49 protein-coding genes (2 of these 49 cut by a window edge) are annotated in these 57,671 nt (G+C 50.5%); 7 read left to right on the top strand and 42 right to left on the bottom strand.

Translation table 11 applies throughout. The features are described 5' to 3' along the window. The 15 genes from H8S80_RS23945 to H8S80_RS23875 form a co-directional block, all read right to left on the bottom strand. On the bottom strand, nt 1-615 hold the 5' end (the start) of the coding sequence (locus H8S80_RS23945; RefSeq protein ID WP_117622144.1) for a polysaccharide lyase family 8 super-sandwich domain-containing protein. Its footprint begins 5,499 nt before the window's first position; only the first 615 of its 6,114 coding nucleotides appear in the window; it begins with the start codon at nt 613-615; its stop codon lies off the left edge, out of view. Between the two features lie 13 nt (nt 616-628). After that, nucleotides 629-5,344 (bottom strand): Ig-like domain-containing protein, encoded by a 4,716-nt coding sequence (locus tag H8S80_RS23940; protein WP_117622143.1) that lies wholly within the window; start codon nt 5,342-5,344, stop codon nt 629-631. A gap of 676 nt (nt 5,345-6,020) precedes the next feature. Further along, nucleotides 6,021-7,196 (bottom strand): GntR family transcriptional regulator, encoded by a 1,176-nt coding sequence (locus H8S80_RS23935; protein ID WP_117622141.1) that lies wholly within the window; start codon nt 7,194-7,196, stop codon nt 6,021-6,023. Then, complete coding sequence (locus H8S80_RS23930) at nt 7,183-7,872, bottom strand: L-ribulose-5-phosphate 4-epimerase (RefSeq protein ID WP_029467380.1); 690 nt, start codon at nt 7,870-7,872, stop codon at nt 7,183-7,185. Before H8S80_RS23930 ends, H8S80_RS23935 begins: the two co-directional genes overlap by 14 nt. A 79-nt stretch (nt 7,873-7,951) precedes the next feature. After that, nucleotides 7,952-9,514 carry a xylulokinase gene (locus tag H8S80_RS23925; protein WP_117622160.1) on the bottom strand — a complete coding sequence of 521 codons (1,563 nt, stop codon included), beginning with the start codon at nt 9,512-9,514 and terminating at the stop codon, nt 7,952-7,954. Between the two features lie 99 nt (nt 9,515-9,613). Next, on the bottom strand, nt 9,614-11,107 hold the full coding sequence (gene araA, locus H8S80_RS23920; RefSeq protein WP_117622140.1) for an L-arabinose isomerase: 1,494 nt from the start codon (nt 11,105-11,107) through the stop codon (nt 9,614-9,616). A gap of 128 nt (nt 11,108-11,235) precedes the next feature. Further along, entirely contained in the window at nt 11,236-12,261 is a 1,026-nt protein-coding gene (locus H8S80_RS23915; protein WP_117622139.1) for a PDDEXK nuclease domain-containing protein, read from the bottom strand. Between the two features lie 536 nt (nt 12,262-12,797). After that, complete coding sequence (locus H8S80_RS23910) at nt 12,798-13,904, bottom strand: hypothetical protein (RefSeq protein ID WP_117622137.1); 1,107 nt, start codon at nt 13,902-13,904, stop codon at nt 12,798-12,800. Further along, complete coding sequence (locus H8S80_RS23905) at nt 13,894-14,757, bottom strand: L-ribulose-5-phosphate 3-epimerase (RefSeq protein ID WP_117622136.1); 864 nt, start codon at nt 14,755-14,757, stop codon at nt 13,894-13,896. The genes H8S80_RS23910 and H8S80_RS23905 overlap by 11 nt, the downstream gene beginning before the upstream one ends. A gap of 21 nt (nt 14,758-14,778) precedes the next feature. Next, nucleotides 14,779-15,837 (bottom strand): L-ascorbate 6-phosphate lactonase, encoded by a 1,059-nt coding sequence (gene ulaG / locus H8S80_RS23900; protein WP_117622135.1) that lies wholly within the window; start codon nt 15,835-15,837, stop codon nt 14,779-14,781. Nucleotides 15,838-15,905: 68 nt separating this feature from the next. Beyond that, the gene (locus H8S80_RS23895; RefSeq protein ID WP_117622134.1) at nt 15,906-17,051 is read right to left on the bottom strand and encodes a glycoside hydrolase family 88 protein; all 1,146 of its coding nucleotides are present in this window, start codon (nt 17,049-17,051) and stop codon (nt 15,906-15,908) included. 31 nt (nt 17,052-17,082) lie between these two features. After that, nucleotides 17,083-18,795, bottom strand: coding sequence for a glycoside hydrolase family 3 protein (locus H8S80_RS23890; RefSeq protein ID WP_117622133.1), 1,713 nt, complete (start codon nt 18,793-18,795; stop codon nt 17,083-17,085). 16 nt (nt 18,796-18,811) lie between these two features. Beyond that, nucleotides 18,812-19,657, bottom strand: a complete 846-nt coding sequence (locus H8S80_RS23885) for a carbohydrate ABC transporter permease (protein ID WP_117622132.1) — start codon at nt 19,655-19,657, stop codon at nt 18,812-18,814. A gap of 12 nt (nt 19,658-19,669) precedes the next feature. Continuing rightward, nucleotides 19,670-20,566, bottom strand: a complete 897-nt coding sequence (locus tag H8S80_RS23880) for a carbohydrate ABC transporter permease (protein WP_002601336.1) — start codon at nt 20,564-20,566, stop codon at nt 19,670-19,672. Between the two features lie 180 nt (nt 20,567-20,746). After that, on the bottom strand, nt 20,747-22,066 hold the full coding sequence (locus tag H8S80_RS23875) for an ABC transporter substrate-binding protein (protein WP_117622131.1): 1,320 nt from the start codon (nt 22,064-22,066) through the stop codon (nt 20,747-20,749). A 320-nt stretch (nt 22,067-22,386) separates the two neighbouring features. Here H8S80_RS23875 and H8S80_RS23870 point away from each other — a divergent pair, with 320 nt between their 5' ends. Further along, nucleotides 22,387-23,859 (top strand): FGGY-family carbohydrate kinase, encoded by a 1,473-nt coding sequence (locus H8S80_RS23870; protein ID WP_181987980.1) that lies wholly within the window; start codon nt 22,387-22,389, stop codon nt 23,857-23,859. A 25-nt stretch (nt 23,860-23,884) separates the two neighbouring features. Here H8S80_RS23870 and H8S80_RS23865 read toward each other — a convergent pair whose 3' ends face one another. The 6 genes from H8S80_RS23865 to H8S80_RS23840 form a co-directional block, all read right to left on the bottom strand. Continuing rightward, complete coding sequence (locus H8S80_RS23865; protein WP_117622129.1) at nt 23,885-24,685, bottom strand: DeoR/GlpR family DNA-binding transcription regulator; 801 nt, start codon at nt 24,683-24,685, stop codon at nt 23,885-23,887. A gap of 307 nt (nt 24,686-24,992) precedes the next feature. Next, nucleotides 24,993-26,069: an ethanolamine utilization protein EutH gene (locus tag H8S80_RS23860; protein WP_117622128.1), complete on the bottom strand. Its 1,077-nt coding sequence runs from the start codon at nt 26,067-26,069 to the stop codon at nt 24,993-24,995. A gap of 118 nt (nt 26,070-26,187) precedes the next feature. After that, on the bottom strand, nt 26,188-27,375 hold the full coding sequence (locus H8S80_RS23855) for a MalY/PatB family protein (RefSeq protein ID WP_117622127.1): 1,188 nt from the start codon (nt 27,373-27,375) through the stop codon (nt 26,188-26,190). 10 nt (nt 27,376-27,385) lie between these two features. After that, nucleotides 27,386-28,216 (bottom strand): carbohydrate ABC transporter permease, encoded by an 831-nt coding sequence (locus H8S80_RS23850; protein ID WP_002601342.1) that lies wholly within the window; start codon nt 28,214-28,216, stop codon nt 27,386-27,388. Nucleotides 28,217-28,226: 10 nt separating this feature from the next. Then, entirely contained in the window at nt 28,227-29,105 is an 879-nt protein-coding gene (locus tag H8S80_RS23845; protein WP_002601343.1) for a carbohydrate ABC transporter permease, read from the bottom strand. 95 nt (nt 29,106-29,200) lie between these two features. Continuing rightward, a complete protein-coding gene (locus tag H8S80_RS23840) occupies nt 29,201-30,550 on the bottom strand; it encodes an extracellular solute-binding protein (protein WP_117622126.1) in 1,350 nt (449 codons plus the stop codon). Between the two features lie 282 nt (nt 30,551-30,832). On the opposite strand from H8S80_RS23840, the gene H8S80_RS23835 reads away from it, so the two are divergent. The 4 genes from H8S80_RS23835 (at nt 30,833) to H8S80_RS23820 (ending at nt 36,137) form a co-directional block, all read left to right on the top strand. Continuing rightward, the gene (locus H8S80_RS23835; RefSeq protein ID WP_029467387.1) at nt 30,833-32,584 is read left to right on the top strand and encodes a cache domain-containing sensor histidine kinase; all 1,752 of its coding nucleotides are present in this window, start codon (nt 30,833-30,835) and stop codon (nt 32,582-32,584) included. Between the two features lie 13 nt (nt 32,585-32,597). Then, on the top strand, nt 32,598-34,214 hold the full coding sequence (locus H8S80_RS23830; protein WP_002601346.1) for a response regulator: 1,617 nt from the start codon (nt 32,598-32,600) through the stop codon (nt 34,212-34,214). A 1-nt stretch (nt 34,215) separates the two neighbouring features. Next, nucleotides 34,216-35,409 (top strand): M20 metallopeptidase family protein, encoded by a 1,194-nt coding sequence (locus H8S80_RS23825; protein ID WP_117622125.1) that lies wholly within the window; start codon nt 34,216-34,218, stop codon nt 35,407-35,409. Between the two features lie 155 nt (nt 35,410-35,564). Continuing rightward, the gene (locus H8S80_RS23820) at nt 35,565-36,137 is read left to right on the top strand and encodes a DNA-3-methyladenine glycosylase I (RefSeq protein WP_029467389.1); all 573 of its coding nucleotides are present in this window, start codon (nt 35,565-35,567) and stop codon (nt 36,135-36,137) included. A gap of 51 nt (nt 36,138-36,188) precedes the next feature. Here H8S80_RS23820 and H8S80_RS23815 read toward each other — a convergent pair whose 3' ends face one another. Genes H8S80_RS23815 through H8S80_RS23785 form a run of 7 tightly spaced genes read right to left on the bottom strand, consistent with a single transcriptional unit; the run spans nt 36,189 to nt 43,292 of the window. After that, nucleotides 36,189-36,677 carry a PTS sugar transporter subunit IIB gene (locus tag H8S80_RS23815; RefSeq protein ID WP_034533246.1) on the bottom strand — a complete coding sequence of 163 codons (489 nt, stop codon included), beginning with the start codon at nt 36,675-36,677 and terminating at the stop codon, nt 36,189-36,191. Nucleotides 36,678-36,681: 4 nt separating this feature from the next. Next, complete coding sequence (locus H8S80_RS23810; protein WP_181987979.1) at nt 36,682-38,244, bottom strand: CehA/McbA family metallohydrolase domain-containing protein; 1,563 nt, start codon at nt 38,242-38,244, stop codon at nt 36,682-36,684. Between the two features lie 13 nt (nt 38,245-38,257). After that, nucleotides 38,258-39,658 carry a sulfatase-like hydrolase/transferase gene (locus H8S80_RS23805; RefSeq protein ID WP_181987978.1) on the bottom strand — a complete coding sequence of 467 codons (1,401 nt, stop codon included), beginning with the start codon at nt 39,656-39,658 and terminating at the stop codon, nt 38,258-38,260. Nucleotides 39,659-39,705: 47 nt separating this feature from the next. Continuing rightward, a complete protein-coding gene (locus tag H8S80_RS23800; RefSeq protein WP_029467392.1) occupies nt 39,706-40,545 on the bottom strand; it encodes a PTS system mannose/fructose/sorbose family transporter subunit IID in 840 nt (279 codons plus the stop codon). After that, nucleotides 40,535-41,344: a PTS mannose/fructose/sorbose/N-acetylgalactosamine transporter subunit IIC gene (locus H8S80_RS23795; protein ID WP_055658897.1), complete on the bottom strand. Its 810-nt coding sequence runs from the start codon at nt 41,342-41,344 to the stop codon at nt 40,535-40,537. The genes H8S80_RS23800 and H8S80_RS23795 overlap by 11 nt, the downstream gene beginning before the upstream one ends. Before the next feature lie 18 nt (nt 41,345-41,362). Further along, nucleotides 41,363-41,860 carry a PTS sugar transporter subunit IIA gene (locus H8S80_RS23790; RefSeq protein ID WP_117622123.1) on the bottom strand — a complete coding sequence of 166 codons (498 nt, stop codon included), beginning with the start codon at nt 41,858-41,860 and terminating at the stop codon, nt 41,363-41,365. 52 nt (nt 41,861-41,912) lie between these two features. After that, a complete protein-coding gene (locus H8S80_RS23785; RefSeq protein WP_117622122.1) occupies nt 41,913-43,292 on the bottom strand; it encodes a sulfatase family protein in 1,380 nt (459 codons plus the stop codon). Nucleotides 43,293-43,525: 233 nt separating this feature from the next. Between H8S80_RS23785 and H8S80_RS23780 the strand changes: the two genes are divergently transcribed. Continuing rightward, nucleotides 43,526-44,239: a GntR family transcriptional regulator gene (locus tag H8S80_RS23780; RefSeq protein WP_029467397.1), complete on the top strand. Its 714-nt coding sequence runs from the start codon at nt 43,526-43,528 to the stop codon at nt 44,237-44,239. A gap of 8 nt (nt 44,240-44,247) precedes the next feature. Further along, nucleotides 44,248-44,916 carry a lactate utilization protein gene (locus tag H8S80_RS23775; protein ID WP_117622121.1) on the top strand — a complete coding sequence of 223 codons (669 nt, stop codon included), beginning with the start codon at nt 44,248-44,250 and terminating at the stop codon, nt 44,914-44,916. Nucleotides 44,917-45,034: 118 nt separating this feature from the next. Here H8S80_RS23775 and H8S80_RS23770 read toward each other — a convergent pair whose 3' ends face one another. The 14 genes from H8S80_RS23770 to H8S80_RS23705 form a co-directional block, all read right to left on the bottom strand. Next, nucleotides 45,035-45,484, bottom strand: a complete 450-nt coding sequence (locus tag H8S80_RS23770; RefSeq protein WP_029467398.1) for a cytidine deaminase — start codon at nt 45,482-45,484, stop codon at nt 45,035-45,037. A gap of 64 nt (nt 45,485-45,548) precedes the next feature. Next, nucleotides 45,549-46,217, bottom strand: a complete 669-nt coding sequence (gene deoC / locus H8S80_RS23765; RefSeq protein ID WP_117632508.1) for a deoxyribose-phosphate aldolase — start codon at nt 46,215-46,217, stop codon at nt 45,549-45,551. A gap of 19 nt (nt 46,218-46,236) precedes the next feature. Continuing rightward, a complete protein-coding gene (deoD, locus tag H8S80_RS23760) occupies nt 46,237-46,944 on the bottom strand; it encodes a purine-nucleoside phosphorylase (RefSeq protein ID WP_002601353.1) in 708 nt (235 codons plus the stop codon). A gap of 15 nt (nt 46,945-46,959) precedes the next feature. Then, a complete protein-coding gene (udp, locus tag H8S80_RS23755; RefSeq protein ID WP_002601354.1) occupies nt 46,960-47,742 on the bottom strand; it encodes a uridine phosphorylase in 783 nt (260 codons plus the stop codon). A gap of 61 nt (nt 47,743-47,803) precedes the next feature. Next, nucleotides 47,804-48,523, bottom strand: coding sequence for a Crp/Fnr family transcriptional regulator (locus H8S80_RS23750; RefSeq protein ID WP_117622119.1), 720 nt, complete (start codon nt 48,521-48,523; stop codon nt 47,804-47,806). Nucleotides 48,524-49,046: 523 nt separating this feature from the next. Further along, nucleotides 49,047-49,967 carry an ABC transporter permease gene (locus H8S80_RS23745; protein ID WP_025529222.1) on the bottom strand — a complete coding sequence of 307 codons (921 nt, stop codon included), beginning with the start codon at nt 49,965-49,967 and terminating at the stop codon, nt 49,047-49,049. 1 nt (nt 49,968) lies between these two features. Beyond that, nucleotides 49,969-51,120 (bottom strand): ABC transporter permease, encoded by a 1,152-nt coding sequence (locus H8S80_RS23740; RefSeq protein WP_002601357.1) that lies wholly within the window; start codon nt 51,118-51,120, stop codon nt 49,969-49,971. Further along, entirely contained in the window at nt 51,113-52,648 is a 1,536-nt protein-coding gene (locus H8S80_RS23735) for an ABC transporter ATP-binding protein (RefSeq protein ID WP_117622118.1), read from the bottom strand. The genes H8S80_RS23740 and H8S80_RS23735 overlap by 8 nt, the downstream gene beginning before the upstream one ends. A gap of 150 nt (nt 52,649-52,798) precedes the next feature. After that, complete coding sequence (locus H8S80_RS23730) at nt 52,799-53,905, bottom strand: BMP family ABC transporter substrate-binding protein (RefSeq protein ID WP_002601359.1); 1,107 nt, start codon at nt 53,903-53,905, stop codon at nt 52,799-52,801. Between the two features lie 286 nt (nt 53,906-54,191). Then, complete coding sequence (locus H8S80_RS23725) at nt 54,192-55,109, bottom strand: YjjW family glycine radical enzyme activase (protein WP_029467402.1); 918 nt, start codon at nt 55,107-55,109, stop codon at nt 54,192-54,194. Then, nucleotides 55,106-56,599, bottom strand: coding sequence for a YjjI family glycine radical enzyme (locus tag H8S80_RS23720; RefSeq protein ID WP_117622117.1), 1,494 nt, complete (start codon nt 56,597-56,599; stop codon nt 55,106-55,108). Before H8S80_RS23720 ends, H8S80_RS23725 begins: the two co-directional genes overlap by 4 nt. Before the next feature lie 373 nt (nt 56,600-56,972). Continuing rightward, a complete protein-coding gene (locus H8S80_RS23715; protein ID WP_117622116.1) occupies nt 56,973-57,299 on the bottom strand; it encodes a type II toxin-antitoxin system YafQ family toxin in 327 nt (108 codons plus the stop codon). Continuing rightward, nucleotides 57,292-57,561, bottom strand: a complete 270-nt coding sequence (locus H8S80_RS23710; RefSeq protein ID WP_117622115.1) for a type II toxin-antitoxin system RelB/DinJ family antitoxin — start codon at nt 57,559-57,561, stop codon at nt 57,292-57,294. Before H8S80_RS23710 ends, H8S80_RS23715 begins: the two co-directional genes overlap by 8 nt. Before the next feature lie 84 nt (nt 57,562-57,645). Beyond that, nucleotides 57,646-57,671, bottom strand: partial view of a ferritin-like domain-containing protein gene (locus tag H8S80_RS23705; RefSeq protein WP_025529219.1) — the end only. Its footprint extends 544 nt past the window's final position; the window shows 26 of its 570 coding nt (coding positions 545-570); its start codon lies beyond the right edge, outside the window; the stop codon is at nt 57,646-57,648.

Genomic DNA, 57,671 nt, shown 5'->3' with positions numbered 1-57,671 from the left:
CGCGGATATCTTCTTGATCTCGATCCGCTTTCCGGATATTCCGGAAAAATTCATGCGCACATCCGTATCGCTGCTGTTATTGTAATTTCCAAATGCCCAGCCCACGTTGCTGCCGCTTAAGTAATTTTTATTGGAAAGTATGGTTCCGTTGTTCTGTCCATGGTTCTCTGTCTTCATCCAGAAGGACAGGGAATAATCAGAGGTACCGAACATCAAGTCCTTCGCACGGCCGTAATTTACGTACTGTTCGGCCTTCGTATTCCCCTTTCCCGCAGATTCTCCATTGTTCAATGAGATAGCATTTCCGCGAATTCCCTTCTCATATGCGGGTGCTCCGATCACGGTTCCATTGTTTCCGTTTCCTGTAACATCCGTGATCTGTCCTGCTGTAACGCTGCCCTCATCGAAGGTGGAGTGCATGACAAGGCCGTCTTTCAGCAGCTCCTCCGTCCCGCTCTCATCCGTATTATCCTGGTAAAGCCCTTCGATCTTTGCAGCGCTTAAGGCTCGTGCAGAGGCTCGTGCATTCTCCAATGGGGCCCCATATGTCAAATTCCCCATAGCCATGGTCACTGCCAGCGCCGCTGCGCACAGTTTTTTCCATTTTAATTTCATATAGATTTCCCCCCTACTGAATCCAGGCTCCGTTTTCGTCTACCTGGCAGCCATCAGGTGTTGTAGTTCCGGTATAGAGAGCGCCCATGGAACGGCTGCCGCTTTCCGCACTGCCGCGATTCCACTTCCCGTCTTCTGTATTCTGCCATCCGGTATTGCCCTGCGTAACCGGATTTAAGTAATACCACGTACCGTTTACCATGGTCCAGCCAGTCATCATCGCTCCGGATTCATTTAAATAGTACCACTGGCCATCGGCTTCCTCTTTTACCCATCCCGTGTGCATGGAACCATCACTGCCTAATTTATACCACTTGTCTCCATCCAGAATCCAGCCCGTCTGCATATAGCCGCTGCCGTCAAAATGGTACCATTTGTCGTTTATTCTGGCCCACTCGTTCTTCGCGCAGCTTCCATCACTCTTCTGGAATCTCCAGTTATTATTTTCTGCTGCCTGCCACTCACCGCTCACATTGACAGCCGTCCGGTTCACTCTCACAGAGCTGGAACCACCTCCTGAGCTGCTTCCCGAGCTGCCTCCTGAGGACGATCTCTTCACCACAGTGATCTGGAAAGTATCTGTGAATACTTTAATGGCATCGTTGACTGCGATTCGATAGGTAACCACGACATCCTTCGTTCCGGCTGTTCCGGTATTCACATCTCCGATCTCATATCCGCTTACCGTCTTCGTGCTTCCGTCACTGTACACGGCCGCTACGATCAGGCCAGATGAGCTGAAACGTTCTCCCACTTTATATTCTGTTTTCGATGGAAGCGCCGTAATCTTAATTCCAGTCATCACCTTTGTAACCGGATCTGTTTTTCCGCTTAATACAAGAGCGTCAACGGCCTCCTTCAGGTTCTCATATGCCATGTCTACGATTGGCTGGTCTGCCTTTGTCAGCGTCTTATCCCTTAAGACTGCTTTTGCCTCAGATAATGCCTCTCTCATTGCATCGTACGTTTCCTCGGTATAATCTTTCTTCTTTTTCGACTCCGCAATGAGGACGAGATCACGAAGTGCATCTGTATCCGCCTTCTGGTTCTCTTCCGAGTCCATATTCCAGATTGCTTCCATCAGCTCTGTATATGCCGTATGTACTTCCAATTCCGTGGCCTTTGTATTTACCAGAACTTCAGCTGCTTTATTAAATGCCTTCATAAAGCGGTTCTTTGCTGCTTCTGTCAGCTGTCCCACCTCACCGCTGTTAATCAGTCCAGCCGCTTCCGTATAGAGGACGAGAAGTGCATTCTTATCTTCCGGCTCAATGATGCTGACTGAAACGGCTGCAAACTTCTGTTCCGGATTCTCGATGGAATCGTGATTCGCCAGATCCAGATAACCGATACAGGTATAAGAAAATTCCTTTTCCGGATCGTAGGCATTGTCCGGGAACCAGTACTGGATACCGACCTCCGCCTCCTGTCCGTTATCCAGCAGCACGGTTGCCATTTCCGGAAGTCCCAGTTCCTCCCACGGTGTTCCCACCAGCTGAATAATTCCTGGAATATCTTTTACAGCCACCACCTTGTGCAGCGCTTCCATAACATTGACGGTACACGTAATGGGCAGATTGATGCCTTCTGCTTTTCCGTATACGACAAAGGTTCCTTCCGTCTGATAATTTGCAGGGTTGATCGAATTCCATTCTACGGTCACGCTCTTTGTTTCCTCATTGGAATACGTAACAGTAACCGTCTCCGGAAGGACCGGCTTCTTTCCTGCAGATGTCGATACGGATACAGCATCTACCTTCATCTCATATACATTGCTCAAAACAATCGTCGGCTCCATCATTCCGGACGCTTCCCTGGAAGCAAAGTCAATCCCTCCGTTGTCGCCATTTGCATACTCTCCGAAATAATCGGTCAGCATGAGGAAGGAGAATTTTGTCTGGCCATTTTCAGCGTAGGCTTTCTTCACCCAATCCGTCACATCCAGCTCTACTATGTTTTCGTGATTGTCCCTGATGTCTTTATAAACGATTTTTTTGTCTTTTATCACCAGATTATCAGCGGAAAATGCTGGAGTCGTATTCCATGTCACAGTATCTTCCTGCCACTCGTCCCCGATTTCATAGACCTTCAAATAAAAATGGTTGTTGATATTTTTATAGTCGCTGTCGCTGACCGGTCTGGTCATCTGAAGCTTTATGGTGATGTTTGTTGCTGACTTCAGCATCTCGCTTTCATTTGTCAAGTCAAATCCGAGCAGACCTCTTCGCGTATACGCCGGGTCACTGCTGGCCGTCTTGACCTTTATCACATTCGGAGTAAGCTTTCCGTAAGCGGCGTCGCCATCCTTTTCCTGCGTAAATGCGTCCTTGACTGCCCCGGTTTCTTTTACAGTCTTTCCGTCACCAAGATCACCAATTACCCTGACTGTCGCCGCACACTTTTCCTTTAATCCGGACACACGGCCTTCTACGGTAAATTCCCCTTCGCGCGAATACTGCTCCAGAGTTAATTTATCCCATACAACCTCCAGCTCCATGGTAAGTCCGCCGGCGAATACAGCATTCACCTTGTCCGGGAGTTCCGGATAAATGCCTGCAAATGTCGTAACGTCCACGCTTTCATAGCTTTCCGGTGCATCTGCCACGACAATAGTCGCAGTCACCTGGTTCGACAGTCCGGGAAGTACGCCTGGAAGTTCGATGACGCCCGCCTCCATACAGTCTTCTTTTGTCAGCTCCTCCCATTCCACCGGATACTGATACGCGGTTCCGTCCAGAACAACTTTTAACGTCCCGGGCAGTTCCGGCACAACGCCCAGTGTTGTGACCAGATTGACTTCCTCTACCTCTTCCGCCTCTTCATCCTGGCTTGAGTATTCCAGCGCTCCGATGTCTACGCGGCCGGCAATGGTATTGCCCATGATATCCTCTGTAGGCATACCTTCTATTCTCTGGCCTGCTAAAATACAGGGAGAGCCCTCTGTCAGCTGGTACGGCTCTGCCAGCTCCTGAATTCTCTCTTTCGTAAAATCAGAATCGATCAGGTCTTCCAGATCCTCTAAAGGATACTGATACGCGGAATACGTTTCTCCCGCCTTATAGTCTTTCAGCATCGGATCCGCGAAAATATTGCCTTTTGCGGTCAGGCTGTCTTTGTCCAGGACGCTGCCCGCGTTTGTGTTGGCAATAGTATCCGGGTAGAAGCAGTTGTTTTCAATCACACTGTCTTCATGGATTGCAGATCCCTGTTCCAAGACCGCAAAGTCTATAACAGCGCCGTCTTTTGCCAGCACGATGTTGTTCTTAAAGTCCACAAAGCAGGTTCTCTTGCTCTTACCGCCAAACAGAGAGGTCTGTTTTCCTTCTCCGAATACGACAATCGTGTTATTGTAGATTTTCCCCACATTCGGTCCGGCCGAGCTGGTGTTGTCGTAATGGAAGGTCTGCTGCTGCATCCTGCTTCCGTTCGGATATGTACCCGTTCCGTCATTGATACTGACATTGTAACGGAAAATGGTGTTTTTCTGGCTGGACATAAACAGCATGGCACCGCCGCCGCAGTCGTGGCTTAAGTTATACTGGAATATATTGTCCACGTTCATCATGTCGGAGTCAAAGGCTTCTCCGTCATCATAGCCATACTTATTGCCGTATGCCTCGTTGTACTGCACGATTACGTCGTCCGCGAACATGGTCCAGCACTGAGCATAGTTTACAGTTCCCCGATCCAGGCCGCAGGAGGAATTAACCATGTTTCCTTCCACCAGGCCGCCTTTCGTCTCTGTCAGTACAATACCGTCGCCGACCACATCTTCCAGATAGTTGTTTCGTATGGTCACGTTGGAATAGTTTTTGAGGAATTCATTCTTTCCCCATCCGCTGCTTCCGATATCCGTGTTGCACTTGTTCCGGATACCTTCAATCGCCACGTTTTTCACGTAGTTGCCTTCAATCAGGACATCCTCGAAGGCCGCGCGTCCCATAGCCTTAGGGGTCAGATTGCCGTTATCGTCAATGGTAACCCGGTTACCGTCCTTATCGAGATAGTGTCCCATGACGATAATACCGCCGGAGGTTTTTCCTCCCTTAAAATTAGAGTTTACATCGTGGACATAACAGTTCTTAACCACAATGTGCTTATAAATCTCTTTCTGATTGGATGAATAGATCAGGATACCGGCACGTTCGCTGGTACCGCTGTCCATGGCCTCCCCCATCTCATCGGTACTCTCCAGGTTCGTTACTTCCAGATTGTAGATTTCCCAGTACTCTTCGTTGTAAATGGTGACGGCTCCGGTAATCGACGGACCAGAGGTGCCGTTTCCATTAATTACAGGGCGGCTTCCTTCGCCGTACCTGTCAATGGTGATGGGAGCGCCTTCCTGGCCGCTTCCTTTTGGATTCAGCGGCTGGTTCCAGATACAATCTGACTTCAGGAGAATTTTGTCTCCAGGTAGAAAGGTTTTGGAATTTACCCGGTCAAAGGATTTCCAGGCGGTATCCTCTGTCTTTCCGTCTGCCGTGTCGTTACCGTCTCTGGCATCCACGTAATAGGTCGTCCCCTCCGTCTGCATCTTTAACGCATTGGATGCGGTAGAAAGGCTGGCATTGGAATCTGTCGCGGTACGGTCATTTGTGTCATAGCTGTCCCGGCTGTTCACTGAGGTATCAGCAAATCCAACCATATTAACAGGCAGCGCGCTCATCATCATAACTGCCGCCATCATGCCCGCGGCTTTTCGTTTGAAACGTTTACTTGTTTTTTGCATAACAATATTTCCCCCTTGCTTTTTTTTCGCCTCTTTTTCAAATCAATCAAACGCCGTTTATCTTCTTTTTTTCATTTTTTAACCTCCTTACGCTTGAATTATCTTATACTGGTCATACCAGTTTTTGATTTTGAAAGTATAATACTAATTATGGTGGACTTAATTTTTCAGTATTGGGGAATAGCGGCTTCCGCACGCATAGAAGAAAAAATTTCTTTTGATAAAAGAGGCTGAATAGTCAGAACGCGAATAGACAGATGCAATATTTAAACACAAAAATACCGATAATACTTGACATAATTAGTATTATCGGCAGTAACGAAACCTGCTTCTGCATTCCAGAAGGCAGTAAATGATAGGATATATGGAAAGTATAGCATTGGGAAAAACTGGCAAAAATAAATAATTTGCTGAATTATATTAAAATTTTAATATTCTGCCTTTTTTAAAATGTAATATTACCATATTCTTGTACTTTTTTTATTTTTTTGCCCCTTTTTCGCATAGAAATCACCGTCACCCGGATATGAACAGTCAAAATAACCGGGAGCGCCGATCACATGTATTCTGTGTTCGACACTCCCGGTCATCTTTGTGGTGAGCTGAAAGCCCGACGGGCGCGGGATACCAGGCCTCTCTGCGCCGTCTTGCACCTAAGGTTAATAAAGAACCGGAACTACTCTCCTTTTCCTCTCTCCATGCAGGACTCTCTCACGATCAGCTCCGGCTTCAGGATCCGTTCCACCCGGCTTTCCTCATCCGGCACGCCCTTTATCTTTTCCAGCAGCAGTTCTGCCGCCATAGCGCCCAGCTTTTCCTGCGGATGGGCGATGGTTGTAAGCTTCACCGCCCCGTTTTCTGCAATAAATGAATTGTCGTATCCCGTTACGGAGATGTCCTCTGGAACACGGATTTTCTTCTTTTGAAGCGCCTTTAAAACCTCCAGCGCAATCTGATCGTTATAGCAGACGATGCCGTCCATGGCGGCTCCGCTCTCCAGCATCATTTCCAGCACCTTCGCCGGCTTCACCGCCCGGTCCTCCGTATGGAACCAGATCACCATATCGGGATCGTAGGGATAACCGGCCTCAAACAGCGCCTTCACATACCCCTTGTGGCGCTCCCTTCCCTGGCTGTCGTCCGCCTTGAAGATCCCCAGAATCCGCCGGTGTCCCAATTCGATCAGATAGTTTGTCACCAGATAACCGCCCATACAGTCATCCATCAGGATGTGCGGCTTATTTTTCATCTGCGCATAGTATCCCTGTATGAAGACATAGGGAATCTGGTAAAAATCAAGTTTTTCATACAATGCCATATTGGCGCAGAGAATCTCGCTCTTGCTGGGTTCCACGATCAGACCGTCGATATCTTTCTCCAGGATTTCCTCGAGACAGCGGCTTTCCTTCACGCGGCTGTTGCCGGTATTTTTCAGGATAATGCTGTATCCCTCCGCCGTCAGTACGCTGTCAATGCCCTGGATCAGCCTGGGGAAAATATAGTCCGACAGGTACGTGGTGATAACCGCAATATTCCCCGACCCCCTGTAATCCATTCCGCCGAACGAAAGTGAGGGGGACTTCGCTCTTCTAATTTTTCTGGAGACAAAGGTCCCTCTGCCGTGCTCCGCTTCTATAAATCCCTCCTGCGCCAGGATGGACAGCGCCTTTCGCACCGTATGGCGGCTCACATGGCGGGAGGCGGAAAGTTCATTTTCCGAAGGAAGCTTATCCCCCGGCCTCAGCCGACCGGCAATGATATCACTCTTCAGTTCCTCCATCAGCACGTAGTATTTCGTCTTCCCGCTCTCACCCTCTTCCCGGCCTGACGGGCTGCCGTTACTTCTGTCCATAATACGCGTTTGGTCCATGCTTGCGCATAAAATGCTTATCCTGCATGGACTGCGGCGCGGGTTCCACACCGCGGTTTAACATCTCAGTCACAAAATTCATCTTTGCAATCTCTTCCAGCACCACGGCATTATGGACCGCGTTCGCGGCATCTTTTCCCCAGGTAAAGGGGCCGTGGTTCTTGCACAGAACCGCAGGCACGTGAACCGGATTCCTGTCGCGGAAGGTCTCGATAATCACCATACCGGTGTTCTTCTCATATCCCTCTTCGATCTCCTCCGGCGTTAAATTCCTGGCACAGGGAATCTCCCCGTAGAAATAGTCCGCATGAGTCGTCCCGTAACACGGCAGCGCGCGGCCCGCCTGGGACCAGGCCGTAGCCATGGGAGAATGGGTATGGACGATCCCGCCGATTTTCTCAAACGCCTTATACAGCTCTAAGTGAGTAGCTGTATCGGAGGAGGGATTTAAGTCCCCCTCCACCTTATTTCCATTTAAATCCATGACCACCATGTCTTCCGGCTTTAACTTATCGTAATCCACACCGCTGGGTTTGATAACAAACAGTCCCTTTTCCCTGTCAATTCCGCTGACATTTCCCCATGTATAGGTGATAAGCCCTCTTCTTGGCAGTTCCATGTTGGCCTCATAGACCTCTTTTTTTAATTCTTCCAGCATCGTGTCATTTCCTCTTTTCTATTTTTTGTTTCAGTGCATGCAGATGGCAGGAATGAGCCGTCTGAACTGTTACGATTTTTCAGACACGCCCCGGCAGACACTCGACTGCGGCGCGCTCGATCGGCAAGCCGCTTATGTACCGCTCCATAAATACCTCGAAGCCGCGCTCATCCGCTTCCTGCGGCTCCATAACCACGCCTTCTTCGTCGGCAAATACGCTGTCTGCCAGGTACTTGTCGAGAGAGGCGCTGCCTCCGTCTTTTCTGTAACGCATATAGGAAGCCAGGATTGCCGCGCCCCATGCGCCGCCTTCTCCGGCAGTTTCCATGACGGTCACCGGTACGCCGGCCGCCGCCGCCATAATCCGCTGTCCCACGCCCTTTGTCTTGAATAATCCGCCGTGGCCCAGCAGACTGTCCAGCTTCACGCCTTCTTCCTTAAACAGGATATCCATGCCCACGCGGAGCGCTCCTAATGCCGTATATAAGTGAACGCGCATGAAGTTCGCCAGATTGAAACGGCTGTCCGGCAGACGCACGAACACCGGACGTCCCTCTTCAAAATGAGTGATGTGCTCTCCCGAGAAATAATTGTAGGCCAGAAGGCCGCCGCAGTCCGGGTCGCCTTCCAATGCCAGGTTATATAAGGTTTCAAACAGCTGGTTTCTGTCCGCCTTCATCCCCATCGCCGCGGAAAACTCTTCAAACAAATCCACCCATGCGTTTAAATCAGAAGTACAGTTGTTGCAGTGTACCATAGCCACCAGATCACCGGCCGGCGTTGTCACCAGATCCAGCTCCTCGTGAACCTTTTTCAGTTCCTGTTCCAGAACTACCATGGCAAACACGCTGGTGCCTGCGGACACATTGCCGGTGCGCTTCGCCACGCTGCCCGTAGCCACCATACCGGTTCCTGCGTCCCCCTCCGGCGGACAAAGCGAAATACCGGGTCTTAAGGCGCCGGTCGGGTCAAGAAGCTTCGCGCCCTCTTCCGTCAGTTCTCCGGCTTCCTCTCCCGCGGTCAGCGCCTGAGGAAGAATGTCACGGAGCTTCCACGGCAGATTCTCTCCGGCCGTCAGCTCGTCAAACTGAGCGATCATTCTCTCATGAAAATCCTTCTTATCGGTATCGATCGGAAACATACCGGCGCAGTCGCCGATTCCCAGCACCTTACGCCCGGTCAGTTTCCAGTGTACATACCCCTCCAGTGTGATCAGGTAATCAATCTCCGGCACATGCGCCTCTTTCTTCAGAATCGCCTGGTACAGATGGGCGATGCTCCATCTCTGCGGGATATGGTACTGGAACAGCTCCGTCAGCTTTTCCGAAGCCTCCTCCGTCATGGTATTTCTCCAGGTACGGAACGGCACCAGGATTTCTCCTGCCTTATCGAAAGCCATATAGCCGTGCATCATGGCGGAAATGCCAATGGAGCCGACGGTCGTAAGCGTCACACCGTAGCGTGCTTTTACATCCTCCGCCAGCTTTGCAAAGCTGTCCTGAACGCCCTCCCAGATGTCCTCTAACGTGTATGTCCAGATATTGTCCACGTACCGGTTTTCCCAGTCATGGCTCCCGGAAGCAATCGGCTTCTGGTGCTCATCGACCAGAACCGCCTTGATGCGTGTAGACCCCAGCTCCATACCCAGAGCCGTTCTTCCGTCTAAAATGCTTTGATATACGTCCCCCGTGAGAGCGTCCCTTTTTTCATTTAAACCATCAGTCATAGTTTTTCCCCCTCTCTAACGGTAAGCAGCAGAATTCCATCTCAATTCATTCTTAAAGCTGCGGATTGTAGTGTCCTCGTCGATGTAGACGGCTTCGATTCCCATGGAAGCGGCCCAGTCGCCCATCTGCTCTGCAGTCAGATCGTAGGAAAATGCCGTATGGTGTGCGCCGCCGGCCAGAATCCAGGCTTCGGCTCCGGTCTTTAAGTTCGGTTCCGGAGTCCAGAATGCGGTGGCAACCGGAAGCTTCGGCATCGGTTTCTCCACTTTTTTGCAGTTCACGGTATTGATGATGAGGCGGAACCGGCTGCCTAAGTCCACCAGCGATGTGGCCACTGCCTTTCCTTCCTTTGCGGTAAATACAAGACGGGCCGGATCCTCCCTGTCTCCCATGGACAGCGGGCATACCTTGATGGCGATCCTGCTGTCCGCGATTGACGGGCATACCTCCAGCATATGTGCCTGCAGAATGCCTTCCTTTCCCGGAACCAGGTTATACGTGTAGTCTTCCATAAAGGAAGTTCCCTTCGCGCCTTCCATACCGGCTGTCATGATCTTCATCAAACGCACCATGGCGGCAGTCTTCCAGTCGCCCTCGCCTCCGAAGCCGTATCCTTTTTCCATCAGACGCTGAATCGCCAGACCCGGAAGCTGCTTTAAAGAACCGAGGTCTCCGAAATGAGTCACGATCGCCTGATAATCCTTTTCCACCAGGAATTTCTCAAATCCCAGCTCGATCTGTGCCTGTACTGCCACGTGCTTCTTAAACTCTCCGGCATCTCTTCCCTCTAACAGAATATCGTACTTATCGTAATACTCTTCCACCAGAGTGCTTACATCGCCTGCTGCCACGTCGTTTACATAATCTGCAATCTCGTTCACCGGATAGGCGTCGATCTCCCAGCCGAACTTCATCTGGGCTTCCACCTTATCGCCCTCGGTTACTGCTACATTTCTCATATTATCGGCCACGCGGACGACACGGATATGGCTGCTCTCCATGATGCCCACCGCGGTTCTCATCCAGGAGCCGATCGCCGCCTGCACCGAACTCTCATCCCAGAAACCGACGATAACCTTTCTCTCAATGCCCATTCTCGTCACCATGTGGCCGAATTCCCGGTCTCCGTGAGCGGACTGGTTCTCATTCATGAAATCCATGTCAATGGTGTCATAGGGAATCTCCTGATTAAACTGCGTATGTAAATGAAGCAGAGGCTTTCTGTACTCCTGAAGGCCGAGAATCCAGGACTTGGCCGGTGAAAACGTATGCATCCACGTGATGACACCCGCGCATTCCCCGTCACTGTTGGCCTCATGAAACAATGCGCGGATCGATGTATTGTCGATCAGAGTCGGTTTCCAGATCACTTCATAAGGCAGAAGTCCCGACCGGTTAAGCCCCTCTACAATGATTCCGGAATGCTCTGCCACCTTTCTCAGACACTCATCTCCATAAAGATCCTGTGACCCCGTTGCGAACCAGAACTTGTATGCTTTCCTCTCCATAAAAAAATCCTCCTTATCACTGATATTATTATACTACAACAGTACCACTTGTACCATAGTGTGAACAAGTTGTTTTTTATGGACTGCTGTCTTAGTTACGCCGACGGGGGCGTGAAGCGTAATCTGTCTTATTCGTTTTCTTCGTGTTCCTCCGTGAGATCAATAACCTCTTTTATTTCCTCAATAAACTCTTCCTCACTTGGCAGGTATAACTGATACTTGCTTGTAAGAATATTCGTATTGTCTTCCGGCAGCGTAATTTTCGCAAGCAGGTCGTTTTTCGCTGTACAAAGCAATATGCCAATGGTCGGTGTCTCGTCCGGTAGTTTCTCGTATCTGTCGTAATAATTGACATACATTTGAAGTTGGCCTAAATCCTCATGCGTCAACTTATGAGTCTTGATTTCAATAACTGCGAAACACCGCAGCAGTCTGTTATATAAGACTAAATCGGCAAAAAATTCGTCATCTTCAAGCAGGATTCGGCGTTGTCTGGCAACGAATGAAAAGCCGTTGCCCAATTCGAGCAAAAACTCCTGTAAGTGCGTGATCAGCGCGGATTCCAAGTCCTGCTCGTAGTAACGGGCCTCTCGCTTTAGCCCAAGAAACTCTAAGAACATCGGATCTTTGATAATCTCCGCAGGCTTTGTCGGTATGCAGTCTTTACGGGCAACGGCGAGAACAGATTCCTTGTCGTTTGAAAGCAGCAGCCTTTCATAAAGCTGAGAGTTAATCTGCCGCTCAAGCTCACGCCCATTCCACCCATTGCCAGTCGCTTCCAGTTCATAATATTCACGTTTGTAATCGTCGTCTATGCTGATGAGCTGACGATACTGTGACCAGTTTAGTTGCGGATGCACCTTGCTGACTGTCGGGTACAGACGATAAAACTTCCGCGCCCGTGTCAACTGCGTATACGAAAAACCGCTCCCAAACTCCGCTTCGATTTTCGCAGCAAGATTCTTAATGAGATATCCGCCATAGGCAGCGCGGTCTTGTCCACGCTGTTCCTCAATGAATATTCGTTCTCCAAGACGCCAGTACATCATCAGCCGCATATACTCTACGCCACGAATGGCATTCTCGCGAGCACTGATAATTATCTCTCGTATATCGGTGTAAAACGTCTGATTGATGTTTTTCATTTCTCCCATAATATCATCTCCCAAGTTACGTATTTGTTTCATAACTGTCTTATTTTTGAATTGTTGCCGCATGCGGCAACAATCTTGATACTGCCTTAAACCTTATCTTTGAGCATAAAATCAGTCCCTTTTCTTTTATCGAGATTTCTCAGCCTGTGCCATCTGGCAGTGCAATAAACCTAATATCTGATTTTCGATTGGCATCTGACAAATATCCCCCAATTAAATTATTATCTGGCAAGAAAAGAATGAGTAGAAATGTTTCAACGATACAGGCTCTAAAATGGTAAAAGGATTGTAATGATCAATGATATTATTTTTCAGGGTGAACAATCTATAAAATGGGATGATGTAAGAACATACATAAAAAAACAGAGAAAAATGGGTGGTCGATATGATTCCAGATTTACATTACCTATCTACGGTAAGCTCGAAGAAGTCAGAAGGTACAACGTGATCCTTGCCTCCATACAGATTCGTCATGATGCAAATGGTAATTGCGAATCACGCTTGTGGGCGTATTTCGCAATTACCTGAAAGACTTATTATAGACCTTCCGTTTCTTTACTCATCTTTCTGACCGTAATAGGCGCCAGTTCGTCAGAAGACAGCGTCACCGTATACATGGCGATTTCGTCGGTTTCCCGGTTGGCGGATATGATCACATCGTTCTGATTCACCATGTAATGACAGACATTGGCCGGACCACAGTCCCTGTCAATGATTTCGCGCTCATACGTCCCGCTCTCCCTGCAATAAGAAAATGATACGAGATTTCGTTCGCCCTTCCGGAAACCGATTACGACCCGGGGAATCCGGCACAGCGGGCCGCCATAAACGGCATGTAAGAATTCCATTTTATCCGGGCATTCATATACCTTAAAAAAGCCTTCTCCCCGGTCCTGATAGATCGAAAACGTATCTCCATGAAACGGCGACAGCACCGCCAGTTCCTTTCTGCCGTCCCCGTCCAGATCCAGCAGCACCGCATCGGAAGCCGGTACATCGAGGAGTTCCCGGATCTCCCACTCCCCGTTCTTCTGTTCCGGCGGAAGGAACTGAAATATACCGTTTTCACAGGAGATCACCGCCGTATTCATGCCGCCGTCTTCTGTCCTGGCGTAGCCATGGTTTTTCGTCAGGCCTTCCTTTAAGACCGTAAGCGGCAGCGGATGGGCCTCGTCAAAAGTGCTCAAATCATCCGGAAGCACGGCGCAGTAAACCTTTCCGGGGCAGCTCCAGTCATCCTTATATGCATGGCCGGACTTCAGCGTACAGGCGATCAAGTACTTTACACCGTTTCTGACGAGAATATCGAACCGGTGCACAAACGGAAGCTCCGCCAGGGTTTTCACCTCCCAGACTCCGTCTGCAGGCGTTACGGTTACAAGCTTTGCTTCTTTGGAATCATTGGGGGAATAGAACTTATGGGTCGCCAGAAACTGGCCGTCACTTCCCGGCACCTGGACCATCGTCATGACTCCGCCCGGCCCCTCCCATACGGTATCCACCTCCTTTCCCGTCTCATCGAACAGGATACAGCGGTCTGTCTTCTCTGCCGCCACCAGAAAATGAAACCTTCCCTGATACGTCAGGGGGGCGATGGAATAGCACTTTGTTAAATTGGCCAGCACCTTTTTTTCAACTTGCATGTTCATCCTCCTTCGCCTGTCTGCCAAGTATGTCGGTCATCATCCGATTCGCCTTCCGGAGTTCATCCTTCCAGTCGCCGCCTCCTGTATACCAGAATTCCGTCACATATCTTCGGATACCCAGCCGCCACGCCTCTCTGATCGCCTCCTCAAAATTCACATGGCCGCTTCCGTACGGAATCTCCCGGAATTTCCCCGGCACCGTCTCTTTTAAATGCATGGCCAGCAAACGGCCGCTCCCCGACTTTAAATCCTCGATCACATCGGTCTTATACTGCTTCGCCGCATTGGTGATATTGCCGATGTCGGGATATACTCCCAGATAATCCGATCCCATCAGCTGCACATATTTCATGGCCTTTCCAACCGTATTCATGAACTCGGTTTCCATGGTCTCGAAGCCCAGCAGTATGCTCCTGCTCGCGGCCATATCCACCGCTTTTCTCAAATTCATTTCAAACATCTTTTTTGTGAATTCGCTGGACTCCTCATAATACACGTCATATCCCGCCAGCATGATAATTCTGATTCCCAGGTCATCCGCCAGATTGATGGCCTTTTCCATGATTTCCATGCCGCGGATCCGAACGGATTCCTCACTGCTTCCCAACGGGTATTTCCGGTGGCCGCTTAAACACATGGTCCGGATCGGAAGCCCCGCCTCGTACATATCCTGTACGAGAGAGGCCCGCTTTTCCACGCTCCAGTCCAGCCGCGCCAGTTTTTCTTCGGTTTCATCGATACTCATTTCCAGGAAATCATACCCCGCCTCTCTGGCATACGTGAGCTTTTCCCGAAAGCTTAACTCATTTGGCATGGATTTCTCATAAAGTCCCAAGGTATATAATTTCATCGTTACTCCTTTGCCCCGGTCTTACAGCAGGGAACGGAACGGTACGTTAGGCTCATCCGTAAAGCAGTCTTCAAAGCCGCGTCTGTAATGGTACTGGATCTTATCCCGGTCCACCGGCCAGACGTATTTGCCGCCCACGTCCCAGATAAACGGATGGAACTGGTACTGTAAAACGTCTTTCTTATAGTTGTAAAGCATGAGAATCTCAAGGGGATCTGCCTTAAAGTTGGTCCATACGTCGTAATGGATCGGAATCACCACCCTGCACTTTAATGCCTCCGCCATACGAAGAATATCCACGGATGTCATCTTATCCTGATTGCCCGCCGGATTCTCTCCGTAGGAACCAAAGGCAATATCAATGTCGAAATCCTTTCCGTGTTTGGCATAGTATGTACTGTAATGGGAATCCCCGGAATGGTACACGGTTCCGGCCGGTGTCTTGATCACATAGTTCACAGCCTTGTCGTCCATATCGTCCGGCAGCACGCCCCGGATGTCCTCATCCGCCGTGACGAGACACGTTCTGTCAAAGGAATCCGTGACCATGATTTCCACATCCTTTATTTTAATCGTATCTCCCGGTTTGACCACTCTGCATCTCGATTTCGGAACGCCGTAGCTCAGCCACTTTTCCACGCTCTTTAGCGGACCGATAAAGGGCACCTCACCGCCGCAGTTCTGCATCACAGCCGCCGCAAAGAACGGATCAATATGGTCATTGTGGTAATGGGTGGACAGTACCGCGTCAACGGCTGTAACAGCAAACGGGTCGTAGACGATGGGCGCAGCCCGGAGATTCGGCTGTGTCGCACGGCCGCCGGTCATATTCCGCATCTGATGAAACGGGTCCATCTCCTTCGTTTTCTGAGACCGTTTTCCATTGCCAAACCACAGATCGATGGCAATATTTGTTTTATTTTCTGTTTTGATCCAGAGTCCGGTACAGCCGATCCACCACATCGCAAAGGTTCCCGGCTTTACCTCCTCCTGGTCGATCTCTTCATTCAGCCATGTCCCCCATTCCGGAAACGCGCCTAAAATCCATTTTTCTCTCGTCAGTTCTGTTACTTTGCTCATATTTGCTTCCTCCATTTTCTACCGAGTGCCCTCGGAAACGCTTTCTGTCCGGTTTCTGTGAGTGCCCGTTACCACATTTGATAAGTTTCACCCCGAAGCTTAAAGATTGCTTCGATAAAATAGTAATCTCCATAAATGATGTGAAACTCATGATTTTTATGGTGATATGCCGCTGTACACTTTTCCAGGATACAGTCGCTGTCTTTTGAGAAATTGCACCGTTTCTCGTACAGTGCCTTCAATAGCTTTTCTGCTGCGCGCCGATAGACCTCCGATTCACACGCTGCGGTCAGCCGCGCAAGCTCCAGAAGCGCGCTGGCTGCTGCTGCCGCCGCCGAGGAATCCTCATAATACGGCTGCTTCGGCGCCCGGAAATCAACCGGGATCAGGCCGTTTTCCGGTATATTGGCTATAAAGTAATGCGCCGTCCGTTTGGCGGTGTCTAAATAACGTTCATCCTTCGTATGGATATAGCTCGACGCAAATCCATACATGGCCCAGGCCTGGCCTCTGGTCCAGCTGGAGCCCTCCGCATATCCCTGGCCGCCCAGAGACCCTGTGAGCTCCCCGGTCACCGGATCGAACCTCATGATATGATTGGAGGAGCCATCCGGCCTGATATAGTATTTCATCACCTGGTCGGCATACATCACCGCCTGCTCCCGGAATCTGGGATCACCGGTTTCATCGGAGGCCCAGTAGAGCAGATTGATGTTCATCATGCAGTCAATAATGGCCCATCCCGCCGTGTCCTCATCCGGCGCGCCGCTCCACTGATCCCATGCCCGGAAGATCCGGGCCGCCGGATTGAAGCGGCCGGAAAGGATGGTGGCTGCCATCAGGCCGCGTTTTCTCGACTCCGGATTTCCCGTGATCCTGTAATCGGCCACCGCAGACGGAAGCCATACAAAGCCCATATCGTGATGCAGTCCATAGAAATCGGCAAATGCCTGATCCAGCTTTTTTTCCGCATACCGGGCGATATCCACATACCTTTGCTCCCCGGTACGCAGATAGAGAAGCCACATGATTCCCGGCCAGAAGCCGTTGGTCCACCAGGAAACGCCATCATCCCAGCCAAACTGCCGGTCCTCGTCAATCTTGTTGTCATGAGTTCCCGATACCGTCGTATACGGGATTTTAAATCTGGATTTTTCTGAAACCCAGTCCATTTTTTCAATAATTTTTCGTTCTGCCTCGCAGGTCCAGTCCATCTCATTCTCACTTTCTGATGTCAAGCAGTCTTTAAAGCCGGGTATGGAACAGCCCGCAAAACGGATCCACCGGATTTTTCCCTGTAAACCGGCTTCTCCCCATTATTTTTTCGACTATGGCATCGATTACGTATCTGCTGGGTGTATAACCATTGATGTACGTCCTGACCTTTGGCACATCCAGGAGCATATAAGGGTTATCCACAGATATAAAGAGTGTCGGGATTTCATAAATGTATCTGGGTGTGTTGCATCCGCCCGGCGCGGTCCAGGAAATTCTGGAAACATTGTCACTGCCGGAAGTTTTCACGCTGCAGTAATACAGAATCAGGTCAAACCGCTTCGTCATGCTCTCTATGCTGTTCCCAATTGGAAGCAGATCTTTTCTGGAAGCATCGTAGACGGTCACTTCAAACCCTTCTCTCTCCAGCAGCCCGGCCAGATACTCCGCCTGATTGCAGATGGGATCGTGGTAACCGCCCTTGTCGCCCAGGACATGGAGCAGGATCCGTCTCTGCGTTTTGGGGCTTATGGGGAGCAGGTTCTGGGTGTCCTTAACCAGGGTAACCGACCGGTCCGCACACTCCCTGGCCAGATTGCGGTTATCCTCGCGTTCAAACACCTTCAGCGCCTCATCTCCCGGAAACAGGGTTCCCTCCTCCATCTTTTTATGAAGCTTTAGATGAGCCTTCAATGCCAGAATCCGTGCAACCGCTTCGTCCAGACGTTCCCTGCTGATGGTCCCGTCTGCTGCCGCGTCCAGCACGTACTGGTAATCTTCTTTTAAATCCAGGGTAAACAGGATCATATCACAGCCTGCCGCCACCGCAAGGGGCAGGGCATCTCTTCTGGCCATGGTCTGCATGAATCCGGTCATCGTCGTAGCATCCGTCACCACCAGCCCGTTAAATCCCAGCTGCTCCCGCAGGAGCTTTGTGGTCAGATCGCAGGACAGGGAGCCGGGAAGAATCTCCTCATCCCGGATATCCGGATTCATCTTTCTGGAGTATGCCGGCAGCATGATATGGGCGGCCATGACGGTTTCCGCGCCGTCCTCTATCAATGCTTTATAAATCTTTCCATAGGAGGCATCCCACTCCCTGGCCGTGCAGTCGTTGATGGTGGTTACCATATGCTGGTCCCGTTCATCCCGCCCGTCTCCGGGCCAGTGCTTCAAGCATACGGCCATACCGTTTTCCATCTGTCCTCTGACAAACTCCCTGGACATCTGAAGGACCGTTTCCTGGTCGGAACTGAACACTCTCGTATTCGTAATGGGATTGTGATAATTCGTGTCAATATCCAGAATCGGCCCAAAGTTCCAATTGGCTCCGGTTGCCGCCGCCTCCTCCCCACAGACCCGCCCCAGCTCATACGCCCATCTCTTATCTCCGGCTGCCGCGATCTGCATCTGCGTCCCGAATAAAGTGCCTTCTTTGCAGATCCCATCCGCTCCCCGCTCGAGATTGGACGCGAACAGCAGAGGAATCCCGGTTCTGGCCTGAAGCTTTTTGAAATTTTCTTTTACTTTCCCCGCCGGAAAAACATCGGTCATATAGCCGCCCGGATAAAAGCCCAGGGCATCCATTTCCGCGGCCATCTCTTCCACCGGTTTATCCTTGATTAAAATACAGAACAGATGGCTGACCTTCTCTTCCACGGTCATCTTCTTCATACAATCCTGTACCCATGCAATATCACTCTCATCCAGGAAGAATGGCTTTGCCTTAAAATCCACGTTCATACCGTACGCTCCTTTCTTATCCCTTGACACCGGAGGATGCCAGACTCTGCTCGAAGAAACTCTGGAAACACAGGAATACGATCAGGATCGGTATAATCGAGATGACCGATGCCGCCATGATCGGCCCGTACTCTGCCGTAAACTCGCTGATCATGTTGCGCAGTCCCAGCTGAATCGTATACAGTTCCCTGGAGTTGATGTAGATAAGCGGAGCCAGAAAATCGTTCCATACGGACACAGAGGTCAGGATCACCAGCGTTCCGATTACCGATTTGGAAAGAGGCATGATGATCTTGGAATAGATGCCGAACTCATTCAGGCCGTCAATCCGCGCCGCCTCGCTCAGTTCATTGGGAATTCCATCGAAGAACTGCTTCATCAGGAATACGCCCATGGGGTTAAACGCCTGAATCAGGATCAGCGCCATATGGGTATTGGTAAGTCCGAATATCTTGATAACGGAAAACTGAGGAATCATAACCACCTGGTAGGGAAGCATCAGGGTTGCCAGGTACAGGATGAAGATCTTATCTCTCTCCGGAAATACCAGCTTGCTGAATGCGTAAGCCGCCAGGCTGCACGTCACGATCTGCAGAATGGTAATCACCACCGTCAGCTTCAGTGTGTTAAAAAACAGCTGCGGATAATTGGCCTTATTCCAGATATAGGAGTAATTTTTCAGTTTCAGATTCTGAGGGATCCACTGGATGGGGAAATTGAAGACTTCCAGACTGTCTTTAAAGGAAGAAGACAGCATCCAGAGGAACGGAAGAATCATAGTTAAAGACGATGCGATGACGACCGTATACTTGACAATCGATAAGAACAGCGCAAGTCCGGTTTTTTTCTTTTTTTCTGCCATGCTCTCTCCCTCCTAATCCTGTTTTTGACGTTTGAACTGAATCAGCGTCACCACTAAGATACAGGCAAACAGTACCATAGCCTCTGCCGATGCGTAGCCAAACTTGTAATTCTGGAATGCCTCTTTGTAAATCTGAAGCACCAGAACGGATGTAGCGCGTCCCGGGCCGCCCTTTGTCATGATGAAAATCGGCGTAAATACCTGGAACGAGTTGATGATGCACATGATGGTTATGTAAAAGGTAACCGGTTTAAGCTGTGGAATCGTAATAAACCGGAAGCGCTGGAACGAATTGGCCCCGTCTACGGTAGCCGCCTCATACAGCGAGTTATCAATCCCCTTTAAGCCCGCCAGATAAATGATCATATAGTATCCGATTCCTTTCCAGATAATCATGATCATCACAGCCAGCAGCGCCCAGTCCTTATCCGACAGCCACGCGGGAACATTTTGAAGGCCAATGCTGTGCAGGATCTGATTTAAGGGGCCATTCTTGGAATAAAGAAACTGCCATACAACCGAAATCGCAACAATAGAGGAAATATGCGGAAAGAAATGCGCCGCACGGATTGCAGAAGAAAACTTAATGCCGGAATCCAGAATAAATGCCATAACCAGCGACAGCATGATGATAAACGGCACGGTCCCCACCGTATAAATAATGGTATTCCAAAGGGATATCGTAAAGTTTGAATCGCGAAACAGATTGATATAGTTTTTAATTCCCACAAACTTAGCCGCACCGGATCCGTCCCAATTCGTAAAGCTTAAACCGATTGCCCAAACAGCCGGTATTAAGGTAAAAACTGCAAACCCGATGATATTTGGCAGCAAAAAACAGAACGCCATCTTCCTGTTCCGGTTGACCACTACCTGGTTCGACTTGTATACTGCTGTCGTTTTTGCCATATCGTCCCTCCTTGTTATAAGCACTTCGCGGCGTTCCCTGGCCGTTTACGTGCAATACATGTCATCTCGCTCAGCGCGTGACGCTTTTTAAAGTCTGAGCCGGCAGACTTGAATGCTGCACTGCGTAATAAACGGCGCAGTGCAGTGCTCAAAATATCGTACCGGCTCAGGAACCACCCCTTAGTTCTGAGACAGAATCTCTTCACGGCGGGTATTTAAATTATCAGCCATCTCTTCCGGAGACTGGTTGTCTGTAAGAACAAGCTCAAGTTCTTCGTTTACCGCACTTGACATCTGGCCTAAATTCACGCTTGCCTCTCCAAGGCCGTAGCTGATATTGTCCGTCAGCGCTTCCATGGATGATTCGTCAAGCCCTGTGCTCTCTTTAAATGTGGTCATAATCTCATCTGACATGTATCCCGGAACCAGCATGGATTCTGCAACGATCTTTGCGCCCTCTTCTCCGCAGAGAAACGTCATCAAATCCCATGCCGCATCTAATTTTTCCGTCTTAGGATTGATCAGTACCGGCGTAGAGGTTGCGAAGCCCTTCTTCTCGGTTCCTTCCCAATAAGGAGATTTCACAATGCCGTATTCAAATCCAAGCTCCTGTGCTTCCAGAAGCTGCGTCATCCAGGAACCGTTATACAGCATGCCCCATTTTCCCTGGTAGAAGTAGGTCTGATCCTTCGACATGGAGACAGACTCCGCATAGTCTTCCCAGACGCCGTCTTTCATCGCTGCCATAACCTTTGAAGCTGCCGGCACCAGCTCATTGAAATCGCTGGAGGTAATATCAAACCCGTTTACGGCTCCGACGAGACACGGTGCGATAAATCCTGGTTTTGGATAGAACGCACATCCATAGACATCGTCATGGCTTAACTGCTTTCCGAGTTCAAAGAACTGCTCCCATGTCATATCATTGGTGGGATATGCAACTCCTGCATCATCAAAAATCTTCTTATTATAATAGATCACCCAGTCATTGGTCCGGAACGGAAGGGCATAGAGGCCGCCGTCAATCACATAATGCTGCTCCAGAACGGTTCCGTAAGGGGTGAGATCAAATCCCTTTTCTTTTGCTGCGGCATTTAAGTCGAGGGCAAAATTCTTCTGCACCAGCGTCGGATAAGAAGTATTGGATTTTGCAAAATATACGTCAATGTCATCGCCGGAAGCCAGCATCGTGGTAAGCTTTGTCTCGTAATCGTTGGCCGGCGCGTTGATGACTTCCACTTCAATATTGGGATATTTCTGGTTAAATGCCTCCATCATGGCCGGGTATACAGAGCCCTCCACGTCATAGTCCCAAAGAGCCAGCTTTAACTTCGTCTTTTCTCCTGACACCTCTTTGCTTTCTCCCGCCGCTGCTGCCGCAGACTCAGTCACCGGAGCTGCTGTTGTGGTCTCTGTCTTCGTTCCGGTACCGCTGCATCCTGCAAGAACTGCCACTGCGGCTGCGGCTGCCAGCATTACACTTACGTTTCTTTTCTTCATGTGAATAATCCCTCCATTTTGAATGCCAATAAAAACCGCCAATCACTTTTACGATCATTTATTGGTTTTGCGATTGTTTTGTACGTTCATTGTATTCTTTTATGTACGTTATGTCAATAGTGTTAAGAAATCTTTTTCGTTTCTTGTTGTTTTTATGCGTTTTTTCGCCTTATATTGTTCATTTAAGTGCTTTTATGAATTATATTTTTATTTTTTATTGCGATACGTGCGATCTTCTATTGATTTATTGTACATTTTTTGGTATGCTGTCCCTGTATTCTCAAGTTATTTCAATTTTTTCGTTCATTCGGGAGGATTATATGAACGTTTTAGTGATTGATGTTGGTACTTCCAGCATGAGGGGGATTTTATACGATGTGCACGCAGCAGAACTGAAAAAGATTCAAATTTCCTATTCCCCGTTCTATATTGATCAGATTTGTGTAGAGCAGAATGCTTCTGACTGGACCTCGGCACTGATCCGGATCTGTTCCGGATTGGCGCAGGCCGCCAAAGAAGAAAACAGGAAGATTGATGTGCTGTCTCTCACCTCACAGCGATCCTCCGTGCTTCCTCTGTCGAAGGATATGGAACCGCTGTCTCCGGCAATCATGTGGCAGGACAAACGCACAATGTCTCTCTGCCATGATTTAAAGAAGTCTGATCCTGTCATAATCCAAAAGGCAGGAAGCCGGATTAATCCGGTTTACTCCGGCAGTAAAATGGCCTGGATCCGCAGGAATCAGCCGGAGCTGTTTGAACATGCGGCAAAACTGGCGGTCATTCCCGATTATCTGGTATGGTTTATGACGGGTACTCTGGTCACCGACCATACCTACGGGAGCCGCTCTCTTCTCATGAATCTGGGAACCCGAGAGTGGGATGAGGAGCTTCTGCGGCTCTTTGAACTCCCCCGCTCCAAGCTCTGTGATCTCATATCTCCCGGCACTGTGGCGGGACACATATCCGGCCCATTTTCGCGGCTCACCGGACTTTTGGAAGGGACGCCGCTCATATCGGCCGGAGGCGATCAGCAGTGCTCCGCGCTGGGCCAGGGGGTGATCCATCATGGAGACGCCCAGATCACGACAGGTACCGGCGCTTACATCATCAGCGGCTGCGATGAACTGCCTGTGGTTAAAGGCAGCGAAGTCATCGCGGGCGTCAGTGCAATACCGGGGAAATACGTTTTAGAGAGCAGTATTCTGGCCTGCTGTTCCGCCTTTAACTGGTTTCATAACGCCTTTTATCCTGACAGCGACCACGGCTTTGATTCGATCAACCGGGAAATCCTGGATTCGCCTCCTGCGGCAGGCGGCATCATCGCTCTGCCTTATTTTCAGGGGCAGGGGACGCCAGACTGGAACAGCATGGCCACGGCCTCCCTCCTGGGTCTCACGCTGTCCTCCTCAAGAGGGGATATGGCCAGAGCCATCTTAGAAGGGATCTGCTATGAGATAAAGGTCAATATGGAGTGCATGGCACGGTATCTTCCTGCCCCCTCGTCCATTGTCTTAAGCGGCGGCCTTACGAAATGCCCGTCCCTGGCGCCATCCCTGGCCGGAATCCTGGGTACGCCGGTCACCCAGTACAGCAATCCGGAGTCCACTGCCTTAGGCGCATGGATGTCCGCCGCCGTAGCCACCGGGCTGTATCCCGGCTGGGAAGAAGCCTTTCGGGCCGCCCGGGCCTCCGATGCCGTTACACAGACACTCCCGGAAAACAGGGACAACTACAAAAAAGGATACAGTCTGTATCAGGAATCTTATTCCAGACTGTATCCTTACACTTAAATATTCTGTTATCTGTCCTTACCTGTCAATCGGTAACGTGGCCCTTCAATATGGTCACGTTATCTTTTTCCAGCCTTGACGTAACCGCCTCGTCGGCCAGCTCGTCCGTAACGATATGGGTAATCTGATGGGTATCTGCGATGATAAAATTATGCAGCTTGCCGATCCGCTTATGATCCGCCAGTATGACGACCATATCCTTTGCCCGCTCGATCATCAGGCTGTTTACCATGGTTTCCTGAAGCACCGCCGTGCTGATCTCGCCTTCTGCCGTGATCCCGCTGACTCCGATGAAGCACTTGTTCGCCCGGATCTTCCGTATGGTGGCGAGTGCAAAATCCCCTACCAGGGAACATTTCGTTCCGTGCAGCTCTCCGCCGGTCAGAATAATGCTGACCAGCGGATCGTGACTGCTGGTAATGGCATTTCCATTATTCGTTATCACGCTGACCCGCTTGCCGGATATATAGTCCAGCATTAAAAGAGCCGTCTTACTGCTGTTGACGAATATTATATCGCCCTCCTCAATCAGTTCTGCAGCCTTCTTTGCAACGACTCTTCTGTAATCCGTCGTTCCGTCCTGACCGGTGGCAGGCGGGACATCCAGCGTCGGATCTTCAAAAAGGGTGCCTTCTATCAATTTTGCACCGCCGTAATGGCGTTTCACAAATCCCTGATTTTCAAATTCAATCAAATCCCGTCTTATGGTAAGCGATGAGACTCCCAGTTCATTGGCTAATTGATCGACCGATACTTCTTTCTCTTTCTGCAGTCTCTGTAAAATCGTCTGCTGCCTTTTTACAATGACACCCTTTTTGTTTTTCACTTCGACAACCTCTTATATCCTGTTATAGTTTCGTTTCCCGCCTTCCGCAGAAGACATTTTCACTTAAAATACATTTTCCTGATCGTTTCATTCAGACGCATCGCACTTCGCGAACGTTTTTTGATGAAAAAGGATTCGTTTAGAACGTTTTATCGAACGTTATAGCAAATATCTGCGGTGTTTCAGTCCGGTATTCCCCGCCAAATGCTTATATAGTACATATCATACCATATATTTCATTATTTGAACAGTTCAATAGCCAGGAACTTAAAATTTGAATTTAAAATTCCTGGCTATAAACAGTAACCTATAATCTCTTCTTTGTTTTTGACGTTATGAATCCCAGCGCAATCGCAGCTGCGCACCCGGCCAGTTTGGACACCAGCAGCGCAGGCAGCATGTCCGGCTCGGTGCTCACGGTAAATCCCAGATGGGCGGCCAGCATGGAGGCGGAGCTCACCATATACGCCACATTGACAAGCTTGCCAAACGTGTTCATGTCCTTCATCATGACGAGCGCCGGTATGGGACTCACGATACTGACCAGCAGCCCCAGGACACTGATGCTGTCCAGCCCCATTCTGGCGCCCAGCGCGGTACAGGGCCGTTTCAGCCGGCGCTGTAAAAATTCCGTCACGGGAAGGCTGCCCAGAAGCACCACACCAATGGATGAAACCACCGCCATGGCCTCCTCGATGGGAGCCATTCCGGGAATCACCACAAATCCTGTCATATATGTAACCGCCGCCAGCACAAGCCCGGCGGTTATCACGGTACGGATAAGAACAGCGAACACCTCAAAGCCTTTCACCATGCCATCCGGAATGCGGAACAGACCGATTCCCAGCAGAAGGGCCAGAACCAGAACAGGAAGATTCTGATGCAGAATCTCCCCGATCCCCAGGCCGCACACAGCCCCTCCGGTGATCAGCGCCGCCGGCATGGCAGCCAGTCCCAGCATAATCCCCTTTGCAAATACAGGGCGGTCGCCCTCTTCGATCAGCCCCATCCCTACCGGAATGGTAAAGACAATCGTACAGCCAAACACGGAGGCCGCCACGATTCCCGCGTACCTTCCGATCAGCGGATTCTCCGCCAGCTCCATGGAAAGCTGATATCCGCCCATATCGATGGCCAGAAGGCTTCCAAACATGGCGGGGTCCACCCCAAGGAACCGGTAAACCGGAATGATAAGCCTTCCCAGCGTCCCCGATACCAGCGGGGCCAGGCAGATGATCCCCACCATGGACAGCGCGGTCGGCCCCAGATACTGAAAGCCTTCCTCAAATTTCTTCCCATACCCAAAACGGTTCCCCAGGATACGGTCAATTCCCCCAGCCACGGCGCCCAGCGCCATAATGATCATAATAATCCGGTTTATCATATCTCTGTCTCCAAAATCAAATTTAATCTCTCACCGGACACTGTCGGCTGTGTCTCATTGTACCACAAACACGATACTCGTGGAAGACCTCATTCGCTTTTGAGCAGGTATGAATCTTCTATTCTTTACCGCTGAATCTCAAAGAATACGCGTTTCCCGTCCTGTCCAGAATCTCCTCCAGCACACGTTTCGGCACCGCCGCATTCAGCCGGATAAAGCCCAGCCCGGCTTCCCCAAAATGGCTGCCTTCATAGACGGATACCTTCGCCTCCTCCAGAAAGAACTTAACAATCTGCGCTTCCGTCATCCCTGTCTTTCTGTAATCAATCCATGCCAGGAAGGTTCCTTCCGGTTCCCTCAGTTCAAACAGCGGCATGTGTTCCTTTAAATATCCGGCCAGAAGGCTCATATTTTCGTCCAGACAGCGATTTAATTCCTCTTTCCACGGTCCGCACTCCTGATATGCTGGTTTTATCACTGCCGCCGCAAATATGTTTGGATTATGGAATCCCTCCCGGTCTACCGTCGCCTTCATCGCCTGACGCATGGAATCATCGGGTATAATCATATTGGAAAACATAATTCCCGGAATGTTGAACGTCTTCGTCACGGACTGGTATACGATCATCCTCTTCCTCATCGGTTCGGAGAGTGACAGTATGCTGCAAAACCGTCTGCCTTCCCTTATTATATCGGCGTGAATCTCATCGGATAAAAGAAACAGTTCATGGCGCAGGCAGAAGGACTCCACCGCCTTTAAATCCTCCGCTTCCCAGACCCTGCCCGTCGGATTGTGGGGATTGCAGAGAATCATCATTTTCACAGAAGCATCCATCTTCGATTCCAATGCGTCAAAATTCATACTCCAGCGTGTTCCGTCCCACTCCAGCGGACTCCCGATCATGATTCTGCCATGCTTATTCACCGCATCCGTAAGGGCCGGGTAAGCCGGCGTGTGAACAATGATCCTGTCTCCCGGCTTTGTAAACGTCTCCACGGCCATGTTTAGCCCAATATTGATTCGCGGGGAAAACAGGATCCACTCATCTTCGACCCTGCATCCGTATTCTCTGCGGATCCACTCCCCCACAACAGCGGGATAACAGGACGGAAGATTGGTATAGCCATATATTCCGTGATCTGTCACCTTCCGGCACGCCTCCCGTATGGGTTCCGGCGCGTGAAAATCCATATCGGCCACACCGCAGTGCAGGATGTCTTCCCCGTACTTTTCATCCATTTCATCGTATTTCGCGCAGTTGGTACCTCTTCTGCTGATCACCTCATCAAAACAGCCTGTATTCATCTCCGCTCACCTACCCTTTTACGGAACCGGCAATCAGGCTCTGCTGCACCTGCCTGCTCAATATCACATAGATAATGATAATGGGGAACGTGGCGACCACCAGCCCGGCCCCGATGGGGCCCCAGTCTGTCGTATACTGCCCTACCAGGGACTGTATTCCAACCGTCAGCGTCCGGTATGCCGGCTTGCTGATGAACACGACCGCAAACATCAGCTCATTCCAGGACTGCAAAAACGTAAAAATGGCAATCGTGGCCAGCGACGGCTTCATCAGCGGGAGTATAATCTGAATAAAGATTTTATATATATTGCATCCATCGATACACGCGGCTTCCTCCAGCTCCACCGGAATGGAAGAGATAAAACCGGAGCTGATCATAATCGCCATCGGCACTGCGAAGGCCGAGTACGGAATAATCAGACACCAGTAAGTATTGATTAAATGTACCTGCCGCATCATGATAAATACGGGCAGCAGCGCTGCGTGGATCGGTATGGTGATTCCCATGATAAAAATCAGCTGAAAGGTCTTCTGAAGCTTCCATTTCATCCGGATCAGGGCGTAGGAAGCCATCAGAGATGCAATACAGACGATCAGAATGGTGGCCGCCGTAACAATAATACTGTTGGCCAGATAGCGCCCCACATTTCCGCCCATAAAGGCATGGGTGTAATTCTCAAAGCGCCAGACCGAGGGGAGGCCAACCATATTTCCCTGAAATATCTCTGTGTTGTCCTTCAGTGAAAACGTCAAAAGCCAGTATAAGGGGAATATCTGAAGCGCGGCCCAAAAGATCAGACACGCCTGAATGACTGCCCGGGATAAATTTAATTTTTTCATATGTCCTCCCTTACTCATTGTCACGAAATGCCCCACGAATCAGCCATGCAAAAAGGAAGCATTCCAGAATAATGAAAATTGCCATCGAGCTTCCATAACCATACATATTTCTGGAGAAAATAGTCTCAACCATCAGCGTACTCGGAAGCTGGCTCGCTCCCGCCGGTCCGCCGCCCGTCATAACGTACACAAGATCGAAGTTCTTTAAGGATCCAACCACCGCAAAGGTCACGCAGACCTTCAGAATCGGCTTCATAAGCGGAATGGTAATATGTAATGCAGTCTGAATCCCATTGGCGCCGTCGATACGGGCCGCTTCAAAAATCTCCTCTGAGATGGAGCGCACCGAGGCGTACATCAGCAGCATGTGGTAACCGATGTATTGCCACAGCACCGGCACGATCACGGCAAAGATCACCTTTTTTGTGTCTCCGAGCCAGTTCCCCGTAAGCTGTTCTAAGCCCATGGATCTTAAGACCGTATTCAGAAGCCCGTACTGCGGATTGTAAATCTTCATCCAGAGCTGTCCGATCACCACGGTAGAAATCAGAACCGGGATGAAATAGACGCTGACGTAAAAACGTTCCCCCTTTACTCCTCTTGCCAGAATCAGCGCCAGGATGAGAGAAATCGGCAGCTGCACAAAGACAGATCCCGCTGCAAAAATCAAAGAATTCTTAACTGCCCTCCAGAATCCATCACTGTTGGTGAGGAACAGCTCCTTATAGTTATCAAACCCCGTAAATACCTTTTTCCCGATCCCATCCCACTCTGTGAGGCTGTAAGTCACGGACATAAAGATCGGCACGATAATAATGGTCAAAAACAGGACCAGCGCCGGAAGCAGGAAAATAAACACGGCTTTTTTATTTGACAGTACCCGGTTCACAAAAAACCTCCTATCTTTTTATGAAGGGGACTGTCTCCAGCCCCCTTTTGGTTTGGAGGCGCTCTCAAAAAACCGTTTCCGGGAGCGCTCCTCGTTTACTGATTTAATTTCTGCAGTTCAGCCACATACTGTTCCGGCGTAATACTGCCGACAAACAGCTCCTGAAGCTTGTTTAAATATACGGTTGCATCTTTTCCTTCCATCAGATTATCCCACCAGATTGTATAGCTTGTGGCGTCTTTTGTGAAATCATAGATCTCCATTAAGAGCGGATTGATTTCCGATTTATCTACGTCCACGTTCACATACGGAAGGATGCTGGAACCGATCTTGTACTTTCCGATCGCCAGTTCATAGGCAATATACTGAGCAACTTCGGTTGTAAGCTTCGGATCCCTGGTGGCTGCGCTGACCGCAAAGGCCGTATCCGGTCCGCCGGTAAAGTCTGTCACTCCTGATTTTCCATCCTTTAATACCGGGAATGGGAATACTCCGATTTTCCCCTGTACCAGGGAAGAGTCCTTATACACTCTCGTCGCCGTCCAGCTTCCGTTTAAGTACATCGGAATCTGTCCCTGAAGGAACGGAACCTCCGATTCTTCTCTTGAGATACCGGCGGAGCCATCCGGAAATGCGCCCATATCCACCAGCTTCTTCAGGCACTGGGCCGCCTCTAAGAATCCAGGATCGTCATATCCAGTCTCTTTTCCGGTGGCAGCCTTTACGCCCTCGCTTCCAACAGCCCTTAAGGCCAGAAGATCGTGATACATGGCAATCGTCCACGGTTCCTTTCCGCCTACGGTCAACGGTGTGATTCCGTTGTCGAGGAAGGTCTGGCATACTGTCAGGAAGTCATCAAAGGTCTCCGGGACTTCCAGATTCAGTTTTTCAAACATCTCTTTATTATAAAACATGCAGGCTACCGACTGGTCTGTCGTAAGCGCATACGTTTTTTCATCGAACTGGAAGCCGGTCAGGGTTGACGGCCCCAGATGTGACTTGAAATCATCGGTCAGATAATCGTCCAGCGCCTCTACCTTTCCCGCTTCGACAAACGGCTTGATGAAGCCATGGCCCCAGGTATAGAAGATGTCCGGCGTTTCATTGGCCGCGATGGCCGCCTTTAATTTCATCTTATACGCCTCATTTTCAGCCGTGTCGGATTCTATCTTTACATGGAACTTTTCTTCCGCATCTTTTACGACCTGATCGATAATTGCCTTATTTGGATCGGTATCCCCTCCGAATATATGCCACAGCTTGATCACAGGCACTTCCCCTGTATCACCACTGGCCTCCTGTGTGGTTTCCTTAGCCGTCTGTGCAGCACTGGTATCTCCTCCGGCTGTACTGTTTACTGCACCCGATCCGCAGGCAGTCAGTCCCATCGCCATAGTACCCGCAAGTGCAAGTGCCATGACGGTTCTCCATGTTTTCTTTTTCATGATTCCGCTCCTCCAATATGATTAAGTTGTCTGATTCAAAAGCGCTTGTGAATGTAACTCTATTTTACACAGTTCAGCGTTTTCACGGAAGAGAGAGATTTTACTGTTTCTGGTGATTAACTTACTATTTTCCTGGTGGTTCACGTCTTATTTTCCGGCTTTGCCATTAGCCGTATAGTAAATCGCTTACTTTCTCTAGTAGATTTTTTACTTCATTTTCCGCTTTGTTTACTTTTAAAATTCACCGTGATATGATGACATAATAGCAGGGGGGATGCATTTATGGGGAAACGGAAAGTGAGCGCTTTAAATCTGTGGAACTGGGCGTTTCACAGTAAAATATCGAGAAAAATCAGCACGGTCTTTTTTGGTTTTCTGCTGCTCAGTGTTATTCTGACTTACTTTTCATACCGCTATGTATCGAAAGAATACGTCCTGTCCAACATGGAACAGCATTCCAGACAGACGCTCACTTCGATCCGCTCCAACATCGTGGAAATGGTGGAAAATACCAATAACAGCTACAGCCTTCTGCTGAAAAGCGGTATCTCTGATCTCACAAAGCTTCCACTGAAACCAACTGACCGGAAATTTTATGACAATTATCTTTTTACCATCATCGACAGCTACAATCATCTCGATTCTATCTATATTATGAATCTAAAGGGGCAGCTCTATGGAGTCGATAAGTTCGGCATCAAGACGCCGGTGATTCACTCTGTCACAGAGGCCCCCTGGTATCAAAGCGCCATGGATGCCAAGGGGAGCTGTATTCTTTCGCTTCATGCCGGCAATATTTTTCTTCCCGACTACTCCGAAGATTTTCTGTCGGCAGTCCGGGTCATCAATGATTTAGAAACCCAGAAACCGATCGGCTTCTCTATTATGAACATACCGACGCGCTCCATCAACCAGATATTTGAGCACGTCTTTCAGCCATCCGATATCGAGATTACCCTGTATGACGATTCCGGGGAGATCATCAGCACCTACGGCAGTACAAAGGAAGGGGAAAATCACCACAATATCAGCCCCTTCATCGGTCCCGCGTCTGCTTACTACAGTGCCAGCGGCAAGAATTCGCTGTCGGCCGGAATCTATATTCCAGAATACCAGTGGAAATTAACCGCCACCTTCCCTCTGAAATACGAGTCCACACTGAGCACCTCCCTGCTCCAGATCTCCTTCTGGATTTTCTTCATCAATATGGTGCTCATGCTGATCTGTGTCATCGTTATTGCAAAATCGATTCAGACGCCTGTCTCCCAGATGATTCAGGCCATGGGCCGCGCGGAAAACGGGAATTTCGAACCGGTGGCCGTCCGCCATCCGAACAGCGAACTGGGTCTTCTGGAGATTCATTACAACCAATTAATCGACAGGCTTCAGTTTCTCATGGAACGGCTGGTGCAGGAACAGAAGCTGAAAAGAAAGACGGAGCTCCGCGCGCTTCAGGAACAAATGAAACCGCATTTTCTGTATAACACGCTGGATACCATCGGATACATCGTGCTCACCGGAGACACCAATCAGGCCTATGACGCCATCACCGCGCTGGGCAGTTTTTACCGACAGAGTCTGAGTAAGGGGAAACAGTACATCACCCTGGAGCAGGAACTGCAGATCATAAAGGATTACACCTCCCTTCTCTCCCTGCGTTATGAGGATTTATTTACCGTAAACTATGATGTGGATGAAACGCTGTACCAGCACGAGATCATAAAACTCCTGCTTCAGCCCCTGGTCGAAAATTCGGTCTACCACGGAATCAAACCGCTCGGGGAACCCGGCACCATCCTGATATCCGTCAAACGCCAGGAGACCCAGATCTGTCTCACTGTTACCGACAACGGGGTCGGAATGGACGATCAATTGCTGCAAAGCCTGCGCTCCTTAAGCCCCTCGCCCAGAGACAGCTTCGGTCTGGCAGGCACGATTGAGCGGGTCCATATTTCTTACCCGGAAAAGGGCGCCGTGGAGCTGCTCAGCCAAAAAGGAAAGGGAACTTCTGTCATCATTAAAATACCGTTTTAGGAGGTCTGCCGATATGTATCAGCCACAGCCCATAAAAGTGATGCTTGTAGACGATGAAGATAAAATGAGGGGACTGCTGCGGATCTGCATCCCATGGGAGGAACTGGACTATGTCATTACGGATGATGTATCCAGCGCAAACCAGGCATTGGAGCTGATTGCCGAACGAAAACCGGATGTCATCATCACCGATATTGAAATGCCGTTTATCAACGGCCTGGACTTTGCAGAAATGGTTCTGGAAGAATATCCGCACATTAAAATCATCATTCTTACCGCCCACGATGAATTCGACTACGCCAAGCAGGGGCTGGAAATCGGAATATCGAGTTTTCTTTTAAAACCCATTAAACGTGAGGAACTGATCCGGACCGTGACCGATATCCGCAGCTCCATCCGGGAAGAGCAAAAGAAGCTCTATCAGCACGAACTCCTTCAAAAGAAGCTGAACGAAAACCGTGACTACATAATCCAGAATTTTTTCAGCAACATGATGGTCAGCAGCCTCCCCTCCGATTACCTTTGGGAAAATTTGAGCTATTACCAGATACCGCTGCATCGTGACTCCGGTTTCTATAATATCCTTCTCCTGACGCTGAATGTCAGCCAGGACATTGAAGAAAGCATCATGCAGCAGTTCCAGTGCCGGGAAATCATCCAAACGGCAGCGGAGCGGCTAAGCGGCCTCCTGGTCTTTCAGGATATTCATATGAACCTGGTCCTGCTGACCGAAAACAGAAAAATCAACTTATACAATTACGGCTTCCATTTTTCTACCCTGCTGAAGGACAAGCTGGGGATCAAATCGTATGTGGGCGTCGGGACGCCGGTGGAGCGCCTCGAGGATATCCGCAGCTCCTACCGTCAGGCCTACCAGAACTCCCAGGTCGCCAAATACAGCCATAACAAGTCATTTCTGGCCAATCCGCCCCAGGAACAGAATCAGCAGGAATTACAGAATTTAATCAATACGGTGACGGAAGAGCTTCCCTTGTATATGCAGCTTCCCCAGGAGGATACCGCTCTGCGGCGCGTTGATGCGGCCTATGATTCGCTGGAACGAATCCCCAGCCATGTTCTCTCCGATGTCATGGTGCTGTCGCTCTCCATCGTAAACATCGTGCTCGCAACACTGAGAGACAAGGGAATCTCCTACAATGAAATTTACAATACGGATCACCTGCCCTACACGCATATCCTGAAGCTGACCGATGAAAAAGACATCCGGCAATACGTCCTTCAGATGGTGCGCTTCACGCTTTACCAGGTAAATCTATATACCGATGCCAAGGGAAACAAGCTCATCCACACGATTTTGCAGTATCTCAACGAAAATCTGTCCACGTCGACTCTGACGCTGAAAAAAATCGCGGAGATCAATTACGTCAATCCGTCCTATCTAAGCCGGATTTTCAAGGAAGTCACGCAGATGAATTTTGTAGACTACCTAGCGAGCCTGCGGATTGAGAAAGCGAAGAGACTGCTTCAGACCGGCAATCTCCGGATTTACGAAATTGCAGAATCGGTCGGCATCAGCGACCCCAACTATTTTTCGAAGCTGTTTAAAAAATATACAAATATGACACCGGCACAGTACAAAGAAGAGACACACCGACAGGAGGATTATTAATATGACCGATTTTTCAATGTTGTCCGACTATATCATTGGCATACGGAGAACGCTTCACAAGCATCCGGAGCTGAGCGGCCAGGAATTTCAGACCCAGCAGTTAATCAGAAGTGAACTGGACAAACTGGGGATTCCACACCGTACACTGCATGAAACCGATATTCTGGCTGAGATTGCCGGTTTGCAGACGCACCCGGAGGAAACCGCTGCCTTACCGTCTGAAAAGCACAGTAAAACAGTTCTGCTGCGCGCAGATCTGGATGCCCTGCCTATTACGGAAAATTCAGACGCGCCCTATGTCTCACAGTCTCCCGGCGTCATGCATGCCTGCGGACACGACTCCCATACGGCCATGCTGCTGGGGGCGGCAAAGCTTCTTTGGGACAGCCGTGACCATTTTTCCGGCACCGTGCGGCTCATGTTTCAGCCGGCGGAGGAAACCGGCAGAGAAACCAGAACGCTGATCGATCGCGGGATGCTTGACGGAGTGGATACCGTATTCGCGATCCATGTGGCGCCCGATCTTCCAACGGGAAAAATCTGTATTCTGCCCGGCCCCTGCATGGCAGGTGTAGATGACTTTTCCATCCGCCTTACCAGCCCCGGAGGCCACGGCGCGACGCCCCATCTCGGATCGGATACGCTCCTTGCCGGCGCCCATCTGGCTGTCAATCTTCAGCAAATCGTCAGCAGAGAAATTGACCCGCAGAAACCGGCTGTCCTTACCATCGGAATCTTCCAGGCCGGCACAAAGGTCAATCTGCTGGCTCAGGAAGCTGTATTATCCGGAAATATCCGTTTCTTTGACAAGGAGCTCAGCGGTTATTTTAAGGAAGCCCTTACCCGTTACAGTGAACACACAGCCGCGATGTACCGCTGCTCCTCTGAAGTCACCTACACGCCGTCCCTGCTCCCGACTGTCAATGATGCCGCCTGCTGCGGCACGGCAAAAAACGCGGCCATGACCGTGTGGGGGGAAGACAACTTAATAAAACGTCCAGCCAGCATGACCTCTGAAGATTTCTCCCGATATTTAGAGGCTGTCCCCGGCGCCATGGTATTCTTAGGAACGAGTGACGGAACCCAGAAAACCTCCTGGCCGCTCCACCACGAGTGTTTTGATCTGGACGAATCAGCTTTACTAAATGGCTGCCGTCTCTATGCGGCGTATGCTTGGGAATGGCTATTTCAATAGCTTTCGGTTCGCCATCACAGCCAGGTATAAACTTTTTACTCTCAAGTATTGATGTGAGCAGAAATTTTTATTATAATAGGCTGAAGAATATGGAACCACTGGCAAGAGCACACAAAAAGGCAGATTTCAACATATGCGCAGAAAGAGGAGAACCAATGTCAGACAAACTCACACGGTGTGACTGGGCCGCCCACGATATACTGAACCAGGAGTATCACGATAACGAATGGGGGAAACCCGTTCACGATGACAGAACACTATTTAAAATGCTGATTCTGGAGGGTATGCAGGCAGGTTTAAGCTGGATTACCATCCTGAAGAAGCGGGATGCCTTCATAAAGGCCTTCGATGATTTCGATCCGGCCATCATCAGTACATACGGCGACGAGAAGATCGAAGAGCTGATGCATAACGCCGGAATCATCCGAAACCGTTTAAAGATCAACGCGGCCATTACCAACGCCAGGGCTTACTTCGTGTTGTGTGAAAAATACGGTTCCCTGGATCAGTTCTTATGGTCCTATGTGGATAACAAACCCATCAAAAATGCCTGGGAAACCATGTCTGACGTTCCTGCCAGCACTCCGTTAGCAGAAAAAATCAGTAAGGATTTAAAGAACCTGGGTTTTAAATTTGTAGGCCCTACCATTATTTATGCCTACATGCAGTCGGTCGGGCTGGTCAACGATCATATGACCTCCTGCTTCTGTTATAATCGCGAAAAGTAGAGAGAAAAAGAGGACTCCGGCAGGTTCTTTCCCGGAATCCTCTTTTTCTCTCTATTTCGCTTCCTCAATCAGCTTTATAAAGTCTGCCGCTTCCTCCGTCGGTACCATGCGGGCCGTAACCTTCACACCGTGCCCGGCCAGATACAGGAAGTTTTCGATATCCTCCTCCGACACACTGACGGCCTTTTTCAGCATTCTGGTATTCTGCTTACCGCCCATATTGCCCACATTGACGGAATCCATCACAAACCCATGATCCAGAATGGAACGGATCGTCTTCGGATTCTTCGCCACAATAAATACCTTTTCTCCATCGTATTTACCCGCGCATAAATTAGCCGCTGCTTTTTCCGCTGTCAGAATAGACAGCTTGCACTGCTGCGGGCAGGCCATCTTCAGCGCCTCTTTATTGACCACGTCATGCACGACCTGGTCGTCCACCACCATAATTCTGGTTGCCTTCGTATACTGGCTCCATACCGCAGCCACCTGACCGTGAATCAGGCGGTCATCGATTCTTACATTCACAATTTCCTGCATCCGGTTAATCCTCCTTCTTCTCTGCCAGCCCCTGGCCGGTTCTTAAAAATACAGGGGAAGTCCACGCGGCGTCATTATTTTTCTGCCATACGCGCAGGCGGTAACAGCAGTCCTCTTCCACGTTTATCGTCTCATGGTGCTCCAGTAAGTAGCTGTCCTCCGGATATGCACGGCCTACTTTAAACTTGTATGCATTGTGCCACCACGGGTCATCTCTGTAATGGGTGATTTCCCCCCAGGTATCCTCCGTCAGTTTTTCCACTTCGTCCCACAGCGCCGTTACGCTGGAGCTTTTCAGCATATCTCTCACCAGAAATGCGTACTCTTTTCCTTCCACAGTCAGATGAATGGAACTGTCTGCATCCGCTTCCACCTCGAAGATAAAGCCTTCTGTTGTCACATTGCTGGGCCCCATCCATTTGCCGGTAGCCGTGGACTGATAGGTGGTAAGTGAGAATTCACAGGAATCCTCCGTTTGGGAGGTCAGCTCCTGTCCGAAATTATTCCAGCATTTTTCCACTCCCAGCAGCTTTCCGTCCACTTTCAGCAGCCCGTTCCAGACCCGGCAGATTGCATCCGGATAGACACGGATATCCGGTCCCCAGCCAAATTCCAGGCGGAATTTAAACCGGATCACGCCAGACTGTTCTTTTCTTTCCCAGGTTCCTGAGTGCACCACCATTTTTTCCAGAATGTTATCTCTCAGTATCTCCACACGGTCGACCGCAGCCGTTCCCTTAATCCGGAACGAAAGCTCCGCCTCCCCACCGGTCGTGATCTCGCTTCCCATTTCGGCTCCATCGACGGAGAAATCCACCTCGATCCGGCTCTGGGATACCCCGTATACCCTGCGGTTCACAAAAGCCTCCCAGATCGCTTCCTTCGTACAGTCTGCGGCCAGAGCGCACATGCTGCCATGTTCAAAGACCGCAGGCACGCTGTGATTATCGCCTGCCGCGATCATTCCGATCCGGTATCCCTTCTCGATCGCCCGCTCGAATACCGTCTCTCCCGTCCTCGGCCCCATGTGGACATGGCGCTTCATGAGAAGCGGACCGTCATCCGTCTCGCTGCATCCGTGGCAGGAATAAATTTCCGCAAACGGAGAAAATACTTCATCGTGAGTATCCCAGTTTTTTCCTCTCGATCCGGGCTGATACGCCACGTGATGCGGGATTCCAATTACCGGCTCCCCCTTATAGGCGGCCGCCAGTTCCCGGTAGGTATCCGGATGCCTCTGCTCTCCGTCATTATTTAAAAAGAACACGTTGTGATCTCCGTCTTTTCCCGTTCCCTGCCACTCATAGCCCATGAACATGGGATAGCCCTCTTTGTTTGCCTGATTCGTAAATTCACGAATCTGCTCCCAGTCTATTTTGATCAGTCCATCCTCGTACCGGTCTTCCACCTTAAGTCCTGACTCTGTCGGTCTCATATAAAAGGGATAATAGGCGACCGGCCAAAAATCCATGATTTTCTTTACCTGCCCAAACCATTCAGGCAGCAGCTCCATCTGTTCATGATGGATATTACTGTGCATATCTGTCCAAAGTTTTTTATATTCCATTCTTTCTACCACCTTATTCCACAGGTTTGTGACGCGCCCATTCCGGGACCGGCATAACCGCCCATTCATGAGGCTTCTTTCTCTTTCCCCATTCCTTCAGCTGTTTTACCCGTTCTCTCTGTGTTATTTCCGTATCAATGCAGGAGGAAATCTCCGGTAATGTCAGGAAATACGTTTCTGCCGCTTCCATCCATTCCGGGTATTCTCCTGCGATGTTCCGTTCCTCCAGCGGGTCGTCCTCCAGATCATACAGGAAGCAGGCCGTACCACCGTATCTCACGGCCTTATACCGTCTCCACACCACGGCTTCCGCCATCATGGGCTCTGACCGGTAATCCAGAATCTGCTGAATCACCGCAGGCCCGTCGAATACCTGCTCACCCGCATCGGGAAGCCCTGATAAATCGATCTCACGGCCGTCGTGCCAGTCTGCAGAAACTCCGGCCTGAGCCAGAATTGTTTTCGAAATGTCCAGAAGGCTGACGCATTCACGCCTTCTTCCCACAGGCACACCTGTTCCGGCCGCCACGAAGGGGACACGGACGGCGTCCTCATACAGGGTCTGCTTTCCGAAAATGCCTCTCTTTCCCAGCTGCTCCCCGTGATCTGACACGTAAAGGAAGAGTTTCCGGCCTTTTCTGCCCTGAAAGGCGTCATACAGACGCCCAATATACCGGTCTGTCTCTTCCACGGCTCCGCAGTAGGCAGCCTTACAGCACACGGCCTTCTCCTCGCTGCACTCCATGACGTAATCCTCATAGAACCGGAGAGGCGCTGCCGCAGGGCGCATCTCCCCTGCGAACTGCTTTTTGTACAACTGATACGTATCCGGTTCCGCAACAAATGGAAAATGCGGGGAGTAAAATCCCACCACCAAAAACAGCGGTTCTTCATGTTCCCGCTCCAGGTACCGGAGCGCACACTCATATACTTCTCTGTCATAGGCCATAACCGGTGAAATTCCGCCTCCAACAGCCTCCAGACAGTGTTTCCGGTTCGTCGTCCCGGTATAGGCGCCGAAATCCACCCGTTCTTTTCCGCCTGTTCCCCAGTACTGGGAGGTGATATCCCCCACCAGTCTTTCGTCAAAGCCATGTTTCTGTTCGTCCCCCTTAAAATGCATCCGCCCGATCAGTACCGTGTTATAACCGGCGGCTCCCAGAGCATGGGCGATTGTCGGCACATCCGCCGGCAGCACCGTATCGTTATTGAAAATGTTTAAGTCAGACGGAAGCTTTCCGCTTAAAAAGGACATGCGTGAGGGCACGCAGAGAGGGGCGCTGCAGTAGCAGCGTTCAAAATACAGCCCCTCCCCTGCAATCCGCATAAGCGCGGGCGTCCTCACTCTGTCGTCTTCCATGCCGGTATACGCCCCGCCATGCTGATCCGACATGATGAGCATGATATCTTTCATGGATTTCTCCTTCATGGATTTCCCTTTCACGAATTTACTTTCACGAATCACATGATCCCAAGAACCACCATGACAGCGGAAAAGATAACGATGCCGAGAATAATTTTATTTGCCGACCATTTTTTCTTATCCATCAGATACCAGACTGCAAGCGTCAGACAGAGCGGCACGATGGCCGGCATAATCTTGTCAAATACCTGCTCCTGGATGGAGATCGCCATATCCCCGCTGACAAACTTATAGATAAAGTTCGCCTTAACGGTTGTAGAAGCTACACCGCCGATTACGATCAGCCCCATCATCGTAAGGCCAGTTGTAATTTTATTTGTGATGTCCTTATTTTTGAAAAATGTGTTAGCCGCATCCAGTCCCATGGAATATCCCTTGTGGAACAGGAACCACTGCAGGCCCACGATCGTTACCAGCCATACCGCGCAGAAAAAGAGCGGGCCGACAGGGTTTCCATCGTCAATACACATGCTCATGGCAATACTGAGTAAGATCGGGCTGTATGTACCAATCAGAAGAGAGTCACCGATTCCGGCAAATGGGCCCATCAGGGCGTTTTTGGTATTTACGATCAGCTCCTCGCTGACGTCGTCTCCCTTGGCTCTGGCCTCCTCCATGGCGATGGTGATGCCAGGAATCAGGGAGCCTAACTGCGGTTCCGTGTTATAGAACTGCATATGGCGTTTTAATGCATTTTTGTATTCCTCATCGTTATTCTTATAGAGCTTGCGCAGAATTGGCTCCACCACGTGGCAGAATGCCAGACCCATCATACGTTCAAAGTTCTGCGTCGCCTGCGAAAAGAAAATATAACTCCACGCCGCACGGTCAATATCTTTTTTGGTTAACAGTCCGTCTGATGTATTCTTATTCTTCATAGCAGTCATCCTCCTCTATTCCTTTAGCCGGCTGAGCCGCTGCCTGTACTGCAGGCTGTCCCTGTGCCATGACAAAAATAAATGCCAGGGCGGTTGCGAATATCGCAAGAGCCGTAACAGACATGCTGGTAGATCCGATCAGCACCCATCCCATAAGGAACAATACGATCATCCACGACCTGGACAGCGACTGCTTTAACAGCATGGCAAATCCGATTGCCGGAAGCAGTTTGCCGGCCACCTCGAAGAAATGAAGCATCAGGTCAGGCATGTTGTTGAGCAGTACCTCGGTGAGCGGAGTTCCGAGATAACAGATCAGCATGGCCGAACCGGCTCGCAGAATGAAGCTCGGCACTGCCGCCAGATAGGTGGCGCGATGAATGCCGGCTCCGTCTCCTCTTTCCGCGGCCTTGTCTCCCATATGAGGGAAGTATGCATTGATGGTCATGATAAAGTTAAAGAGTCCCAGTCCCAGCATGCTGAGCGGAACTGCCAGTGCCACCGCCTGTTCTCCGGTACCGCCAGCCGCCAGTGCCAGCGGAATGCCGATATAGGCCGCCCAGTTCACATCGGCCGGCATCGCGCCGCCCGGAGTAATCTGACCGATAAACAGCGCCTGAACCATGGCGCCCGCAATTACGCCGCTTCTCACATCCCCCAGAATCAGCCCGATGATCAGACCTGCCACGAGGGGCCTTCCTATCATGTTCCATCCGCCCGTCACGCCAAAGAACCACGGGGTTCGCTTAGAGCCGAGATAAGCAAAAATACCGATTAGTATTGCCTGAAATAAACTCATACCTTTTCCTCCTGTCTTTTACTCTTCAAATTCGTCTTCCCCATCATCCACGGAAGGCACATAGACAACCAGCTGGCCTTTTCCTGCTTCGCAGGCCGCATTGGCCAGTCCCGTCACATTTCCCTTCCGCAATCCACCCGGTGATTCGTCCTTCTCTGCGGCGTGCTGTCCGGAGGGCGTCCCAGCCCCCTCATACATGGCGCGCGACAGATACGCTTCTAAAAGCACCGGCAGATTCGTTCCGCCGATTACTTCGATTGCTTCCGTCCTCGTAAGCTTCAGCTTCAGCGATACGTTAAACGGAGATCCTCCCGCGATGTCCGTGAGGATTAAAATTCCTTCCAGCCCGCTTAAGGCCTCCACCGCCCGCAGCAGCTTCTCTGTCAGGGCTTCCACCGAATCCTCCGGCAGGAAATCCACTGCTTCATAATACTCCGTCTCTCCTGCCAGCAGCTTTAACCCGCTGGTAATTCCGGTGGCAAAAGAACCATGACCCGTGACAATGATTCCTATCATACCATTCCCCTTTCTGCAAGCACTTCCGGAAATTCTGTATTCTCCGGTATGCTCATGACTTTTTTCTGTTGCTGTTTACCGCCGACACATAGTCCTCCGGATTCTTCGAGCTTGCCGTAAGGCATTCCTTCCGGTTGACCTTCCACTCCGGCAAAACAGAAATCCCCCCATTCCTTATGGGATCGTCCGTTTCCCGCAAATGGCGGTCCAGCCGGGCTGCAAGTGCTTTCTCCACTGTTCCGAACTCCGGAAGCCCCGCTAAGTTTCTGCGCTCCCCCACATCGAATACAAGATCGTAGAGCGCTTCCTCGTATTTATGCTGCTCCTTTAGCCCCCTTTCGTTAAAGTAATCTTTCGTAAGCGACTCGTCTATATTAGACTGATTGATTCGCAGATACGATGCGTCATAATACCGGATATACTTGTACCGTTCTGTACGGATACAGCGGATGGGCTCATAGGAGGTGTGGAAATTCACCTCTGCAAAGATCTCATCCCGGATCTTCGCTTCCGGGTCGTCCAGCATGGGAACCGCCGACACGCCCTCCAGGTAACCGGGTTTTTCAATTCCCAGCAGATCGCAGAGCGTCGGAAATACATCCAGATGGGATACCAGCCCATCGATCACATGGCCGTTAGCCCGCTTTCCCGGAGCCCTTATAAGAAGCGCTACCCCGATGCCGCTGTCAAATAGTGTACATTTGCAGAACGGTTCCGCTAGGCCATGGTCCGTCGTAACCAGTATAACAGTCTCCTCCATAAGCCCCTTTTCCTTCAGGGCGTCAAGCACCCTGCCCACGCAGAGATCTGCTGATTTCGCACTCGTCATGTATCTGGCAAAATCCTTTCTCGTCTCCCTGCTGTCCGGTATAGGGCCGGGCGGCAGGACAAAGTCCTCGTTAATATCGCGATCAATGACATCCGGAAATCTCCTGTGTGTGGCGTACATTCCATAGGACAGGAAGAACGGCTTTTTCCCGTCGTAGTTCCCGATCCATTCCGCTGCACGGTCCGCGTTCTTCTTATCCCATTCCGTCAAATCCTCCTGCCTGTATCCATCACTCAGACAGCTGATCTCCTCCTGGTATCCAATGGTTTCAGCCCCCTGCTTTGTATCTAAGTACCAGCCCGCCTCATGCTGGATTCCGTCTAAAACGGTCCGGTAGCCGTTCCGATTTAAAAAACGGACCAGATGTTTCTCATAATCCATGGAAAATCCTCTCTGTGCAAGTCCCAGCATCCCGTTCTGATGCGGATACGTCCCGCTCAGCATCGCCGCCCGGCTGGGAGAACAGGTCGGTCCCGCACAGTAGCAGTTTCGAAATACCGCCGCCTGTTTCGCAAATGCCTCCAGATTCGGTGTGGGGACCGCATAACCGTACGGGCCCAGCACTCTGCCCGAGTCATGGGTATGTATATACAAGATATTCAAAGACTGCGCCTCCTCTCTATTGTCTATTTTTACATATTTTCCAACACTCATAGGTAAAATATACAACCTTATGCCCCAAATGTCAATACATTTAATTTTATTTGTATTGCTATTATGTCGGTTATTTGTATTGAATTCACGTGTTATATATGTATACATTATATAAAAAAGCAAATTGCCTTTTCTCCGGTTATGTATTATAATGATTGCAGTACATTTTGGCAGGTGATAATATGGCAGAAAAAAGAATTGCCCAATACAGACAGATAGAAAATGATTTGCTGGAGCAGATTAATCTTGGATACTACAAAAAGGGAGACTTGATTCCCACGGAGCTGGAATTGTCGGCCACCTACCATGTTTCCAGAGTTACGGTACGCAAGGCCACGGACAATCTGGTGGCCAAAGGCATTCTCCAGAGAGTGGCTGGTGTCGGAACCTTCGTGAGCCGGTCCGCCGTCACGCAGAACCCGCCGCCGATCCAGGGCTTTACGGACTTAATGAGAGAACAGGGGCTGGAGCCGACGACGAAGGTCGATGTATTTACATTACAGAAGTCCCCCGCCAATATCGCCTCCATATTGGGAATCGAAAAGGAAGACCCGATTTACTACATTCACCGCCAGCGCTATGGCGACGGGGAGCTGCTTCAGCTGGAGACCACCTATATGTCCGCCAGGCTGTATCCTGACATCTCCATTCAGATTTTGGAATCCTCCAAATACCAGTATTTTGAAAAGGTCAAGGGGATCAAGATCGCCTACAGCCACCACGCCGTGACTCCGATTCACCCCTCGAAGGAGGTGGCGGAGCTTTTTGGAATCGCGCAGAACACCCCCATCATCAAGGCGGCTAATGTGACACATCTGGAGAATGGGCAGATTATGGATTACACGGAGCTGATCCTGAACTCACCCAAGTATCAGCTGACCTATATTAAACGTTAGGAGATAGAATGCAGAATTCCCTTACAGATATTTCATCTGATTGTATTCAGACCGTCATGGACGGTCTGCGGAAAAATAATATGGACGTGCAGTATGTTCCTCACAAGGAAGAGGCCGCCGCTGCGGTTGCCTCCCTGTTAAAAGAGGGGGATACCATTGCCGTCGGCGGATCGGTCACGCTGGAAGAGACCGGCGTGCTGGAGCTGGTACAGAACGGGCGCTACCATTTTATCGACCGCTATGAAGACGGACTATCGGACCGGGAAAGGAAGGACCGTCTGACAGAAGCATTTCGTTCCGACGTGTTTCTCTGCTCTGCTAATGCGATTACAAAGAACGGGGAGATCTACCAGGTTGACGGATTAAGCAACCGGATTGCGCCGCTCGTATTCGGTCCCGACAGCGTTATTATCGTAGCCGGTATCAACAAAATAGCGGCGGATATCGAGGCCGCCGTCTATCGTGTCAAAACCGTCACCGTACCTGCCATTGTAAAAAGAAGAGGCCTGGATGCGCCCTGCGCCCGTTTGGGAAGCTGCATCGCGGCCGACCAGAAGAACATGGCTTCCGGATGCATGTGTGATGCAAGGCGCTGCTGCAATTATCTGGTGCTCGGACGCCAGAGAGTCAAAGGCCGTATCAAAGTCATTCTCGTTGGAGAAACTTTAGGATTTTAAAAAGAAGCGCTTTTCCGGTGCAACCATGACCGGAAAAGCGCTTCTTCTATTTTTTGTTACTCATTATTATTCGTTATTTTTCTTTTTTACCAGCTTTTAATTACCGCTCTTTCCATCTCTACAGCAAATTCTTTGGTCCGAACCCGATCGGCAGCAATTCCTTCAGCGTAAAGATTTCATACTCCTCCCTGCTGGAAGGCAGAATAATCTGAAATGTCTCCGGGTCGCAGAATTCCATCATCACCTGGCGGCAGACGCCGCAGGGAGCCGTCAATCCTTCCGGGACACCATCCTTCCCGCCGACGATACAGATCGCAGTAAACTCTCTCACCCCTTCGCTGACCGCCTTGAAGAACGCCGTCCGCTCCGCACAGTTGCTGGGGGTATACGCCGCGTTTTCAATGTTGCAGCCCTGATAGATTATTCCGTCAGCCGTGAGCAGCGCTGCTCCGACTTTAAATCCGGAATAAGGGGCGTAGGCCTTCGCCATGGCCGAAAATGCCTGGGATATCATCTCCTCAGCGGGAAGCTTTGCCCTAAGCGCAGCCATTTTCTCCGTACAATCCATAACGGCCTCCTTTCCTTTACCAAACAGTCTAGACTGTATTGCATAAATACCGCAGTAACAGAGCTTAATATCCGCCGTCACTCTTCTCCTGCTTTACCAGCTTGATCATCCGGCTGGTTCCCAGGCGCTCCGCGCCCAGCTCCAGGAACTTTTCCGCATCTGAGAGCGACGAGATGCCGCCTGCGGCTTTGATCTTTACCTCTTTTCCCACATGCGCCTTGAAAAGAGCCACATCGTCAAAGGTTGCTCCCGCTTTGGAAAATCCGGTGGATGTCTTGATAAAGTCCGCGCCGGAACGGGTTACGACCTCGCACATACGGATCTTCTCCTCATCGGTGAGAAGGCAGGTCTCGATGATGACCTTTAATATCTTATCTTTGCAGCATTCCTTTAACGTGCGGATCTCCTCCTCCACTCGGTCGTATCTGCCGTCCTTCACCCAGCCGATGTTGATGACCATGTCAATCTCATCGGCTCCGTTCGCAATCGCGTCCTTTGTCTCATACGCTTTTACCGCGGTCGTGGAATAACCGTTCGGAAAACCGATCACCGTGCAGACCGCCATGTGGTCCTTCATATATTCCTTCGCCGCCTTCACATAGGAAGGGGGAATGCAGACCGACGCGGTCCCAAATTCCATGGCCTCGTCACAGATCTTCCTGATTTCTTCCCAGGTTGCTGTCTGGGTCAGCAGCGTATGATCCACATACTTCAACGTTTCTTTTCCGTCCATAATTTCCTCCTGTGCCTCCTTACAGTTCCAGAGCGATCTCCATCATCTTACCGAATCCCAGCTGGCGTTCCTCGGCGCTTAATTTCTCCTCGCCGTAGATCAGATCCGAGATTGTCAGCATACAAAGCGCTTTCTTTCCCGCAGCCGCGGCGTTCATATACAGCGCGGCCGCTTCCATCTCCACGGCCAGCACGCCCATACTGCGCCACTTGTCATTTACGGTAGTGTCCGCGTTATAGAAAATGTCGGAAGAAAGGATATTGCCTACCACCACATGGGTCCCCTGTGCTTTCGCCGTATCCACCGCTTTCGCCAGCAGACCGTAGTCAGCAATAGGGGCAAATGTCCCGGGAAGGCCGTACTGATAAGCATAGTTGGAATCCGTGCAGGCTCCCATGCCGATTACCACGTCCATAAGCTTTACCCCGTCCTGTAAGGCTCCTGCGGAACCGATGCGGATAATCTGCTCCACGCCATAGAAATGGAACAGCTCATACGTGTAAATGCCCACAGACGGCATTCCCATTCCGCCTCCCATGACGGAAATCTCTCTTCCCTTATACGTTCCGGTATAACCGAACATGTTGCGCACCGATGTCACCAGTACCGGATTTTCCAGATACGTCTCCGCGATATATTTTGCCCGCAGCGGGTCGCCCGGCATCAGTACTGTCTTCGCTATCTCTCCCTGTTTCGCCCCGTTGTGGGCTGTTGGTGTCATACTCATTTGCCTGTCTCCTTCTCAATTTTTGCTGTTTTCTTCCTGAATCATCATCCGGATGGCCTCGACAGCTGTCCGGATGGCCGCATCTGTGTCATGGACGATCGGGTTCTCAAGCCCTTCCTTCGCCCTCTCCTGGTTGGCCATAACGAGAAATACCGATCCCGCTCTCACCTTCAGCGCGCTGGCCACGATAAACAGCGCCGCCGACTCCATCTCAGAAGCCTTGCAGCCCAGACGCAGCCATGCGTTCCACTTATTCATCAGCTCATACGATACCGGCTTCGTCTCCGGTGAATGCTGGCCATAGAAAGAATCCTTGCACTGGACGACGCCGACGTGATACGGTTTTTCCAGCTTCTTCGCCGCCGCTGCCAGGGCGTTCGTCACATCAAAATCGGGAACCGCCGGAAATTCGATAGGCGCATATTCGCGGCTGGTGCCCTCCATACGGATAGCTCCGTTGGCAATCACCAGGTCCCCGCTCTTAACATTGATATCCATCCCGCCGCAGGTGCCGATACGGATAAAGGTATCCGCCCCCGACATCACCAGTTCTTCCATGGCGATCGAAGCCGACGGTCCGCCGATTCCAGTGGAGGTAACGCTGACAGGCGTTCCGTCAAGCGTTCCGGTATACGTCACATACTCCCGGTTGTCCGCGATCAGCTTCGGATCGTCAAAATATTTCGCAATAAGCGCGCACCGCTTCGGGTCGCCCGGCATAATAACGTACCGGCCCACATCACCTCTTCCCACCTGGATATGATACTGTTTCCCTTCATTTTCCGAATAATTTGTCATAAATAACCTCCCTTTCTCTCTGTGGAACTAGTTCCTCCCGGCGTAAATACGCCATGATGCACTAGATATCGTTCTCATCTATCTTATCCGCCATAGCCGATTTAATTCTCTGGTACTGTTCTTCACTGATTAAGATTCCCCTTCCCTCCCGGGAAATGTATCCCTCTTCCTCCATCTGGCTTACGCATCGGTTTACCGTCTTCACACACAGCCCCGTGCTGTTGGACAAATCCTTTCTCGTCAAATGAATCCGGCAGCCCCCCCGTCTGGCTGAATCCCGGTAGATCTGCATAAACAGAAGAAAAAGCCGGTCGATTCCCTGAAGGAAGAGAAAGAGACGCTCCTTCCTCACCTGCTCCACGAGATAAACGCTCATGGCCTTCACCTGTTCCAGCACCGCGTGGATATCCGTCAGCATCCACCGGCTGAACTGGTCCTTGGACACGCAGAGGAAGCGGCAGTCCGTCTCCGTCATTAAGGTCGTCTTATATAAATCGTATCCCATGAGAAATTCCATGGCCCCGAACACCTCGATGGGATAAAATCGCGTGTAATCGTACGCCACCTCCTGAATGCGGTAGTCCGTCGCCTTCACAATTCCCTCTACCAGAATGTATACAGTGTCCACATGCGCATTTTCATGGATGAACGTGGTTCCCTTCTTCAGACGCACGATCTGAAATGCTTCCAACAGCCACTTGGGCGCGTTTGCCAGATAATTATTCAGATACTCGCGTTCTTCGCTGCGCAGCTCGTTGATCAAAGATACAACATCATTCATGGTCTTCCTCCTTCATCCATCCTCGCCGTCCTCTCCCTCTAGTTTGCATCATTTCACAAAAAAAGTCTACTGTTCCCCACAAATTTTTCTAATATTTTTCCCTCTATGACTTACCAGCCCCAGCCTGCCGCCAGTCCAATCCGCCAGTCTGCTCTGCCCGGGACGGGAAGGGGACTTTTCCGTACCCTGGCCGGAAAAAGGCGGAAGACGGGGGGCAGAAGACGGCGATTTTTTCCGGAGTGTGGCGGGACTTAGGGCAGGCAGGGGGCAAACGGGGGGCAGATTTTCGTTTACAGGACGAAAATCTGAGGGCACTGAGAGCGAACTCATCAAGAGTTCGGTCGAATTGCCCGGTACCCCCGTTTGCCCCCTGTCGGCCCTTAGTCCCGCCCACTCTGGAAACATGAGCCGTCTTCTGCCCGCCGGCTTCCGGCTTTTTCCTCACACCGCCGCCAAAGTCCCCTTCCCGTCCCAGGCGGAGCAGACTGGCGGATTGGACTGGCGGCAGGCGTCCCCTTCAATTTTATCTGGCGCCCTTCTCGTACGGCTGGCCGCTGGCCTTCGGCGCAGAGGACTTTCCGACAAACAGAATCAGGATTGCAATGGTAATCATATAGGGCAGCATAGCCAGAATCTGTGACGGAACCGCGAAATCTCCGCCTCCCAGCGTAACCGTAAGCGCCTGGGCCGCACCGAACAGCAGGCACGCGCCGTATGCGCCGTGGGGCGTCCATTTTCCAAAGATTACGGCCGCCAGTGCGATAAATCCCTGACCACTGATGGCGGTGGGCGTAAACTGCGGGATGATGGCAAGCGTCATGGAAGCGCCGCCAAAACCGGCGAAAATTCCCGATACCAGCACGCAGAGGTAACGGATCACGTAGACATTAATACCCATGGTGTCCGCAGCCGCCGGATGCTCGCCCACAGCCCTGATGTGAAGGCCCCACTTCGTCTTATACAGGAAGAACCACAGGAACGCAGCCAGCAGGAGGGCGATAACCACCGTCACGTCCACATTTAAATTCTGGAGCGCGCCTTTTACATTCAGGCCGCCGAACAGCTTCGGAATCTTGTTCGGAACCGGCTGCGACATGGTCGCCCCGTCAAATAACAGGCGGCAGACGAACAGGGCGACGCCCGGTCCGATTAAATTGATGGCGATACCGGATATCGTCTGGTCCGCCTTGCATGTGATGGCCGCAAACGCATGAAGCAGCGCGATGAGACCGCCGGCCAGCCCCGCAGCGAAAAATCCCGCCCAGGCGCTTCCGGAGTAGTAGCCCACCGTAGCTCCTGTCACCGCTCCGATGGTCATCATTCCCTCGATTCCAATATTGGTAACACCGGACCGCTCTGACACCACTCCGCCCAGGGCGGCGAAAACCAGAGGGGTAGAATACATGAGTGTAATGCCGATAAACAGCGTCAGACTGCTAAGCATGTTATTTTCCTCCCTTCGAGACATTCCGCCCAGGTTTTCCCAGGGGGACTTTCCTTAAGCGTTCCACCAGCGGCGGAATGATATGGGTCAGCGCAACGAAGAACACGATGACTCCGATGACAATGTTGATGATCTCCGACGGTGCGCCTACCTCGTACTGCAGCGTCTGGCCGCCGTAGATCAGGCCGCCGAACAGAAGTCCTGCGAAAATACAGCCAATAGGAGAACTGGCCGCGATCAGACAGACCGCCAGCCCGTTAAAACCGGTATTTTCAAATGCCGCCAGCGTGGCAATTCCATGGGGCGAGTTGCCGGTTATGTAAAGCGCTGCCGCCAGCCCGCAGATGGCGCCGGAGATCAGCATGGAATGCAGGATATTCCGATTCACATAAATCCCCGAAAATTCAGCCGCAAACCGGTTGGAGCCAACGGCCCTCAGTTCGAAGCCCTTTGCAGTTTTATATAGAAGGAAGGAGATCAGGACTGCGAGGACGATGGCAATGATAAATCCCGCGTTTACATCCGTTTTCAGGATCGTGCTGCGCAGAAATTCATTCTGGGCCAGAGCGGCCTTGCCTTCCTCCGTCGCCTTATAATTTCCCAGAATCATCGTATAACCGGACCGGTTGATTGCGTACGTTCCGATGGTATCCGGCTTATGAAACCGGTTCAGACCGCAGACGTAATTGGAGAAATAGAGTGCGATCCAGTTAAGCATGATGCTGGTGAGAACCTCGTGGATACCGAATTTAGCCTTTAAGAATCCGGCGATGCCTCCGTATACCGCTCCCGCTGCCACACCGGCTGACAGAACCAGTGGAATCTGGATCACCGGCGGGAAATCAAAGAGAATACCGACCACGGTAGCCGCCACGGAACCCATGATAAACTGTCCCTCAGCGCCGATATTAAAGAGTCCGGTCTTAAATGCAAATGCCACGCCGAGTCCTGTCAGAATCAGCGGAGTACTCTTAATAATGACGTTGGATACGTGCTTGGGGCTGGAAAACACACCGTTAAACAGGACGCCCAGTGAGTGGACCGGAGGATATCCGGCCGCCGCAAGGATAATCCCGGCAACCACAAAGCCGAAGAAGATGGCGATCAGAGTCATCGTGAGCGGCTTCTTCAAAATATTTACAGTTCTATCCATGATTCTTTCCTCCTGCCATCAACAGGCCAATCGTATTTTCATCCACGGTTCCCTGCGGAAATGTATCCTGGATCTTTCCATCGTAGATCACCGCGATCGTATCGGATACATTCATCACTTCATCCAGTTCGAAGGAGATGAGGAGCACCGCTTTTCCCTTGTCCCTCTCACGGATCAGCGTCTTATGTACCGTCTCAATGGCGCCCACGTCCAATCCGCGGGTGGGCTGAACCGCAATCAGCACATCCGGATTCATGGCAATTTCCCGTCCGATGATGACTTTCTGCTGATTTCCTCCGGAAAGGCCGCCTGCCCGCTTGGAACCGCAGTCCTCCGGGCGGACATCAAACTCCTCGATCAGCTTCTTTGTAAACTGTTCCATCTCTTTTTTATTTAAGATCCCTTTTCTGGAAAATGGTTCCTGGCGGTACCGCTCCAGCACTGCATTTTCATTGACAGAGAAATCCAGAACGAGACCGCGTTTCTGCCTGTCCTCCGGAATCGTGCTGACGCCGCTGTCGATGACCGTGCGCGGGTCCGTGTTGGTAATGGGTTTTCCGCAGACTGTGATGGTCCCCTTTTCTGCCGGAATCAGGCATCCGATCGCCTCCACCAGTTCTTTCTGACCGTTGCCGTCGATCCCGGCAATTCCCAAGATCTCACCTTTCCGAACCTTTAAGTTCAGCCCCTTCACCGCGTCCAGCTTCCGCTCGTTTTTCACGACCAGATCCTTGATCTCCAGAGCGGTTTCTCCCGGTTTTGCCGGTGTCTTGTCCACCACCAGCTTTACCTCATGGCCCACCATGAGCGTGGCCAGTTCCTGCTCTGAAACCTCTTTTACCGAAATCGTATCGATGTACTCTCCGCGGCGGATGATGGTGCAGGTGTCGGAGGAGGCCTTGATTTCCTTCAGCTTATGGGTGATGATGATGATGGCTTTTCCGTCATTTACCAGATTGTGCATGATGGAGAGAAGATCCTCGATTTCCTGGGGAGTCAGAACTGCGGTGGGCTCATCGAGAATCAGCAGCTCTGCCCCGCGGTACAGGGCCTTTAATATCTCCACGCGCTGCTGCATTCCCACGGATATATCGTTTACTTTCGCATCCGGATCGACTTCCAGCCCGTATTTCTCCACGATTTCCAGAATCTGTTTTCTGGCCCTCTTCATGTCCACAACTCCCGCGTGGGAGGTCGTCTCATTGCCCAGAATGATATTCTGTGTTACCGTGAAATCCTCCACCAGCATGAAATGCTGATGAACCATGCCGATCCCGTTAGCAATTGCTACATTGGGATTCTTGATATCTGTCTTTTTACCGCCTACGTATATCTCGCCTTCATCGGCCTGATACAGACCGTACAACACATTCATCAGTGTACTTTTTCCCGCCCCATTTTCACCCAGAAGGGAATGGATGCTGCCCTTCTTTACGTCCAGATTCATGTCCTTTAAAGCGTAAAACGCCCCAAACCGCTTTGTGATCCCGTGCATCTGAACCGCATAGTCGCTGCTCACCGTGGCCATCTCGATTTCTCCTTTCATTGTTTACACCGCAGGTTAAATTCTGTTTCTTAACTCTGCGGTGTAAATTCATTTATCCTATTCTTCTGTCAAAGATTCCGCATACTGCCGCGGAATCTTTGCCCCGCGGGCAGTCGCCAAAGTCAAGCGAGCTTAACCTTGGCTCGTTGCCTTCGCGAGGATAAACGCTTCGTATTCTTCTTTTGTGGTCGGCGGTACCAGTTCCCCGTTTCGGATCGAATCCGCTACCTTCAGCGTATCCTCATAAACACCGTCTGCCATATTACCATGCTCCTCCGGTATTCCCACACACTCTTCCTTTAATCCGAAGGTGAGCGTCTGGCCGCCGATTGTTCCTCCGTCCATGGCTTCGATGGAAACTTCCTTGACGGCTTTTCCTACCAGCTTGAGTGCTGAGGTCAGAACGTGCTCCGGTGCTAAGTAAGCCTGGTCTCTGTCCACGCCGATCACCCATTTGTCCGCTTCCTTGGCCGCTTCGATGACGCCTGTTCCGCTTCCGCCTGCCGCGTGATAGATCACGTCACATCCGTCGGAATACATCTTCGTGGCGATGGCTTTTCCCTTTGCCGCATCGCTGAAGCTCTCCGCATACTGTACGGAAATGTCAATGTCCTTGCCCAGCTCCTTTGCTGCATACTTGACGCCTGCCTCATACCCGTACTGGAACTGATCGATCAGACCTGAGGAAATGCCTCCGACAAAGCCTACCTTATTAGTCTCAGTCATACGTCCGGCCACATATCCAACCATGAAGGACGGCTCCTGCGCCCGGAACATCACGCCCGTCACATTGTCCGGCGTATCGTCGTAAGCATTGTCGATGATTGCATACTGGATATCCGGGTTGCTGTCCGCGGCCTCTAAAACCGCGTCCGCACAGGCATAGCCTACGCCCCATAAGAGATTGGCGCCGCTGTCTCCCAGCCTTTCCAGATTCGTAACGAAATCGGAAGCCTGCTTCGACTCGATGTAGTTGACCTCCACGCCCTTTTCGTTCTTTAACTCCGTCAGACCTTCCCATGCGGACTGGTTGAACGACTGGTCATTGATTCCGCCCGTATCGGTGATCATCGCAATCGAGAAGCTGCTCTTTCCCTCTGATGTACCGCCTTCCGTGTTCGCGCTCTCTGCCTTTGCACTTTCTCCCTTTGTGCTCTCCGTCTTTGCGCCTCCGCATGCTGTAAGAGACAGTGCCATTGCCGCCGTTAAACCGAATACAATTCCTCTTCTGAGCTTCATAAATCTGATCCTCCGTTTTGTTTTTTTGTTTTTACATTTTTGACTTTTACGTTTTTGACTTTTACGTTTTTGACTTTTACGTTTTTGACTTTTACATTTTTGACTTTTACATTTTTGACTTTTACATTTTTGACTTTTCGTTTTTTGCTTTTACGTTTTTTGCTTTTTTATTTATTGTTTTATCTGTTTTTCTATGTTTGTTTACTATGTTTGTTCTGCTATGTTTGTTCTGCTTTTATCCGTTTTACTTTTTTATCTGTCTCTTCTTTATTCTCTCTCTCATTTCCTATACCACCTGGATATCCTGAAACCCGTATCTGACAGCCAAACGCTTAAGCTCTTCCATGCGTTCCCGGGACGGACTTTTCGCATCCTTAAGACTTCCGGTCACTCCATATTGGCGGAAGGTAATCAGCTTCAGCCGGAATTCCTTTAAATAGGGAGCCGCTTCCCGGGATACGCCTGCGATGACCGCCTCCATATCCACTTCGGGAACCCCTTCCTGCCGTTTTTCCCCCTCGTGCTCCGAATCCAGACAGACCAGCCGCACTTCGAATAATTTTCCGTGTTCCGCCAGATATTTGAGATTCTTCTTTACTATAGAGACATCTCCGCCTGTCAGCCGTCCAAAGACGTCGTGATCCCACGCCTTTACATCTAACATCACCTGATCCGTCACCTGCATCAGCCGTGGATATTGGGACAAATCCACACAGCCGTTGCTGTCCAGGAAACAGGTAAGCCCCGATTTCCCTGCCCGCCGAAACAGCTCTGTGAGGAACTCCGGATACAGGGTACATTCACCTCCGGAAACGGTGATCCCCTGGATAAACGGCATGTTTTTTTCAATTTCCTTCCACACGTCTTCTGCGCTCATCCGGCGTACCTTGGGAGACGCGTGGCTGGGACAGACGCGAATACAGGTATCGCACTGCACGCACAGGCTCTCTTCCCAGATTACGCGGTCATGCTTATTTTCCTTCGGCGTTTCTCCGCCATTTTCCTGTATCGACAGCGCTCCCGCCGGACACTGGCTGACACAGAGGCCGCAGCCGCTGCACAACTGCTGTGTCTCAGGGTTGTGGCAATAGGCGCAGGCGATATTGCAGCCCTGGACGAATACGGAAGTACGGCAGCCCGGGCCATCCACAACGCTCAACGGAATAATCTTATTAATCACGGCCTCGGAAGGGACCATGCTCATAGCGCCCTCACCTTCCTGTTTTCCAGATGTGCGTTCCGGTAATTATCTCCTCCGAGATACACCGTATTCTGAAGCACCGCCTCGCCCTTGTAATACTTTTCCATCTCGCTCCGTTTCACCAGATAGCCGGTAATCCGGACTAAATCGCTGTCCGACGCATAAAAGCTTATGTATTTATCACCCAGGGAAAATGCCCCCTTTACGATATCCAGCATGGCCGCCGGATTATTTCTGCCAGTTGGGTCAAAGGAAAAGATATCCGCGCATCCGGTCGGGAAAAAGCGATGGAAACGTGCGCTGTGGCGAAGGTGGTCATACATGCGTTCCGGTTCCATTCCGACCGGAATCCTCACTCCCGACGTAATTCCGTGGTCCGAGTCGATGCCGACCTGCGCGTGGAGTGCAAAATGGTCATGAAATACCTCCGAGTAAAGCGCCTTCGATGTCTCCGCATATTCCGCGATAACCTGCATGATCTGGTCTGCCAGCTGGTCCGCTTCCTGATCGCTTCCGTAGATCTTGTCCGGGTCATCCATCAGCAGATTGGTGCATTCCGCCAGCCCCACGACTCCGAACATGGCAAGGAATTTATCCCTGGAAATAAAACCCTCTCTGGAAAGGAACGAGGTCTCGAAGAAATTCGATTCTTCCACGAGGAACCGGATTCTCTCGTTCATATAGTCCCCCATGCGCTGCAGACAGTCCGGAAGGGTCTCCGTCAGAAACTGTTCTCTGCTCTCTGCCTCAGGAACCAGCTTCGGAAGGACGATTCTCGTCAGTGTGTAGGAACCGCCTCCAATGGGCAGAATGTTGTAACAGCTGGAAATGCCGTAGTCCCCATACGTATCCTTGTGCATCCGGTGGTTGCAGATGGCCGGATTCGCGCAGTAAAGGGAGGTATAGAGCGCCAGCTCCCCATAGGAGTCCGGCGTAATATCCGGATCATATTTCAGTGTCAGGTTCGGAACCGCATTTTGAAGCTCTTTTTCCAGCTTCAGGATGATCCGTCCGGTTCTCGTCTCCTCCGGGCCCAGATTTGCATGGCAGAACCCGTCAGTAATGGTCCGGTCCAGATAAATCAGGAACAATCTCAGCTTTTTCTCCGCTTCCTCGTCGCTCACACCTTCGAGAAACGGTTCGATCAGGCGGTCGATGCTGCCAAGATAAACGGGATAACTGGTGATGGAGGGCACATGGCGGTACAAAATCTCCAGGAACTGAATCACCTCGTCAAGATCCTTCGGCGGGTAAAGCTGCAGAAATTCACACCCTTTTTTCACCGCCGCTTCGTAATCCGGCATGATATATCTTGGCCGGTACGGCGCATGGCCTTCGTCCAGGTCACAGATAGCTCCGGTCTCCATATAGTGACGGGTCTTCTCCGGTATCTCCAGTACCTCCAGACTGTTCTCCGCCGCATGGGCCAGGGCCACCACCTTCTGTTCATACGTCAGTCCCTTCGATGTCACAATGTCTAAAACCTTATTCATGCATTCCACCTCTTTCTTTTTCAATGGAGCTTATGTCTCTTTTTGTTTTGGAATAATCACATTGTAGCAATGGTTTTTTCTTTTTAAAAGGACTTATGTCCCTTTACGAGGAAATATTATCCACTTTGTGAAAATATCACATTTTTACGAACCATTTTTTAGGCAAAAAGTAGATACAAAAAGGACACAAGTCCTCTTTGCAACGACTGTGATCGGAAAAATAGTGATTTGCAATAAATGGGTGGGGGGATTTCGGGAAGGTGCACCAGTCCGGAGAGGACAATGTTCATTACACATTTTAGCAATAAAGAACGACAGTGTTTCCAGAATTAAGAATAAGATATGAAAAAAACAAAACGCCAACTTAAACAACTCATTGAATATACATATTGTGCAAAAAGCAGCTTCCTGCCGCAGAGGCTCGCAGAGAATGCTTCAGACTTAGCAGAAAAAGCAATAGCGCCCTAAACCAGAATGGTTCAGGGCGCCATACCAGCAGCCAGTCAGGCTGTATGCGGCACGCCCTCATTCTTTTATAATTCCGGGAATCTGCCAAGCTATGGTCTTTGTACTTTGGCGGCAGCGGCTTCTCATTTACCAGCATGGTAATTACATCGGCCAGAAGCTTCAGGTTACAGCCTCTTTTAACTGCCAGCTTATAATCCTTTTTAAATTGCCCCTGATACTCGACTTTAAGCATTGAGATCCTCCATCAAAGCTTCCACACTGTCAAAGGGACCATGTATATCTTTTCCATTAGCGGCATCATCCATAGCTGCTGAAGTAACCGCATTTGTCTTCTCAACTTTTAACTCAAATGGAATTCCGCCAACGTTAATACTTTGATGAAGAAACATATTTATTGCATCTGTAATCGTTATTCCAAACTTTGAAAACAAATGCTCGGCCTGCTCTTTAATGTCAGGGTCAATCCGAATATTTATGTTTGATGTCTTTGCCATTGTTATCATCTCCTTTAAAAAAATCAAAGCACAACGTGTTAACAACGTCAATACATTCAAATGCGATATATACTACAATTCTGATTAGATTTGCGATAAAAAATCACTGA

It is taken from the genome of Hungatella sp. L36 (genome assembly GCF_014288035.1).
Note: the sequence above shows the minus strand (reverse complement) of the source record. Positions and strands in the feature narration are given on the sequence as shown.

What these genes read in the sequence shown, in the direction of transcription:
- H8S80_RS23940 (WP_117622143.1), bottom strand. Translation starts at nt 5,344, where the DNA reads ATGCAAAAAACAAGTAAACGTTTCAAACGAAAAGCCGCGGGCATGATG.
- H8S80_RS23935 (WP_117622141.1), bottom strand. Translation starts at nt 7,196, where the DNA reads ATGGACAGAAGTAACGGCAGCCCGTCAGGCCGGGAAGAGGGTGAGAGC.
- H8S80_RS23930 (WP_029467380.1), bottom strand. Translation starts at nt 7,872, where the DNA reads ATGCTGGAAGAATTAAAAAAAGAGGTCTATGAGGCCAACATGGAACTG.
- H8S80_RS23925 (WP_117622160.1), bottom strand. Translation starts at nt 9,514, where the DNA reads ATGGAGCTGGGGTCTACACGCATCAAGGCGGTTCTGGTCGATGAGCAC.
- araA (WP_117622140.1), bottom strand. Translation starts at nt 11,107, where the DNA reads ATGGAGAGGAAAGCATACAAGTTCTGGTTCGCAACGGGGTCACAGGAT.
- H8S80_RS23915 (WP_117622139.1), bottom strand. Translation starts at nt 12,261, where the DNA reads ATGGGAGAAATGAAAAACATCAATCAGACGTTTTACACCGATATACGA.
- H8S80_RS23910 (WP_117622137.1), bottom strand. Translation starts at nt 13,904, where the DNA reads ATGCAAGTTGAAAAAAAGGTGCTGGCCAATTTAACAAAGTGCTATTCC.
- H8S80_RS23905 (WP_117622136.1), bottom strand. Translation starts at nt 14,757, where the DNA reads ATGAAATTATATACCTTGGGACTTTATGAGAAATCCATGCCAAATGAG.
- ulaG (WP_117622135.1), bottom strand. Translation starts at nt 15,837, where the DNA reads ATGAGCAAAGTAACAGAACTGACGAGAGAAAAATGGATTTTAGGCGCG.
- H8S80_RS23895 (WP_117622134.1), bottom strand. Translation starts at nt 17,051, where the DNA reads ATGGACTGGACCTGCGAGGCAGAACGAAAAATTATTGAAAAAATGGAC.
- H8S80_RS23890 (WP_117622133.1), bottom strand. Translation starts at nt 18,795, where the DNA reads ATGAACGTGGATTTTAAGGCAAAGCCATTCTTCCTGGATGAGAGTGAT.
- H8S80_RS23885 (WP_117622132.1), bottom strand. Translation starts at nt 19,657, where the DNA reads ATGGCAGAAAAAAAGAAAAAAACCGGACTTGCGCTGTTCTTATCGATT.
- H8S80_RS23880 (WP_002601336.1), bottom strand. Translation starts at nt 20,566, where the DNA reads ATGGCAAAAACGACAGCAGTATACAAGTCGAACCAGGTAGTGGTCAAC.
- H8S80_RS23875 (WP_117622131.1), bottom strand. Translation starts at nt 22,066, where the DNA reads ATGAAGAAAAGAAACGTAAGTGTAATGCTGGCAGCCGCAGCCGCAGTG.
- H8S80_RS23870 (WP_181987980.1), top strand. Translation starts at nt 22,387, where the DNA reads ATGAACGTTTTAGTGATTGATGTTGGTACTTCCAGCATGAGGGGGATT.
- H8S80_RS23860 (WP_117622128.1), bottom strand. Translation starts at nt 26,069, where the DNA reads ATGATAAACCGGATTATTATGATCATTATGGCGCTGGGCGCCGTGGCT.
- H8S80_RS23855 (WP_117622127.1), bottom strand. Translation starts at nt 27,375, where the DNA reads ATGAATACAGGCTGTTTTGATGAGGTGATCAGCAGAAGAGGTACCAAC.
- H8S80_RS23850 (WP_002601342.1), bottom strand. Translation starts at nt 28,216, where the DNA reads ATGAAAAAATTAAATTTATCCCGGGCAGTCATTCAGGCGTGTCTGATC.
- H8S80_RS23840 (WP_117622126.1), bottom strand. Translation starts at nt 30,550, where the DNA reads ATGAAAAAGAAAACATGGAGAACCGTCATGGCACTTGCACTTGCGGGT.
- H8S80_RS23835 (WP_029467387.1), top strand. Translation starts at nt 30,833, where the DNA reads ATGGGGAAACGGAAAGTGAGCGCTTTAAATCTGTGGAACTGGGCGTTT.
- H8S80_RS23830 (WP_002601346.1), top strand. Translation starts at nt 32,598, where the DNA reads ATGTATCAGCCACAGCCCATAAAAGTGATGCTTGTAGACGATGAAGAT.
- H8S80_RS23825 (WP_117622125.1), top strand. Translation starts at nt 34,216, where the DNA reads ATGACCGATTTTTCAATGTTGTCCGACTATATCATTGGCATACGGAGA.
- H8S80_RS23820 (WP_029467389.1), top strand. Translation starts at nt 35,565, where the DNA reads ATGTCAGACAAACTCACACGGTGTGACTGGGCCGCCCACGATATACTG.
- H8S80_RS23815 (WP_034533246.1), bottom strand. Translation starts at nt 36,677, where the DNA reads ATGCAGGAAATTGTGAATGTAAGAATCGATGACCGCCTGATTCACGGT.
- H8S80_RS23810 (WP_181987979.1), bottom strand. Translation starts at nt 38,244, where the DNA reads ATGGAATATAAAAAACTTTGGACAGATATGCACAGTAATATCCATCAT.
- H8S80_RS23805 (WP_181987978.1), bottom strand. Translation starts at nt 39,658, where the DNA reads ATGAAAGATATCATGCTCATCATGTCGGATCAGCATGGCGGGGCGTAT.
- H8S80_RS23800 (WP_029467392.1), bottom strand. Translation starts at nt 40,545, where the DNA reads ATGAAGAATAAGAATACATCAGACGGACTGTTAACCAAAAAAGATATT.
- H8S80_RS23795 (WP_055658897.1), bottom strand. Translation starts at nt 41,344, where the DNA reads ATGAGTTTATTTCAGGCAATACTAATCGGTATTTTTGCTTATCTCGGC.
- H8S80_RS23790 (WP_117622123.1), bottom strand. Translation starts at nt 41,860, where the DNA reads ATGATAGGAATCATTGTCACGGGTCATGGTTCTTTTGCCACCGGAATT.
- H8S80_RS23780 (WP_029467397.1), top strand. Translation starts at nt 43,526, where the DNA reads ATGGCAGAAAAAAGAATTGCCCAATACAGACAGATAGAAAATGATTTG.
- H8S80_RS23775 (WP_117622121.1), top strand. Translation starts at nt 44,248, where the DNA reads ATGCAGAATTCCCTTACAGATATTTCATCTGATTGTATTCAGACCGTC.
- H8S80_RS23770 (WP_029467398.1), bottom strand. Translation starts at nt 45,484, where the DNA reads ATGGATTGTACGGAGAAAATGGCTGCGCTTAGGGCAAAGCTTCCCGCT.
- deoC (WP_117632508.1), bottom strand. Translation starts at nt 46,217, where the DNA reads ATGGACGGAAAAGAAACGTTGAAGTATGTGGATCATACGCTGCTGACC.
- deoD (WP_002601353.1), bottom strand. Translation starts at nt 46,944, where the DNA reads ATGAGTATGACACCAACAGCCCACAACGGGGCGAAACAGGGAGAGATA.
- udp (WP_002601354.1), bottom strand. Translation starts at nt 47,742, where the DNA reads ATGACAAATTATTCGGAAAATGAAGGGAAACAGTATCATATCCAGGTG.
- H8S80_RS23750 (WP_117622119.1), bottom strand. Translation starts at nt 48,523, where the DNA reads ATGAATGATGTTGTATCTTTGATCAACGAGCTGCGCAGCGAAGAACGC.
- H8S80_RS23745 (WP_025529222.1), bottom strand. Translation starts at nt 49,967, where the DNA reads ATGCTTAGCAGTCTGACGCTGTTTATCGGCATTACACTCATGTATTCT.
- H8S80_RS23740 (WP_002601357.1), bottom strand. Translation starts at nt 51,120, where the DNA reads ATGGATAGAACTGTAAATATTTTGAAGAAGCCGCTCACGATGACTCTG.
- H8S80_RS23735 (WP_117622118.1), bottom strand. Translation starts at nt 52,648, where the DNA reads ATGGCCACGGTGAGCAGCGACTATGCGGTTCAGATGCACGGGATCACA.
- H8S80_RS23730 (WP_002601359.1), bottom strand. Translation starts at nt 53,905, where the DNA reads ATGAAGCTCAGAAGAGGAATTGTATTCGGTTTAACGGCGGCAATGGCA.
- H8S80_RS23725 (WP_029467402.1), bottom strand. Translation starts at nt 55,109, where the DNA reads ATGAGCATGGTCCCTTCCGAGGCCGTGATTAATAAGATTATTCCGTTG.
- H8S80_RS23720 (WP_117622117.1), bottom strand. Translation starts at nt 56,599, where the DNA reads ATGAATAAGGTTTTAGACATTGTGACATCGAAGGGACTGACGTATGAA.
- H8S80_RS23715 (WP_117622116.1), bottom strand. Translation starts at nt 57,299, where the DNA reads ATGCTTAAAGTCGAGTATCAGGGGCAATTTAAAAAGGATTATAAGCTG.
- H8S80_RS23710 (WP_117622115.1), bottom strand. Translation starts at nt 57,561, where the DNA reads ATGGCAAAGACATCAAACATAAATATTCGGATTGACCCTGACATTAAA.